General features: G+C 64.1%; 28 protein-coding genes and 1 pseudogene (1 of these 29 only partly in view). 15 read left to right on the top strand and 14 right to left on the bottom strand.

All coding sequences use genetic code 11. The features are described 5' to 3' along the window. Nucleotides 1-55 precede the first annotated feature (55 nt). The 3 genes from NTD80_RS23970 to NTD80_RS23960 all read right to left on the bottom strand — a co-directional run bounded on the left by NTD80_RS23970 (nt 56) and on the right by NTD80_RS23960 (nt 4,988). The gene (locus NTD80_RS23970; protein WP_262135251.1) at nt 56-1,900 is read right to left on the bottom strand and encodes an ABC transporter ATP-binding protein; all 1,845 of its coding nucleotides are present in this window, start codon (nt 1,898-1,900) and stop codon (nt 56-58) included. After that, nucleotides 1,893-3,659, bottom strand: coding sequence for an ABC transporter ATP-binding protein (locus NTD80_RS23965; RefSeq protein ID WP_262135250.1), 1,767 nt, complete (start codon nt 3,657-3,659; stop codon nt 1,893-1,895). The genes NTD80_RS23970 and NTD80_RS23965 overlap by 8 nt, the downstream gene beginning before the upstream one ends. A gap of 96 nt (nt 3,660-3,755) precedes the next feature. Beyond that, entirely contained in the window at nt 3,756-4,988 is a 1,233-nt protein-coding gene (locus tag NTD80_RS23960; RefSeq protein ID WP_262135249.1) for an acyl-CoA dehydrogenase family protein, read from the bottom strand. 293 nt (nt 4,989-5,281) lie between these two features. Here NTD80_RS23960 and NTD80_RS23955 point away from each other — a divergent pair, with 293 nt between their 5' ends. The 9 genes from NTD80_RS23955 to NTD80_RS23915 all read left to right on the top strand — a co-directional run bounded on the left by NTD80_RS23955 (nt 5,282) and on the right by NTD80_RS23915 (nt 16,790). After that, nucleotides 5,282-6,325 (top strand): ABC transporter substrate-binding protein, encoded by a 1,044-nt coding sequence (locus NTD80_RS23955; protein WP_262135248.1) that lies wholly within the window; start codon nt 5,282-5,284, stop codon nt 6,323-6,325. 16 nt (nt 6,326-6,341) lie between these two features. Beyond that, on the top strand, nt 6,342-7,073 hold the full coding sequence (locus NTD80_RS23950; protein WP_065901227.1) for a class II aldolase/adducin family protein: 732 nt from the start codon (nt 6,342-6,344) through the stop codon (nt 7,071-7,073). Between the two features lie 95 nt (nt 7,074-7,168). Continuing rightward, complete coding sequence (locus tag NTD80_RS23945; RefSeq protein ID WP_262135247.1) at nt 7,169-8,356, top strand: LLM class flavin-dependent oxidoreductase; 1,188 nt, start codon at nt 7,169-7,171, stop codon at nt 8,354-8,356. Nucleotides 8,357-8,359: 3 nt separating this feature from the next. Continuing rightward, a complete protein-coding gene (locus NTD80_RS23940; RefSeq protein WP_106804064.1) occupies nt 8,360-9,916 on the top strand; it encodes an ABC transporter substrate-binding protein in 1,557 nt (518 codons plus the stop codon). Continuing rightward, nucleotides 9,909-10,967, top strand: a complete 1,059-nt coding sequence (locus NTD80_RS23935; protein WP_262135245.1) for an ABC transporter permease — start codon at nt 9,909-9,911, stop codon at nt 10,965-10,967. Before NTD80_RS23940 ends, NTD80_RS23935 begins: the two co-directional genes overlap by 8 nt. After that, the gene (locus NTD80_RS23930; protein ID WP_065901234.1) at nt 10,964-11,773 is read left to right on the top strand and encodes an ABC transporter permease; all 810 of its coding nucleotides are present in this window, start codon (nt 10,964-10,966) and stop codon (nt 11,771-11,773) included. The genes NTD80_RS23935 and NTD80_RS23930 overlap by 4 nt, the downstream gene beginning before the upstream one ends. Beyond that, the gene (locus NTD80_RS23925; protein WP_262135243.1) at nt 11,770-13,548 is read left to right on the top strand and encodes a dipeptide ABC transporter ATP-binding protein; all 1,779 of its coding nucleotides are present in this window, start codon (nt 11,770-11,772) and stop codon (nt 13,546-13,548) included. Before NTD80_RS23930 ends, NTD80_RS23925 begins: the two co-directional genes overlap by 4 nt. A gap of 1,465 nt (nt 13,549-15,013) precedes the next feature. After that, on the top strand, nt 15,014-15,916 hold the full coding sequence (locus tag NTD80_RS23920) for a LysR family transcriptional regulator (protein ID WP_262135242.1): 903 nt from the start codon (nt 15,014-15,016) through the stop codon (nt 15,914-15,916). A 79-nt stretch (nt 15,917-15,995) separates the two neighbouring features. Continuing rightward, nucleotides 15,996-16,790 (top strand): alpha/beta fold hydrolase, encoded by a 795-nt coding sequence (locus NTD80_RS23915; protein WP_262135240.1) that lies wholly within the window; start codon nt 15,996-15,998, stop codon nt 16,788-16,790. Here NTD80_RS23915 and NTD80_RS31470 read toward each other — a convergent pair. From NTD80_RS31470 to NTD80_RS23905, 3 genes and pseudogenes are all read right to left on the bottom strand, one after another. Beyond that, nucleotides 16,780-17,547, bottom strand: a complete 768-nt coding sequence (locus NTD80_RS31470) for a methyl-accepting chemotaxis protein (protein WP_410017433.1) — start codon at nt 17,545-17,547, stop codon at nt 16,780-16,782. The two genes, NTD80_RS23915 and NTD80_RS31470, sit on opposite strands and share 11 nt — an antisense overlap. Nucleotides 17,548-17,634: 87 nt before the next feature. Continuing rightward, nucleotides 17,635-18,639 (bottom strand): annotated as a pseudogene (locus tag NTD80_RS31465) (cache domain-containing protein); the annotation flags it as partial. 231 nt (nt 18,640-18,870) lie between these two features. After that, the gene (locus NTD80_RS23905) at nt 18,871-22,872 is read right to left on the bottom strand and encodes a bifunctional nitrate reductase/sulfite reductase flavoprotein subunit alpha (protein WP_262135238.1); all 4,002 of its coding nucleotides are present in this window, start codon (nt 22,870-22,872) and stop codon (nt 18,871-18,873) included. A 573-nt stretch (nt 22,873-23,445) separates the two neighbouring features. On the opposite strand from NTD80_RS23905, the gene nirB reads away from it, so the two are divergent. Further along, complete coding sequence (gene nirB / locus NTD80_RS23900) at nt 23,446-25,989, top strand: nitrite reductase large subunit NirB (protein WP_262135237.1); 2,544 nt, start codon at nt 23,446-23,448, stop codon at nt 25,987-25,989. Further along, nucleotides 25,989-26,351: a nitrite reductase small subunit NirD gene (gene nirD / locus NTD80_RS23895; protein ID WP_065908050.1), complete on the top strand. Its 363-nt coding sequence runs from the start codon at nt 25,989-25,991 to the stop codon at nt 26,349-26,351. Before nirB ends, nirD begins: the two co-directional genes overlap by 1 nt. Before the next feature lie 374 nt (nt 26,352-26,725). On the opposite strand, the gene NTD80_RS23890 is transcribed toward nirD, so the two are convergent. Then, nucleotides 26,726-27,208: a MarR family winged helix-turn-helix transcriptional regulator gene (locus NTD80_RS23890; protein ID WP_262135236.1), complete on the bottom strand. Its 483-nt coding sequence runs from the start codon at nt 27,206-27,208 to the stop codon at nt 26,726-26,728. A 64-nt stretch (nt 27,209-27,272) separates the two neighbouring features. Between NTD80_RS23890 and NTD80_RS23885 the strand changes: the two genes are divergently transcribed. Further along, the gene (locus NTD80_RS23885; protein WP_262135235.1) at nt 27,273-28,763 is read left to right on the top strand and encodes an FAD-dependent oxidoreductase; all 1,491 of its coding nucleotides are present in this window, start codon (nt 27,273-27,275) and stop codon (nt 28,761-28,763) included. Between the two features lie 462 nt (nt 28,764-29,225). On the opposite strand, the gene NTD80_RS23880 is transcribed toward NTD80_RS23885, so the two are convergent. Both NTD80_RS23880 and NTD80_RS23875 read right to left on the bottom strand, forming a co-directional pair. Then, nucleotides 29,226-29,846, bottom strand: coding sequence for a LysE family translocator (locus tag NTD80_RS23880; protein ID WP_201144825.1), 621 nt, complete (start codon nt 29,844-29,846; stop codon nt 29,226-29,228). A gap of 444 nt (nt 29,847-30,290) precedes the next feature. Next, nucleotides 30,291-31,772 (bottom strand): methyl-accepting chemotaxis protein, encoded by a 1,482-nt coding sequence (locus NTD80_RS23875; protein WP_410017432.1) that lies wholly within the window; start codon nt 31,770-31,772, stop codon nt 30,291-30,293. 247 nt (nt 31,773-32,019) lie between these two features. Between NTD80_RS23875 and NTD80_RS23870 the strand changes: the two genes are divergently transcribed. After that, nucleotides 32,020-34,218 (top strand): OsmC domain/YcaO domain-containing protein, encoded by a 2,199-nt coding sequence (locus tag NTD80_RS23870; protein WP_106803682.1) that lies wholly within the window; start codon nt 32,020-32,022, stop codon nt 34,216-34,218. Between the two features lie 105 nt (nt 34,219-34,323). Here the strand turns inward: NTD80_RS23870 and NTD80_RS23865 are convergent, their stop codons facing one another. Both NTD80_RS23865 and NTD80_RS23860 read right to left on the bottom strand, forming a co-directional pair. Further along, a complete protein-coding gene (locus tag NTD80_RS23865; protein ID WP_262135233.1) occupies nt 34,324-35,490 on the bottom strand; it encodes a cystathionine gamma-synthase in 1,167 nt (388 codons plus the stop codon). Next, nucleotides 35,487-36,863 (bottom strand): cystathionine beta-synthase, encoded by a 1,377-nt coding sequence (locus NTD80_RS23860; protein WP_262135232.1) that lies wholly within the window; start codon nt 36,861-36,863, stop codon nt 35,487-35,489. Before NTD80_RS23860 ends, NTD80_RS23865 begins: the two co-directional genes overlap by 4 nt. Before the next feature lie 243 nt (nt 36,864-37,106). Here NTD80_RS23860 and atzF point away from each other — a divergent pair, with 243 nt between their 5' ends. After that, a complete protein-coding gene (atzF, locus tag NTD80_RS23855) occupies nt 37,107-38,903 on the top strand; it encodes an allophanate hydrolase (RefSeq protein WP_262135231.1) in 1,797 nt (598 codons plus the stop codon). 2 nt (nt 38,904-38,905) lie between these two features. After that, nucleotides 38,906-39,601 (top strand): GntR family transcriptional regulator, encoded by a 696-nt coding sequence (locus tag NTD80_RS23850; RefSeq protein WP_262135230.1) that lies wholly within the window; start codon nt 38,906-38,908, stop codon nt 39,599-39,601. A 365-nt stretch (nt 39,602-39,966) separates the two neighbouring features. Here the strand turns inward: NTD80_RS23850 and dapA are convergent, their stop codons facing one another. From dapA to NTD80_RS23835, 3 genes are all read right to left on the bottom strand, one after another. Continuing rightward, complete coding sequence (gene dapA / locus NTD80_RS23845; RefSeq protein ID WP_262135229.1) at nt 39,967-40,830, bottom strand: 4-hydroxy-tetrahydrodipicolinate synthase; 864 nt, start codon at nt 40,828-40,830, stop codon at nt 39,967-39,969. Nucleotides 40,831-41,138: 308 nt separating this feature from the next. Then, nucleotides 41,139-42,524 (bottom strand): hypothetical protein, encoded by a 1,386-nt coding sequence (locus tag NTD80_RS23840; protein ID WP_262135228.1) that lies wholly within the window; start codon nt 42,522-42,524, stop codon nt 41,139-41,141. 111 nt (nt 42,525-42,635) lie between these two features. Further along, a protein-coding gene (locus tag NTD80_RS23835; protein WP_065908073.1) for a VOC family protein crosses the window boundary here: on the bottom strand, nt 42,636-42,961 show its 3' portion. 154 nt of this gene lie beyond the right edge of the window; the window shows 326 of its 480 coding nt (coding positions 155-480); its start codon lies off the right edge, out of view — the gene reads right to left on this strand; its stop codon occupies nt 42,636-42,638.

Genomic DNA, 42,961 nt, shown 5'->3' with positions numbered 1-42,961 from the left:
CGTAAGGGCGGAACCCTAGCCAGCCATCCCCCCAATAACGGATATACCCCCACCCCTACAAAAGAACCACCTCAGGCTCCCCCGCCCGAGCACTCAGCAAATAACTCCGATACAACCCAGCATACGCCCCCTCCTGGGCAATAAGCCCCGCATGCGGCCCCAGCTCCACCACCTGCCCATGCCGGATCACCGCGATCCGGTCCGCATCGCGAATCGTCGCCAATCGATGCGCGATGATGATCGCCGTCCGCCCCTCGCACAGGCGCCGCAACGCCCGCTGAATCCGCCGCTCGGTATGAATATCCACCGCCGAAGTCGCCTCATCCAGCACCAGCACCGCCGGGTCTGCCAGGTACGCACGCACCAGGCACACCAACTGCCGCTGGCCATGACTGAGGTGCGCGCCGAGCGGACCGACTTCGGTGTGGTACTGGTGGGGCAGGCGCTCCAGCACTTCATCGGCACCGAGCTCGCGGGCGGCGGCGATCAGCGTGGCGTCGTCAGCCTGGGGCGCGGCCAGGCGCAGGTTGTCGAGGATGCTGCCGCTGAACAGCACGTTGTCCTGCAGCACCACGCCGACGTGACGGCGCAGGGTGTGTTGCGCCAGGTCGCGCACGTCGATGCCGTCGAGACGCACCGCGCCCGATTGCACGTCGTAGAAGCGCGTCAGCAACTGCACCAGGGTGCTTTTGCCGTGGCCGGACGGACCGACGATCGCCAACACTTCACCGGCCGGAATGTGCAGGTCCAGGCCATTGATCACGGGCGCCTGGCCGTAACTGAAACCGACCTGGTCGAAGTGCACTTCGCCGCGTGCCCGTTCCAGCGTGTGTGGCGTGGCACGGTCGATGATCTGCGGCGTGGTGTCGAGCAACAGGAAAATCCGCTGCGCCGATGCCGAGCCGGTGGCGTAGCGCTCAAACAGGTCGGACAGCTCCTGCAGCGGCCCGAGGAACAAAAACACGTAGAACAGGCTTTCGGCAACCTGGCCCACACTCACTTCGCCCGCCACCAGCCCGTAGGCGCCGACCAGCAGCAACAGCGCGATGCCTGCCGAGCTGAGCAACGCGGTAAACGGCGCAAACCACGACGAGCGCAGGCTGCCGCGAATCAGCGCCTGGTTGAAGTCATCCAGCAGCCCGCGATAGCGCCGCAGGTTGGGGGCTTCTTGCGCGCATTGCTGCAACAGGCGCGCGCCGCTGACGCTTTCCACCAGGTGCGCGGTGAAGCGGCTGCGGTTCTCCGCGACCTTGGCCCAGTTGCGCTGCGAGATGCGCTTGAAACTCCACGTGGCCAGCACCAGCAGCGGCACCGTCGCCACCAGGCTGAGGAAAAACCGGGGGTCGATACGCCACAGCATCACCGACGCCAGGCCGCAGCGCAGCAGGGCGCCAAGCAGTTCCGGCGGGCCCTGGATCACCAGCGGCTCCAGCGCGTCGACATCGCGGTCGACCCGCGAAATGATGCGCCCGGCGCGTGTCTGGTCGAAGTAACTCACGCTCAGGCCCTGCACGTGTGCGAACACCTGCACGCGCAACGCGTTCAGCACCCGGATCGCCGCGCCGCCGGCGACGAACTGCGAGACCCCGGCCAACAGGAAGCGCGCCAGCCAACTGGCTGCCAGGCCAAGGCCGAGCCACAGCACCAGGCGCTCATCCAGCAGCCAATGGTCAGCCTGCTGGATCAGCCCGCGGTCGAGCAGTTCGCGCACAAACCAGGGGCGCAGGAACACCGTGATCACCAGCACAATTTCAATGCCGATCACCGCGGCGATCTGGCGTCGGATTGGCCGCAGCAGTGGCAGCAGCCGCTTGAACATGCTGCGATCGAGGGCCTTCTTCGCGAGCATTTCTTCGATTTCGATATCGCTCAAGGCTTTGCCTGGCAGCGGGTTAGCCATGGTCGATCCCCAGCAGGTCGCGGTAGTGCGCGTTGGTTGATTGCAGGTCGGTGTGGCGGCCCATGGCAGTGACTCTGCCGTCGGCCAGCATCAACACGCGGTCGGCCAGCAAAATGGTCGAGAGCTTGCTGGAGATCACCAGCACCGTGGTGCCACGCAGTTGCCGCAGGTTCTGCAACACCTGGCGCTCGCTGATGGCGTCGAGCGCGCTGGTGGCGTCGTCCAGGCACAGAATGTCGGGGGTGCCCAACAGCGCGCGGGCCAGGCACAGGCGTTGGCGCTGGCCACCGGACAAGGTCACGCCCCGGTCGCCCAGGGGTGTATCCAGGCCTTGGGGCAGACGCTGCACGATGTCGTCGGCGGCGGCTCTGTGCAGCGCATCGCGCAGCTGGGCGTCGGTGGCGCTGGGCGCGGTCAGGCGCAGGTTGGCGGCGAGGGTGCCGGCGAACAGAAAACTTTCCTGCGGCACCACATGCACGCGCTGGCGCAGCGGGCCGAGTTGCAGCTCGCGAATGTCCTGCCAGCCGCTGGCGTCCGAGCCGAGCAATACGCGCCCGGCAGTCACGTCGCTCAGGCGCGGCAACAAGCTGGCGAGCAGGCTTTTGCCGGTACCGGTGGCGCCGACCAGTGCGACGATTTCACCCGGCTGGATGCTCAACGAACACGCCTGCAAAATGTCGCGACCGCCGCCCGGTGCCGTCACGCTGACGTGCTCCAACTTGAGCCCCAGCGGCGTGGCGGGCAGGGTGGCAGTACCGCTGCGGATAGCGGCGGGTGCGTCGAGCAATTGCCAGATGCGCTCGGCACTGGCGCGAGCATCGGCGAAAGTCTGCATCACCCGGCCGATCCCTTCGATGCGAAACACCAGGGTGGTGGCGATCAACAGTGAGGTCACCAGTTCGCCAATGCTCAGTTGCCCGGCGGCGACCAGGTGCGCGCCGTACACCAGGATCCACACATGCCCCAACGCAACCACGGCCTGGGGCAGTGGAATGCGCGAGCTGGAATACGCCAGCGCCTGGCGCGCGAGGCCGGCGAACACCGCCACCTGGTCGGCGAAGCCCTGGATACGTCGCTGCTCCAGCGCAAATGACTTGATCACGCGCACACCGCCAATGCCTTCGCTCAGGTCCTGGTTGACGCGGTCGTAGGCGCTGCCGACCGCCCGATCCAGGCCCACCAGGCGCTCGGTCTGGCGCACGAAAATCCACAGCCCGGTGACCGTCAGCAACAACGGCACCAGCCCCAGCAGCGGGTTGTACCAGCTGAGCAGGCCGACCGTGGCGAGTACCACCAGCGGCGTTTCCACCAGTTGGCGCCAGAAGGTGATCAGCGCGTCGCGGACCTTGTCGGCGTCGCGGGTCGTGCGCGTGATCATCTCGCCCATGCCGTGCTGCCAGTGGTAGCCCAGGTGCAGGCTTTGCACCTGGGCGAGGATGCGTTCGCGCAGGCGCGTCAGCAGTTCCTGGCTGATCACCAGCGAGAGCACGCTGGCGATGTACTGCAGCACGCCACGGCCGAGGGCCACGGCGAGCATCAGCCCCAGCCAGTACCAGCCGAGGCCGGCCTCCAGGCTGCCATCCGCGAGGCGCACCACCGCGCGGCCGGCACTGACATCATTGACGGCATGCCCGATCAGCCATTGCTGCCAGACCAGCCCCAGGTTGATCGCCACGTACAGCGCCGCGACCAGGCTGAATCGCCAGGGCATTTCCCGGTAGATCGCCAGGCTGCGTAAAAGAGGGTGTTGTTCAATCATGAAAAGCTCGTAGACATAAGCGGGGGAATGCCGAACCTTGCAGGAGCCCGGCTTGCCGGCGATGGCGCCCTTAAAGACGCCATCGCCGGCAGGGTTTTATTTACGGGTGGCGCCCTGGGTTTCCTTGGCATTCAGGATCGCGGTGTATTCGCCTGGGTCCACGTCGTTGAGGTAGTAGTTGCCCACGTGGTGCAGTCGCCAGCGGATCGGGTCGTGGGTGGTGTGCACGCGGGCGTTGCGCCAGAAGCGGTCCAGGTTCCATTTGCTCAGCGAGGCGCTGGCGCCCAGCAGCGAGAAGATATCGCTGGAGATCTTCAGTGAGGCGCTGTCGGAATGCGCGCGGGCGGTGGCGACCGACAGGATCAATTCGTCCTGCAGTTCCTTGTTGTCCGGGTCTTGCTCATGGGCATCGAACACGCGTGCGGCGTCGCGCAGCAGCGATTCGGCAGCCCGCAGCGCGACGGCGTATTCACCGATCTGCTTGATGATGTGCGGCTCTTCATTGGCGTGGTCGACGCCACTTTCCACCCACGGCCGCGCGTGGTGCTTGAGGTAGTCGACGGCGGCAGACAAGGCGCCGGCGGCGATGCCGGTGTCGATGGCCGCGTGGAGGATCTGCGGGAAGGTCAGCCCGGTGCGTTTCATCGGGCCTTTGCGGCGCGAGACGTAGTCTTCGTCCAGCAAGATATTGTCGAAATTCACCGTGCCGCTGACCGAGTTTTTCTGGCCAAAGGCGGCCCAGTCATCCACCAGCGTGAGGCCCGCTGCGTTGCGGTTGAGCAGGACACCGGCGCCGCCGTCGTCCGAGGCGGCGGTGAGCGAGATCCATTCGGCGAGGTACGAGCCGGTCGAGTAGAACTTGCTGCCATTGAGTACCAGGGCGCCGTCCTCACGGCGTTCGACGCGGGTCTTCAGGGCGAATTTGTTCTTGCCGCCGACCTCGGCCAGGGCGTTGCCGAAGCGTTTGCCAGCCAACACATCGCTGACCAGCCGATCCCGCACTGCATCCGGGTAGCCGTTGAAAATCCCGCGCAGCATCACGTTGTGGATCTGCAGCAGTTGGCCGACGCCGCCATCGGCCACCGAGATAATCCGCACGGTCTCGACGATGGTCTGCACGCAAGCCCCCAGCCCGCCAAAGGCCTTCGGCACGCCGATGGCGGTGATGCCGCTTTCGGATAACAGCTGTGCCTGGCGCCACGGCAGTTGGCCGTTCTGCTCGGGGTCGGCGGCGATGGCGGCGATCTCCACCGCGATGTCCTTGGCCGCGGCGATGGCCTCGGCTTCGCTGTGCAGTTGGCGTACAGGCGCCTGTTCAAACGTAGTCATGCATTCATCCTTCTGTTTGGGTTCGCTTCCCCAGGGGTTGCGGTGTTGGCAGGGGCTTGAGCAAGTTCCAAGCCAATGTGAAAACCCCCTCCATGTGGGGGCTGCGCGGGCGGGGCTGCTGCTGGGGCAGCAGTGCTCGCAGGCGACTGCTGGCGCAGCAGCAGTGCTGTTGGCAGGTCAGCAGTCGCGTGGCCGGGTTCGCCGCGACAGCCCTGTAAACCCTGGCCCGCGTCGATTGGCACGGCCTCTGCAATACCTCCTCCACTGACTTGCCCAATTCAATGGAGCTGCCCATGACCCTTTCCGCTGTCCTGCCCACGCCTGAGCTTGAGCAGATCTGGTTTACCCGCTGCCCGGTGCCGACCGCCTCCGGCATCGCCTACAAGCTGGGGTGGTTGACCGAAGAGTTCGCGCCGGATGGTTTGCCGGTGTCGACGTTGCAGGAGGCTCGCCAGCTGGGCCGTCACCATTACGATCACGACCTGCCTGGGCTGTTTCGCGAAGGCGGTAACGTGCCGGCCCTGGCGGCACGCGCTGCCGGCGCACCGAGCCGCCTGATCGGCCTGACCTGGATCGAGGAATGGCAGACCATCCTGGTTCGCCCGGACTCCGGCATCAGCCGCCCCGAGCATCTCAAAGGCAAGCGCCTGGCCCTGCCGGCCTGGGGCGACAGCCGCCCTGGCAGCATTGCACGCGCCATGAGCCTGCACGGCTACAAGGGCGCATTGAGCCTGGCCGGCCTCGGCTTTGACGATGTCGAACTGGTGGAGGTGGCCTTGCAGGACCAGGAGCAAGCGCCGGACCCGCAGCAAGGCCTGCAACGCCTGTGGTCGGGCCTGGATTACCTGGTGCGTGGCGAGGTGGATGCGGTGTACGTCAAGGGCGCCTCGGCGGCCGACGCCGCACGGCGCCTGGGGCTGGTGGTGGGGATCGACCTGGACCTGATCGCCGAGCCGCGCTATCGCATCAACAACGGCACGCCACGGCCAATCACCGTGCACCAGAGCCTGCTCGACAACCACTTTGACCTGGTGGTGCGCTTCCTGGCGCAGACCCTCAGTGCGGCGGATTGGGCGGCGAACAACCGCGCTGGCCTGAACGCGATTCTCGAAGAAGAAACCCGCGCCGGCAGTGCCGGTGTGGCCGAGGCTTATCGCGGTGATTTCCATACCACCCTGGCCCCGGATTTGTCGGCCCAGCGCCTGGATTTCCTCGGCGTACAAAAAGATTTCCTGTACCTGCACGGCTTCCTGGAGCGCGATTTCTCGATCGCCGACTGGGTCGATCCGCGCCCCCTGCAAGCTGCCCATGAACTGTTGGCCAAGCGCCGCGCCTGAACCTGGAGAATGCCCCATGACTGCCATTGCTCACGCTCAACCCCTCGATCAAGCACTGCAGGCCTTTGTCGACAAGGTGCTGCTGGAGGCCGAAGAGGCCTTCACCGTATTCCGTGAAACCAACACCATCACCGCCAACGGCACCGTCGGTTTCATCGAGCGCGTACCCGGCCAGGAGCTGCTGGTGTCGGTGAACTACGGCGGCCCGTGGAACTACCGCAAGCCGCTGCAAGCCACGGTTACCGACTTTGCCGGCAACGTGATTCTCGGCAAAGGCAAGGGTGGCCTGGGCCGCTACACCAAGCTGTTCCAGCAGCACCCGGACGTGACCACCGTGTCCCACGTGCATTCGCCGTACCTCGGCGCCTGGGCACAGACCCACCGCACCTTGCCATTCCACTACGTGCCGGTGCAGCGCTACCAGTTGGCGCGGGAGCTGCCGGTGTACATCGACCGTCGCCAGCAGGAAGTCGACTTCATCCTCGACAAGATCGCCGAAAACCCGTTCAACCTGGCCATCCTCGAGGCCAACGGCGGCTCCACCGTGTGGGGCAAGCAAGGACTGCGGGCTACCGCCGAATTCATCCTGTTGCTGGAGGAGGGCGCCCAGCTGCAATTGCTCGCTGACGCCCTGGGTGGATCGCGTCCCTACGGGCCGGGCGTGTTGACCCAGCAGTGGAAAATGAGCGGCCTGTTCGAACACGCCACCGCACTGGGCCTGGTCCCGGCCATCGACCGCAAAAACTGAACACACCCTCATCACGGTGATTGAAACCACCACGCCCCCTGCAGGCGCCGCAAGCCGGCGCCTGCAGGGGACGGTTCCATTCAAGGATGTCTGTCATGGCTGTAAAGATTCTCTGGTACCTCACCACGCCCGATGGGCCTTATCCGTGGGAGCCTGAAGGGCGCTGGAAAACCGACTTCCAACACCTCAAGCAATTGGCGGTCGCCAGTGATCGCCTCGGCTATTACGGCTCGCTGCTGGGCTCCAGCCCGAATGAAAGCCTGGCGGTGGCCGCGTCGTTGATCGACGCCACCCAGCGCCTGCGTTTCCTGGTGGCGCAACACCCGGGCGAGCTGTCGCCGGCGGTGTTGGCCAAATGGGCCTTGACCTTCGACCAGTTCTCTAATGGCCGCCTGCTGTTCAACGTGGTCAACGGCAATGACGCTGGCCTGGCCACGTTGGGCGTGCATTACGCGCATGACGAGCGTTACGCCTTCAGCCTTGAATACTGGCGTGCGTTCCAGGGCTTCTACGCCGGCGATACGCGTGGCTATGACGGTGAGTACGTCAAGCTCGCCCCGCGTTCGCCGGGCGCCGCCAGTCATCCACTGGGCGGTTGGCACCCGCCGTACCAGAAACCGGGTATCCCGTTGTGGGGCGCCGGCACGTCGGGGCCGGGGGTCGAGCATTCGGTGCAATTGCTCGATGTGTACCTGAGCTTCGCCAACACCCCGCCGAAACTCGGCGACAAGTTCCGCAAGGTCGCCGCCGAGGCTGCGAAGATCGGCCGCGAACTGACCTTTGGCACGCGCCTGCAAATCATCGTGCGTGAGACCGAGGAAGAAGCCTGGGCCCACGCGGAAAAAATGCTGCAGCGCACCTCGCTGCAGACCGCACGCAATGCGCTTGAGCGCCAGTTGCCGCCGGGGGTGAGCCTGGAGGATTTTCACAGCGACGACCCGCAAACCCAGCGCAATGTCGAGACGGTACGTGGCGGGCGCCTGCCCACTGCGCGTGAGCTGGAAATCTACCCCAACGTGTGGCTCGGCCCCAGCCTGTTCGGCTTCAACATCCTCGGCCCGGCTGCCGGCACGTATCTGGTGGGCAGTGCCGAGCAGGTCGCCGAGCGCATCCGCGAATACGAGGCGCAAGGCACCTCGGCATTCATCCTCTCGGGCTTCCCGTTGATCGACGAAGCCCATCGGGTCGCCGATTTGCTGTTCCCGTTGCTGGACCTGGACCACGGCTTTGAAGTGCCGCGCCTGGGCGTCACCCACAAGGCTGTACAGCGCGAAGAGGCTTGAGTGATGAGTGACGGATTTTCCCGCCGGGTGTTTCTCGGCAACAGCCTGGTGGTCGGCGGCGGCCTGTTGCTGGGGGGCTGTGACAGCGGTGCGGCGAGCCAGGGCGCGGCGGTCCTGACGGGTAAGCCGGTGAGTGGCGGGCGCCTGCGCATCGGCATTATCGACGGTGACCAGTCGGGCAACCTGGATGCGCATAAACCGGTGGGCGGCGGGATCATCCGTGGCTGGGCGCTGTACAGCAAGTTCTGGGAATGGAACACCGATGTCAGCACGCGCCTGGCCCTGGCCGAGTTCGCCGAGCCGAATGCCGACGCCAGCGCCTGGACCATCCGCATCAAGCCCGGCCTGGAGTTTCACCATGGCAAGACCATCGGTGCCGACGACATGCTGTTTTCGCTGTTGCGCCTGACCGACCCCAAACTGGCTTCACCGTTTGCCGGCTTGGTCGGGGCGATCGATCGCAACGCGCTGCGCAAGCTGGATGAGCGCACCATCGAAATTCGTTTCAAGCAGGGCCAGAGCTTCTTCCCTTTGGATGAAACCCTGATCAGCTTCGGCGGCATCGTGCCGACCGACTATGACCCGATCACCAACCCGGTGGGCGCCGGCCCTTACAAGCTCAAGCGCTTCGTGCCCGGCCAGCGCTCGCTGTACACGCGGTTCGAGAACTACTACAAACCCGGTCAGCCGTATGCCGACGAGCTGGAAATCATCGAGTTCAAGGACCAGGTCTCGCGCGTGGCCGCATTGCGCGCCGGGCAGATCGACGTGGCCAGCGGCGTGCAGGCCGAGCACAGCGCGTTGCTCAAGGCCGATTCGCGCCTGTCGCTGTGCGTCTCACCGACGACTTCATTCACCGGTTTCAACCTGAACCTGGCCAAGCCGCCGTTCGACGATGTGCGCGTGCGCCAGGCGTTTCGTCTGCTCGCCGACCGCCAGGAGTTGGTGGACCGTGGTCTCAATGGTTTCGGGCGGATCGCCAACGACCTGTATTCGCCCCATGACCCCACCTACAACCATGCAATTGCGCAGCGCCCGTATGACCTGGAGCAGGCACGCTCGCTGTTGCGCCAGGCCGGGCAGACTGACCTGCGCGTCGAGCTGACCACCACGCCAGGCCCTGGAGTGAATGCTGCGCTGGTGTTCGCCCAGCAAGCGAAAAAGGCCGGTGTGGAGGTGCGTGTCACCCAGGTTGACGGCGCGGTGTTCAATGGCCCGCAGCGCGAGCAATGGCAGGTATCGCCGGGCTCGACCCCGGCGCGCGGTTTTCTGGCCTCGGCCCTGCACAACGACGCGCCGCTGGCGATCTACAACCGCAGCAATTTCCATGACCCACAGTTCGACAGCTTGTACCGCCAGGCCCTGGCCCAGCCCGATCTGGCATTGCGTACCGGCCTGGTGCACGAAGCCCAGCAGATCCAGCACGAACGTGGCGGCCTGCTGATCTGGGGCTTCAGTGATGTGCTCGACGCGGCGTCCGTGAAGGTCGGCGGCCTGAACCCCGAGCAGACCACCTTCGCCTCCTGGCGTTTTGACGAGTTGTGGTTGAACCATGTCTGAGTCGCACTGCAAAACCCCGCGTACGCCGGCCTGGCTGTCGTGGTTCGTCGGGCGCCTGGGCTACGGTTTGCTGACCGCCTGGGTGATCAGCCTGGTGGTGTTTATCGCCACCCAGGCGCTGCCATCGGACCCGGCGCGGGTGATCCTCGGCCCGGATGCGCCGCTGGAAAGTATCCTCACCCTGCAGCACCAACTGGGCCTCGACCAGCCGATCCTGTGGCAATACCTGCGCTGGCTGGGCGCGGCCATGAGTGGTGATCTTGGCGTGTCGCTGGATTCCAACGCGCCGGTCAGCCACCTCCTGTGGGGCCGTTTCGGCTATACCCTGGCGCTGCTGGCCGGGGTGATCGCACTGGTGGTGCCGGCGGCGCTCGCGTTGGGCGTGGCGCTGGCGTTGCGCCGCGACAGCCGCCTGGATCGCTGGAGCCTGTCGTTGCTGATCTTTCTCAAGGCCACGCCGGGTTTCCTCTTGGCGATTGGCCTGGTGCTGCTGTTTTCCATGCCGCACATGGACTTTCTGCCGGCGGTGTCGATTCTCGACCCGGACCAGTCGCTGCTGCGCCAGCTCAAGTTCCTGATCCTGCCCGTCGTGGCCCTGAGCCTGACTGCGCTGCCTTATCTCACGCGCATGGTGCGTGCGGCGATGATCGAGGCGCTGGAGTCCGACTACGTGATCGCGGCGCGGCTGCGCGGCATTCCCTACCGGCGCATCGTGTGGTGCCACACGTTGCCCAACGCGCTGGTGCCGGCGATCCAAGGCGTGGCACTGACCTTGCGCACGCTGATCGGTGGCGCGGTGCTGGCCGAGGTGATCTTCAGTTATCCCGGCATCGGCACCGCACTCAACGCGGCCATCCAGATGCGCGACCTGCCGATGATCCAGGCGATTGTGCTGGTGATCACCCTGGCGGTGGTGCTGATCAACCTGCTGGCCGACCTGCTGACCGTATTGCTCACGCCCAAGCTGCGCACGGCGCGGCGCGTGAGGATGATCCAACGCAACCGCCGGGGCATCACCCCGTGGTGGCGCCGCTCCCGAGGTGAGGCATGAACGAGCCGCAAATTCGCAAAGGTGCACTGATCACCGCGCTGGTGATTGCGATTGCCGTGCTGGGCCCGTGGCTGGCGCCCCATGGCACCACCGACATGGTCGGCCCGGTGTACGGCGCGCCGATGGGCAGCGCATGGCTGGGCTATGACTTCCTTGGGCACGACGTGCTGTCGCGCCTGCTCAGCGGCGGTCTGTCGGTGCTGTGGATGTCGGTGGCGGCGGCGAGTATCGCGCTGGCGGTGGGCAGTACGCTGGGGTTGTTGGCCGGGCTCTCGCGGCGACGTTTGGACCAGCTGATCACGTGGTCGGCGGATGTATCCCTGGCGTTTCCCGACCTGATCCTGGTGCTGCTGATCGTGTCGATGCTGGGTCGCGCGCCGTGGCTGATTGTCTTGACCGTGTCCATCGCGTTCATTCCCGGCGTCATCCGCCTGGCGCGGGCCAGTGCGGTGGCGGTGGCGGGGCAGGAGTTTGTCGAGGCGGCGCAGATGATGGGGTATTCGCGGCGGCGCATTCTGTTCAAGGAGATCCTGCCGAACATCCTCACGCCGCTGCTGGTGCACTTCGGCAACATGTTGACCTGGGGGGTGGGCATGCTCTCGGGTTTGAGTTTTCTCGGCTATGGGGTCGCGCCGCCCACGGCGGACTGGGGCCTGATGATCAATGAAAACCAGGCAGGCCTGCTGGTACAGCCCTGGGCGGTGTTGGCCCCGGCGGTACTGATCGGGGTGTTTGCCTACGGTACCAATATCCTCGCCGAAGGCATCGGCCGGCGCAGCGCACGGATGGGAGAGAAACAGGCATGAACGCGATCACCGAAATCGACACGGCGGTGTTGCAAGTGCACGACCTGCGGGTGGAATTGTCGGCGCAGGTGGATGTGGTGTCGGGCATTTCATTCAGCCTGAACGCGGGCGAAATCCTCGGGCTGGTGGGGGAGTCGGGCTCGGGCAAGACCACCCTGGCCACCGCTTTGCTCGCCCACGCCCGACGCGGTGCGCGCATCGTCGCGGGCCAGGTGCAGGTCGACGGCCAGGCGTTATTGAGCCTGGAGGGCGAGGCCTTGCGCCGGGCGCGTGGCAGCCTGATCGGTTACGTCGCCCAGGACCCGGCCACGGCGCTGAACCCGGCCCTGCGCATTGGCAACCTGTTGCGCGAGACGTTGGCAGTGCATCCGCTGCAACTGGACCGCGCTGCCCAGCAGCAACGCATCAGCGAGACCCTGCGCGATGTCGGCCTGCCGGACGATCCCGAGTTTCTGCGACGCTTTCCTCATCAATTGTCCGGTGGCCAGCAGCAGCGCGTGATGCTGGCGCTGGCCTTTGTGCTGCGCCCGCGCCTGATCGTGCTGGATGAGCCGACCACCGCGCTGGATGTCAGCACCCAGGCGCATATCCTCGCGACCTTGCGCCGCTTGTGCAAAAGCCAAGGTGTGGCGGCGGTGTATGTGTCCCATGACTTGGCGGTGATCAAGGACCTGGTGGACCGGGTGATGGTGATGTACGCCGGGCGCATCGTCGAGACGGCCACGCGCGAGGTGCTGTTTCGCCTGCCATCGCACCCGTACACACGCGGCTTGCTGGCGGCGATCCCGGATGTGGCCGGTCGGCGTGAACTGCAAGCCATTGCCGGGCAGGCCCCGGCGCCGGGGCAACGGCCGCAGGGGTGCAGCTTCGGACCACGTTGTGACCGGTTTACTTCGGCCTGCGCGGTGGCCGAGCCGCCGCTCCAGGCGCTGCCAGCCGGACACGCGGTGGCGTGCCTGAATGCGCATGACCAGCCGTTGCAGGTGCGTGGGTTGACCCCGATTGCGGCGCTCACGACGCAGACGCAGGCGCCGTTGTTGTCGATCAGCGGCTTGAACGTCGCCTATGACCGACAGGTGTTGTTCGACATCACGTTGCAGGTGCAGCCGGGTGAATGCCTGGCGCTGGTGGGTGAGTCCGGTTCCGGCAAGACCAGCCTGGCGCGGGCCGTCGCCGGGCTTGGCGAGAATGCCGAAGGGCAGTTGAGCTACGCCGGCCGGCCTTTGCCGCTGCAGGCGCGCCAGCGTGACGCGGGCTTGCGCCACCAGATCCAATACATTTTCCAGAACCCGTACCGCGCGCTGAACCCACGGCAAACCGTGTACCAGACCTTGAGCGCGCCGCTGGAGCACTTCTTCGCGATCAAAGGCGCGGCGGCGCGCCAGCGGGTCGAGGCGGTGCTCCAGCGCGTGTCGCTGTCGGCGTCGGTGGCCGACCTGTACCCTCACAGCCTGTCGGGCGGCGAACGCCAGCGCGTGGCCATCGCCCGAGCCCTGTTGTGCGAACCACGGCTGCTGATCTGCGACGAAATCACCTCGGCGCTGGACGTGTCGGTGCAAGCCTCGATCCTCGACCTGCTGCGCCAGTTGCAGCGTGAAGGCTTGACGTTGCTGTTCGTGACCCACGACCTGGGCGTAGTCCGCGCAATCGCCGACCGGGTGCTGGTCTTGAAAGTCGGCAGAGTGGTGGAGCAGGGCGCAGTCGACAGCGTCCTGGACCAGCCGCAGGCGGCGTATACCCGCACGTTGCTGGAGCATTCGCCGACGTTGGGCTGAACCGACTTCAATCCATGCATGGGCGCTGGACCAGCGCTGAATCCCCCTCACACACATGCGCTCTCCTGTGGGAGCCGTCGAGCCCCAGCGAGGCCGCGAAAGCGGTCTGTCAGGCACAGAAAGGTTATCAGTGCCGCCGCTTTCGCAGCCTCGCTAAAGCTCGGCAGCTCCCACAGTTGGGCGGTGTCGTGGCTGAAATTTCAACCACATAGCGAATCCCGTATTGGCTAGAATCCCAGCCACACAGCGAACCCGATGCTTGCTCAAATCCCAGCAACACAGCACACCTCCCTGTGGGAGCCGTCGAGCCCCAGCGAGGCCGCGAAAGCGGTCTATCAGGCACAGAAAGGTTATCAGTACTGCCGCCTTCGCAGCCTCGCTAAAGCTCGGCAGCTCCCACAGTTGGGCGGTGTAGTGGCTGAAATTTCAACCAGATAGCGAATCCCGTAGTGGCTGGAATCCCAGCCACACAGCGAACCCGGTGCTTGCTCAAATCCCAGCCACACAGCTCACCTCCCTGTGGGGGCAAGGTGCTGCTCAAATCCCCCTCATATACTGCTGAATATAGCGAACCCCTGTGCTGGCTTGCTGCAGAAAATCCCACTCACACAGGCGCTCTCCTGTGGGAGCCGTCGAGCTTTAGCGAGGCCGCGAAAGCGGTATGTCAGTCACAGAAGGGTTATCAGTGCCGCCGCCTTCGCAGCCTCGCTAAAGCTCGGCAGCTCCCACAGTTGGGCGGTGTAGTGGCTGAAATTTCAACCACATAGCGAATCCCGTGGTGGCTGCAATCCCAGCCACACAGCGAACCCGGTGCTTGCTCAAATCCCAGCCAAACAGCGAACCCGGTGCTTGCTCAAATCCCAGCCACACAGCACACCTCCCTGTGGGGGCAAGGTGCTGCTCAAATCCCCTTCATATACTGCTGAATATAGCGAACCCCTGTGCTGGCTTGCTGCAGAAAATCCCACTCACACAGGCGCTCTCCCTGTGGGAGCCGTCGAGCTTTAGCGAGGCCGCGAAGGCGGTGGGTCAGGCAAAGAAAGAGTGTCAGTACTGCCGCCTTCGCAGCCTCGCTGAAGCTCGGCAGCTCCCACAGTTGGGCGGTGTCGTGGCTGAAATTTCAACCACATAGCGAATCCCGTATTGGCTAGAATCCCAGCCACACAGCGAACCCGATGCTTGCTCAAATCCCAGCAACACAGCACACCTCCCTGTGGGAGCCGTCGAGCCCCAGCGAGGCCGCGAAAGCGGTCTGTCAGGCACAGAAAGGTTATCAGTGCCGCCGCCTTCGCAGCCTCGCTAAAGCTCGGCAGCTCCCACAGTTGGGCGGTGGGGTGGCTGTAATCCGGGCCCCATAACAGCGCCCGAGGAAACCGGTGATCAAAACACCCATGCCGGTCGACATCAATGATAGGTATATTGGCGATCAACGCATCATTACATACGCACAGCCTATGGACCGCCCATGATCAACTTCCGCCTGATTCGCCACCTCTGGCTGTTCCTCGCCGTTGCCGAAGAGCAGAACTTCGGCCGCGCCGCCAAGCGTCTCGGGATGTCGCAGCCGCCGTTGAGCGAGCAGATCCAGGTGCTGGAGCAGGCGCTCAAGGTCACCTTGTTCGAGCGTTCGCGGCGTGGGGCGAAGTTGACGCCGGTGGGCGCGGCGATCCTGCCGGCGGTGCGCAAGTTTGCCGAGCAGCTGGAGCGCCTGGAGCTGGCGGTGGAAGAGGCGGTAGCGGGGCAGTCCGGCATGCTGACCATCGGCGCGATTTCCACGGCGATGTTCGATGTGTTGCCCGGCTTGATCGACCAACTCAAGCAACGCTACCCGCACCTCACCGTGTCGGTGCGCGAGATCGACAGCGTGGAGGCGGTGCCGGCCTTGGAAGCGGGTGATATCGACCTGGCCTTCGCGCGGCTGGACGGAGACCTCGGCCCGGCGATCCAGTCGCTGCCGCTGCGCGAGGATCGCCTGATGGTGGCCTTGCCCAGCAATCACCCCTTGGCGTCGCGCACGCGCATCAGCCTGTCGAGCCTGGCCAGCGAGCCGCTGGTGATGTTTTCGCGCAAGGTCAGCCCGGTGTACTTCGATAACCTCATCGCCACCTGCCGTGCCAGTGGTTTCTCGCCACGGGTCCTGCACGAAGTGCGTTCGGTGGCCTCGCAAATCGCCTTTGTCAGCTGCGGCCAGGGCATTGCGCTGGTGCCGGCATCGCTGAAAAAACTGGCGCCGGACAACGTGGTTTTGCGCGCCCTGACGCAGAAACTCAACGTGGTGACCACCGCAGTCGCCTGGAACACCGAACGGCCGAACCCGCTGGTGAGCGAGCTGATCGAGCACTTCCAGACCCATACGATTGGCGTATGAATGCGTTCCGTTATCCGTCATTTACAGCAGGCAGGAAACCGCTGAAATTGCCGGGCTGTCTGTTCCAGGAAGCCCCATCATGTCGTTCACTCACACCTACTTGCCGCTGACGGTAGACGGCGTATCGCTGGACATCGCCGCGATCCATCGCGCTGGCGACCGCGCGCCCATCGTATTCCTGCACGGGTTTGGCTCGACCAAGGAAGACTACGCCGATATCGACCTGCACCCGGCGTTCGACGGGCACCCGTTCATTGCCTACGACGCCCCCGGCTGCGGTGAAAGCCAGTGCGCCGACCTGACGAAGATCAGCATCCCGTTCCTGCTCGACACCGCGTTGCAGGTGCTGGCGCATTTCCAGATCGAGCGCTTTCATTTGGTCGGCCACTCCATGGGCGGCCTGACGGCGCTGATGCTGGCGCACCGTTTTCCCGGGCGTGTGCTGAGCTTCACCGACATAGAGGGCAACATCGCCCCGGAAGACTGCTTTCTCAGCCGCCAGATCGTCGACTACCCGGCGGACGATCCCGAGGCGTTTTTCCGCGCCTTCATCGAGCGCACCCGCCAGGCCCCGGCGTATGCCAGCGCGCTGTACTCGGCCAGCCTGCGACACAAGGTGCGGGCCGGCGCGGTGCGCGGGATTTTCCAGTCGATGGTGGAACTGTCGGATAACGCCGGGCTGATGGACAAGTTCCTCGGCCTGCCGTGCCCGCGTCTGTTCATGTACGGCGAGCAGAACGCCGGGCTGTCCTACCTCGCGCATATCCAGGCACACGGCGTGCGCCTGGCGCCGATTGCCGAGTGCGGGCACTTCCCGATGTATTCCAACCCGCGTGCCATGTGGCAACAGATCTCGGCGTTCATCAGGACTTGAAGCGGCCCACCAGCCCATTCAGCTCATCCGACAGATTCGACAGCCGTCCCGAGTCGTCCTGCGCCGAGTTGGCCAGGCTTTCCACCAGCCGCGCCTCGTCGTAGATCTGCTGGATATGCCGGTTGATCTCTTCGGCGACGCTGTGTTGTTCCTCGGCGGCGGCCGAGATCTGCAGGTTCTGGTCACGGATCTCGTTGACCGACAGTTGGATGCCTTCAAAACTGTCGCGCGCGCTTTCGATGGACGACACACTCGCGCGTGACAGGTCCAGGCAACTGCCCATCTTTTGCGTGACTTCCTGGGTCTTGTTTTCCAGGGTGCCGAGCAGTTGCTCGATCTCGCCGGTGGAGTCGGAGGTGCGCTTGGCCAACGCGCGCACCTCGTCGGCGACCACGGCAAAACCACGGCCCTGATCACCGGCGCGGGCGGCCTCGATGGCGGCATTCAGCGCCAGCAGGTTGGTCTGTTCGGCAATCGCGCGAATGGTGCCGAGGATTTGATTGATGCTGCGGCTGCCGGCTTCGAGCTCGACCATCGCCCGCGACGATTCGGTCAGGCGGCGGCCCAGGCGGTTGACGTTGTCGGTGGTGACTTCGATCTGCTGCTTGCCCTCGGCGACACGGCGGTGGCCGTTCTCGGCAGACTCCGCCGCGCCGCTGCAGGAGCGCGCGACTTCGTTGGCGGTGGCGACCATTTCATTGAACGCGGTGGAGACCAGTTCCACCGCTTCGCGCTGGCGTCCGGCGGCCTCGTTCATGTTGTGCGCGACTTCGCTGTTGACCTTCGAGGCATTCTGCAAGTTGGCCGACGCCGCGCCGATGTGCTGGATCAGTTGGCGAATGGCGGCGAGAAACTTGTTGAACCAGCCGGCCAGTTCGGCGGTTTCATCCTTGCCCTGCACCTGCAGTTCATGACGCAGGTCGCCTTCGCCCTGGGCGATCGACTGCAGGCCGGTGCTGACCTGGCCGATGGGCTTGACGATGACCTTGGAGAACGCCGCGGCGATCAGCCCGAAGATCAACACCAGCACGCCGACGATGACGGCGGTGAGGTAGGTCATGCGCGTGGCTTCGGCCATGACTTCGCGGTGTTCGATCAGGCCGATGTAGCGCCAGCCCAGGCCCGGGGACGTCCAGACGTTAGCCATATAGCGCACGCCGTCGATCTCGACCTCGGTGGAACCCTGGGGCGTCGCGGCCAGTTGCGCATAAGCGGCGCCGAGGTCCTTGAGTGGCTTGAAGCTGTGGGCGGCGTCGCGCGGGTCGACCAGCACCACGCCGTCTTCGATCAGCATCACATAGCCGCTTTCGCCAAGCTTGATGCTCTTGACCAGCTCGGTGAGGTTCTTCAGCGACACGCTGACCACGAACACGCCCTTGGCCTTGCCGCTGTTATCCAGCAAGGCGCGCGCGGTGCCGACCAGGGCCACGTCGTCCTTGTCGTAATAGTACGCGGGGGTGCGCACGGTCTTGCCGGGGCTGGCCATCGCCGCCTTGTACCAGGGGCGTGTGCGCGGATCGTACTTGGCCAGCTGCGGGTCATCCGGCCATTTCACGTAGGTGCCGTCTTCCAGGCCGATGGACAGGATGGCCGCCGCCGGGTGCGTGGCACCGAAGCGCGCGAAGCGCTCGATCATCGCTTGGGCCTCAGCCGGCATAGGCTGGCTGGCGGCATCGGCGGGTTGATAGTTCTTAAGGGTGTTCACGGAAGTGTATACAGGATCCGTGGCCATTTGGTCGACGTTTTGGAGCGTGCCATCAAAGAACTGCCGGATGTTGCCATCGATCTGGCGGATTTCCCGCGTGCTGCCGTCGATGAACTGATCGACGGCCTGGGTCCGCGTGTTCATCACCGAAATCACGGCGACCAGGCTTACCGGGATAAATGCGACCGAGACAAATGCGAGTACAAGCTTATTTTTTATTTTCATCGAGACGACCATCAGCGTGGAGGGCGGCCAAATCGACGCCGTCCAGCCTAGAGTGGCGGCGATTTGCTATGCCTGCTTTTTCGGCCCGGGTCGGATAAATCTTTAGGGTTTTTTGTACACAATACAAAGTGCTTATTGTTCTGTATCCAATCAGTACACATCACGCAGATAACGCTTCTGCTCGCTCAATGCGCGCCAGTACTCCGCCGCGCTCTCCGCGCCAAGCCCGCCGTGGGTTTGCGCGATCTGACGGAGTGCCTGGTCGACATCCTTGGCCATATGGCTGGCGTCACCGCAGACATACAGCTGCGCGCCTTCCTGCAACCAGCGCCACAGCTCCGCACCGTGTTCGCGCAGGCGGTCCTGCACGTAGACCTTCTGCGCCTGGTCGCGGGAAAACGCCAGGCTCAGGTGGGTCAGCAGGCCATCGTGCTGCAGGCCTTGCAGTTCCTCCTGGTAGTAAAAATCGCTGGCCGCATGTTGTTCACCGAAGAACAGCCAGTTGCGGCCCTGATGCCCCTGTGCCCGGCGTTCCTGCAAAAACGCGCGGAACGGCGCCACGCCGGTGCCGGGGCCGATCATGATCATCGGCACATCACCGTCGGTGGGTGTCCGAAAGTGCCGCGACGGCTGCACGAACACCGGCACCTCGGCGTCGCCGGCGCGGTCGGCGAGGAAGGTCGACGACACGCCTTTGCGCCGGCCATAACGCACCGCGGCCACCGTCAGATGGACTTCGCGCGGATAAGCCTTGGCGCTGGAGGCGATTGAATACAGGCGCGGTTGCAGGCGCTTGAGAGTGCCGAGCAGCTCCTGCGCCGTGCATTCAATGGGATATTGGTGCAGCACGTCCGCCAGCTGTCGGCCCCACAGCCAGTCCTTCAGCTCGGCTTTACGCTCGGGCTCGAGCAACTGCTTGAGGTCCGGATTGGCGCTGCGCTCGGCGATGAACGCGAGCGTGTCGCTGCTGGGACGGGCAATTTCGAAGTGCTGGGTCAGCGCCTGTTGCAGGGCCACTTCGCCGAAGGTGTCGACATTCACGCAGGTGCTGGCGCGCAGGCGAGTCAGGTCGAGCAGTTCGCTGACCAGTTCCGGACAGTTGCGCGGCATCACCCCTAACGCATCACCAGCTTCATAGCTCAGCCCGGAGTCGGCCAGGTCGAGGGCGAACTGGCGGGTTTCCTTGTGCGCGCTGTGCGGGTTCAAGTGCCGGTTGAGCAGCAGGCGTGACCCGAACAGCTTGGTCTTGCCGGCGGGTGTGGTGGGCGCTGCAGGTTTTGCCGGGTTGAGGGTTTGTTGCAATTGCGCCAGCCAGGCATCGGCACGGCTTTCGAATTCGGTGTCACAGTCGACGCGTTCCAGCAGGCGGGTGGCGCCCAATTCATGCAGGCGCTGGTCGAGCTGTTTGCCGTGCTTGCAGAACTGGTCGTAATTGGGATCGCCGAGCGCCAGCACCGCATAGCGCAGGGATTCAAGGCGGGTGTCGGCGCTGCTGAGGCTGTGCCAGAAACTTTCGCCGTTGTCCGGTGGGTCGCCGTCGCCGAAGGTGCTGGTGATGAGGGCCAGGGTGTGGGTACTGGCGAGTTTGCTGGCGGGGAAGTCAGCCATGGCGCTGAGCACCACCTCTATGCCGGCGTCGCGCAAGCGTTGGGCAAAGCGCTCGGCCAGGGTTTCGGCGTTGCCGGTTTGCGAGGCCCACAGCAGGGTGACGGCCGGGCCGGGCAGGGCGCTGGCTTCGCCCGCTTGCGCACGACTGAACAGCCCACCCAGCAGGCCGTCGAGCCACAACCGAGTGTCTTTGGCCAAGGGGGCCTGCGCCGGCATCACCGGTACGCCGGTTTCGTGGCCGGAGCTGGCGCGCAGGCCACTGAGAAAGCCCGCAAGGTAGGTGCGTTCACTGTCACTGAGTGCCGGCGCCGGCACGTTGCGCAGGCCCGCGAGATCGGCGAAGGCGTCGAGGCGCGACATGGTGAGGTCCTCTGCTGAAGGGGGGATAACGCGGGTTACGGGTTTGGGCGCGTCGAGGAACTGATGGTCGATCAACTCGATCCGCGTCAGGGCTACGGCGCAGAACTTGAATTCCGGCTGCAGCGAAATCGGGTCGACGGCGTCGTTGGTCACTGCATTGATCGCCAGGTGTTCGCCAAACACATCGTTCCAGTGAAACGGCGCGAAACAGTTGCCCGCCCGCACGCGGTCGGTGACCACCGCAGGGAGCACGGCATGCCCGCGTGATGAGCGAATCTCGACCCGGTCCTGGTCCTTGATGCCCAGTTGCGCGGCGTCTTCTGGGTGCAGTTCCACGAACGGGCCGGGGTTGAGTTTGTTCAGCGTGGCGACCTTGCCGGTCTTGGTCAGGGTGTGCCATTGGTGCTGCAGGCGGCCGGTGTTGAGCACGAAGGGAAACGCCGCATCGGGCATCTCCGCCGGCGGCATGTGCGGACGGGCGAAGAATTGGCCCTTGCCGGTTTCGGTGGCGAACTTGAGTGTGTCGCCATGCCGGTAGCGGATCGGGTTGCGGTCGGCGCCATCGGCGGATGTACAGGGCCATTGCAAGGGAGTTTCGCGCAGGCGTGCATGGCTGGCGCCGCGCATGTCATAGCCGGTCTTGGGGTTCCAGGCGCGCTTGATTTCGTCGAATACGTCGGCGGCGCAGGTGTAGGTGAAGGCCTCGGCAAAGCCCATCGCGCAGGCGACCCGGGCGATGATCTGCCAGTCGGGCAAGGCCTCGCCGGGGGCGTCGACGGCTTTCTGCATCAGGGTCAGGTTGCGCTCGGAGTTGATCATCACGCCTTCGGCTTCGGCCCAGAGTGCGCCGGGCAACAGGATGTCGGCGTAGCGATTGGTCTCGGTGTCGAGGAAGGCGTCCTGGGTGATCACCAGTTCGGCGGCCTGCAAGCCTTCAATCACCTTGCGTCGATTCGGCGCGCTGGCCACCGGGTTGGTGCAGATGATCCAGCAGGCCTTGATCTGCCCGGCGGCCATCTGCTCGAACATCGCCACGGTGCCGCCGCCGACCTGGCGCGGCAGGCTGCCTGCGGGCAGTTGCCAGAGGTCTTCGATAAAGGCGCGGTCGGCCTCGACCAGCACCGAGCGCTGCCCCGGCAGGCCTGGGCCCATGTAGCCCATTTCGCGCCCGCCCATGGCGTTGGGCTGGCCGGTGAGGGAAAACGGCCCGCTGCCGGGGCGGCAGATCGCGCCGGTGGCCAGGTGCAGGTTGCATAGCGCGTTGGTGTTCCAGGTGCCGTGGGTGCTCTGGTTGAGGCCCATGGTCCAGCAGCTCATCCATTCGCCGGCCTGGCCGATCCAGGCGGCGGCCTGGCGGATGTCGGCTTCAGCCAGGCCGGTCAGCTGCGCAACCCGCGCCGGCGGGTAGTCCTCGAGGAAACCGGGCATGGCGTCCCAGCCTTCGGTGAAGGCCGCGATAAAGGCCGGGTCCGTGTGGCCGTTTTTCACCAGCAGGTGCAACAGGCCGTTGAGCAGGGCGAGGTCGGTGCCGGGGGCGATCTGCAGGAACAGGTTGGCCTTGTCCGCCGTGGCACTGCGTCGGGGGTCGACCACGATGAGTTTCGCCCCGGCCTTGACCCGGTCCATCATGCGCAGGAACAGGATCGGGTGACAGTCGGCCATATTCGCGCCGATCACGAAGAACAGGTCGGCGCGGTCGAAATCTGCATAGGATCCCGGAGGCCCATCGGCGCCCAGGGACAGCTTGTAGCCACTGCCGGCGCTGGCCATGCACAGGCGCGAGTTGGATTCGATGTGCTGGGTGCGCACAAACCCCTTGGCGAGTTTGTTGACCAGGTATTGGGCTTCCAGGGACATTTGCCCGGACACGTAGAAGGCCAACGCGTCGGGCCCGTGGGTGTCGAGGATGTGGCGCAAACGGCTGGCGGTGTCGCTGATGGCCGTGTCGATGCCGATGCGCACCGGGTCGTGATCGCGCGCCTGACGCACGTAGGCGTTTTCCATGCGGCCGGACTCGGCGATGGCTTGCCCGCAGGTGGTGCCCTTGGTGCACAGGCGGCCGAAGTTGGTGGGGTGGGCCTTGTCGCCGATCACCTTGACCACCTTGTTGTGCTCGACCTGCATGACGATGCCGCAGCCCACACCACAATAAGGGCACACGCTGCGCACGCTTTGAATTGCCATCCGTACCCCTCGATTGCTTTGTGCCCGGCATAAAAAAAGCGCCCTGCAACCCTCCGTTGGAAACGGGGATTGCACGGCGCCTTTGTCGTGAATGGGCAGTCAGCGTTGACTGCTGTATGTGGGGTTCCTAGCAAGTCACGCGCCAGGTTTGAGCGCAGGCGGGCCCACGTGTGGTGGCGAGGGCGCTGGCTCCCGTCGGGCTGCGCAGCGGCGCCAAGATCCTCGGTGCGCTACGCGCGCCAACGGGAGCCAGCTCCCTTGCCACACAAGCGCTCCAGTGCGCAGTTATGAAGCAGGGCGCACCAGTTGGAGGCGACTTTCGGCGTGTTGGAGCGGCAGAGGAGGCGCCGGGTGTGGCTGTTACGGGCACCTGGGCGGGTTGGCACGCCGCCTGCAAGTTCATCCTCAACCCATCTCGGTCAACGACGATCGACACCAGGGGCAATCGCGGCAGAGCCGGCGCAGTCGCCGATCCGATCCCGCAGAAGAACAGGCAAAGACGCCTGGAACCGCAAGGTTTCAGGCGTTTTTTTTTGCTTTTAAAACCGTGATGAACGTTGCCGGGTGCTTGGAATGAATAAACAGATGAAAACCCTGATCGTCGTCGGCAATGGCATGGTCGGCCACCACTGTGTGGAGCAACTGATCGAGCGCGGCGCGCTGGCGCATTATCGGTTGCACGTGTTCAGCGAAGAGCCGATGCGTGCCTATGACCGCGTACACCTTTCCGAATACTTCACCGGCCGCGATGCCGAGTCGTTGGCGCTGTCCGAGGCGTCGCTGTACCAGACGCCGGGCGTTACCCTGCACCTGGGCGTGCCGGTGCTGGAAATCGACCGCGCCCGTTGCGAGGTCATCACTGCCAATGGCTGCGTGGCGTACGACAAGTTGGTGCTCGCTACCGGTTCCTACCCGTTTGTGCCGCCGGTTGAAGGCGCCGAAGGCGATTCGCGGCTGGTCTATCGTACCCTTGAAGACCTCGACGCCATTCGCGCGGCGGCAGCCAATGCCCGGCGCGGCGTGGTGGTCGGCGGCGGCCTGTTGGGCCTTGAAGCCGCCAACGCCTTGAAGAGCCTGGGCCTGGAAGCCCATGTGGTGGAGTTCGCGCCGCGCCTGATGCCGGTGCAGCTGGATGATTTTGGCGGCCTGGCGCTCAAGGCCCAGATCGAGCGCCTCGGCGTCGGTGTGCATTTATCGCGCGCCACTCAATCGATCAGTGCGGGCGAGCAGTACCGCTACCGCATGAACTTCGCCGGTGAGACGTATCTGGAGACCGACCTGATCGTGTTCTCCGCCGGTATCCGTGCCCAGGACGCCCTGGCCCGCCAGGCCGGGCTGGAGATCGGCCCGCGCGGCGGGGTGGTGATCAACGATGAATGCCTGAGCTGCGACCCGAACATCTATGCGATTGGCGAGTGCGCGTCCTGGAACGGCAGCCTGTTCGGCCTGGTCGCGCCGGGCTATCAAATGGCCCGCGGCGTGGCCGCATTGTTGAGCGGGGAGGCCGCCGAGCCTTTCGTGGGCGCCGATATGTCGACCAAGCTCAAATTGCTTGGCGTCGACGTCGGCTCCATCGGCGATGCGCATGCCCACACGCCCGGCGCGCGCAGCTACCAGTTTATCGACGAGGCGAGCGCCAGCTACCGTCGCCTGGTGGTGGATGCGAGCGGCAAGCACGTGATCGGCGCGGTGCTGGTCGGTGACAACAGCTACTACGACACCTTGCTGCAATATCTGCAGAACCGCATCGCGTTGCCGGCGGAACCGGCGAGCCTGATCCTGCCGTCGTCCAGCGGCGCACCGACACTCGGCCCTGGCGCGTTGCCGGAATCGGCCACGGTGTGTTCGTGCCACAACGTCACTAAAGGCGCGATCTGCTCGGCCATCGACGGCGGCTGCAGCGACCTCGGCGTGCTCAAGTCCCAGACCAAGGCGTGTACCGGTTGTGGCGGCTGTGCCGGGTTGCTCAAGCAGGTGTTCGAGCATGAGCTGATCGCGCGTGGCGTCAGTGTCGATAAAAGCCTGTGCGAACACTTTGCCCACACCCGGCAGGCGCTGTATGCGCTGGTGCGGGTGGAGGGGCTGAGCACCTTCGAGGAGCTGCTGGCCAAGCATGGGCGTGGCCACACCGGTTGCGATGTGTGCAAGCCGGCGGTGGGTTCGATCCTCGCCTCCTGCTGGAACCAGCCGATCATGGACCCGTCCCTGGTGCCGCTGCAGGACACCAACGACACGTTCATGGCCAACATGCAGAAGAACGGCACCTACTCGGTGGTCCCGCGTATTCCGGGCGGTGAGATCACCGCCGACAAGCTGATCGTGATCGGCGAGGTCGCGAAGAAATACGACCTCTACACCAAGATCACCGGCGGCCAGCGCATCGACCTGTTCGGCGCGCAACTGCATGAGCTGCCGGACATCTGGGCCGAGCTGATCGCCGCCGGCTTCGAAACCGGGCATGCGTATGGCAAGTCCACGCGTACGGTGAAATCCTGCGTGGGCAGCACCTGGTGCCGCTACGGCGTGCAGGACAGCGTGAAAATGGCGCTGCTGATCGAAGATCGCTACAAGGGCCTGCGCTCGCCGCACAAGCTCAAATTCGCGGTGTCGGGCTGCACCCGCGAGTGCGCCGAAGCGCAGAGCAAGGACGTCGGCGTGATCGCCACCGAGAAGGGCTGGAACCTGTATATCGCCGGCAACGGGGGCATGCGCCCACGCCATGCGGAACTGTTCGCCACCGACCTCGATGACGCCACGCTGATCCAATACATCGACCGCTTCCTGATGTTCTACATTCGCACCGCCGACAAGCTGCAACGCACCTCGGTGTGGCGCGAAAGCCTGGAGGGCGGGCTGGAGTTCCTCAAGGACGTGATCGTGCACGACAGCCTGGGCCTCGGCGCGGAACTTGAAGCGCAGATGCAACGGGTGGTCGACCGCTACGAATGCGAGTGGGCCAACGCCCTCAAGGACCCGGAGAAACTCAAGCGCTTCCGCACGTTCGTCAACGACAAGCGCGCCGACCCGGACATTCACTTTGTGCAGGAACGCGGCCAGCGCCGGCCGATCATGGCCGCCGAACTCAACCTGATTGCCGTCACCGAGGAGATTGCCTGATGAGCCAGCCCAACAGCCAGCGACACCTGGCCAGCTGGAAACGCGTGTGTACCGAACAAGACCTGGTGAGCAATTCCGGCGTGGTGGTATGGGTCGACGGCGTGCAGGTGGCGCTGTTCTACCTGCCGCAGGCGCCGGACCAGACGCTGTACGCCATCGACAACCATGACCCGCAGTCCGGCGCGAACGTCATCGGCCGTGGCCTGGTCGGCAGCATCAAGGGCCAGCTGGTGGTGGCTGCGCCGATCTACAAGCAGCATTATCGGCTGCAGGACGGCCAATGCCTTGAGGCGCCGGACCAGCGATTGCGGGTATGGCCGGTGCGGTTGAACGGCGGGGTGGTGGAGTTGGGGGTGGATTGATAGGGCGCGGGGCGGTTGTGCCTATGTGCTGGCGGGGTTGTTGTGGTGGGTGGGCTTCCTGTTGTGAGCGGGCCTGTTGTGGCTGGCGGGCTTTTTGTGGTGAGCGGGCTTGTCGAATCGTCGCACCGCCCGCGTTGGGGCGCGCAGCGGCCCCTCTCAAGATCACTGCGCTGTTTCAAGTAAACCGAGGGGTTAGGTTTTGGGACTGCTGCGCAGCCCAACGCGGGGCAAGCCCGCTCACCACAGGAAGCCTCACTCACCACGACAAGCCCGCTCACCACAGGAAGCCCCGCTCACCACAACAATCCCACTAGCCAAAGGAAGTCCATTGCTACAACAACCCAGCCTGGCTCACCAGAGCGCAGTGCATGGCTTCATTTCATCCCCTTCGTCGCCCGCACTGAATCGTCCTTGATGTCCTCGGCAAACTTGCGCATCAGCCGCACGAGGTTGTCGAAATCACCCTCGTCCCAGGTCGAGAAGATCGACTGGCCGATCCTCTCCCGCGCCTCATCGACACGGTCCGTCATGGCCTTGCCCTTATCGGTAATCACCGACTCACGCACGCGGCGGTCCGCTGCACTTTCCTGGCGCAGGATCAGGCCGAGGCTTTCCAGTTTCGCCACCTGCCGGCTTACGGTGGTGTAGTCGCGGCCAACACGATCGGCCAGTTCGACCACGCCAATCGGGCCCAGCCGCTCCACCAGCACCAGCAGCGGAAACAGCGCGCGATCCAGGGAAATCCCGGCTTCGCGCACCATCGCTTCGTCGCGTTGCGGGCGATTCATCACGCCGACGATTTCCACCAGCGATCCATGCAGGTCGCGCAGTTGGGCGGATATATGTGCGCTTTGCACATTTTTAATTGATACTGTGTTTCTCCCTCTTAATATGTGCGTATTGCACATATAGGTGGCCCGTATGAACGAGCGATGCGCTGTCGATGTACTGATTTGCGGTGCCGGTGCTGCCGGCTTGACCCTCGCGATCGACTTGGCCAGACGGGGCATCACCTTCCGTCTGATCGAGAAGAGCCCACAGCCGTTCCATGGCTCGCGCGGCAAGGGCATCCAGCCAAGGTCACAGGAAGTCTTCGAAGACCTGGGGATTCTCGACCGCCTGGTGGCAATGGGGGGAGTCTATCCGACTGAACGGCGCTACCGCGACGATGGCAGCTTCAGTGACGGCAATTCTATCGCGCAGCATCCTGCGACACCGGCCGAGCCCTATCAACAGCCGCTGATGGTGCCGCAATTTCTAACTGAGCAAGTGCTGCGCGAACGTCTGTTGGAGCTGGGGCATTGGCCTGAATTCGGCTGTGAACTGCTGGACTTTGTCCAAGACGACGACGGCGTCACGGCGCAGGTGATGGGGCCGACGGGCGCCGACACCGTTCGCTTGCGCTGGCTGGTGGGCGCCGATGGCGGTCGCAGCTTTGTGCGGCATGCACTGCAGATTGGCTTTCCAGGCAAGACGCTGGGCGTACGCGCGCTGGTGGCGGACGTGGTGCTCACCGGGCTGTCGCGTGACCATTGGCACCGTTTTGGCGAGGGCGATGTGCAGCGACAAGTCGCGATATGCCCGTTGGCCGGCACCGATCTGTTCCAGATCCAGGGTCCGATTCCTCTGGAGGTCGATGTCGACATGAGTGCAGAAGGCCTGACGGCGCTCATCGCCCAGCGCACCGGGCGTGAGGATATTGAGGTGCATTGCGTGTCCTGGGCATCGGCCTACAGCATGAATGCGCGCCTGGCCGACCACTACCGCGTCGGCCGTGTGTTGCTGGTGGGCGATGCCGCCCATATCCATCCACCTACCGGCGGCCAGGGCCTCAATACCAGCGTGCAGGACGCCTACAACCTCGGCTGGAAACTCGCCGCGGTGGCTCACGGCGCGTCCGATGATCTGCTCGACAGCTACGAGGCAGAACGCCGTCCCGTCGCCGCGTCCGTACTCGGCCTGGCCACCCAACTGCTGGGCGCGATGGCCAATGGCGACTTGCGCCGGGGCAGGGAAGTGCACCAGCTGGATATCGGCTACCCGCAGTCCTCGCTGGCCCTGGCGCAGCCGACGCGTACCTCCAGCCCGCGCGCCGGCGACCGGGCACCGGATGCACCGATTCGGGGGGCGGCAGGCCAATCGTTGCGACTGTTCAATCTCTTCCAGGGCACGCATTGGACATTGCTCGGGTACGGAGTAAAACGCGGCTCGGTAGCCGCGCGGCCGGGGCTGCATATTCATCGGTTCGGCCTGCAAGGCGACATGATCGACGCGCAGGGGCACTTTCAGCGCGCTTATGAACTGGCGCTCGGTGACTGTGTGCTGGTGCGCCCTGACGGGTATATCGCCGCGATTGTTTCATCCGCGCAGGTTGACGTTCTTGAGGGTTACCTTCAGCGGGTCTTGCTCTAGACAGCGCCACCGCCATCGCAGCCTCGCTGGCGCTACAGAAATTGTCGTGGGCATTAAACGAGTCCGAGCAAACGCCCCGATCCCCTCCTGTGGGAGCCGTCGAGCCCCAGCGAGGCCGCGAAGGCGGTGGCATTGCCAATGAATTTCGCGCCTGACACACCGCTTTCGCGGCCTCGCCGGGGCTCGACGGCTCCCACAGGGGATCGGCGGTGTTAGCCTCGATACCGGCCTGTCGCAAGCAGCCTTGAGTCGCACCCCATAATCCGCCGCCCCAAAGATCAAATGTGGGAGCCGTCGAGCCCCAGCGAGGCCGCGAAGGCGGCGGCATTGCCGATGTATTTCGCGCCTGACCCACCGCTTTCGCGGCCTCGCCGGGGCTCGACGGCTCCCACAAGGGGGGCTTTGTCTCACCCGGAGAATTCAGTCTTGTTGGCGTTGCGCATGGTTCGGATAGCGAATGGCTCAGCGCCTGCTGAACGCCAGCCGCGCGGCAAACAACACGAAGATCACGCCGGTGGTGCGGTCCATCCACTGGATGACTTGCTCGCGGCGCAGAAAGCCGGACAGTTGCTGCGTGGCGCCGATCAGCACCAGCGACCACAGCAGCCCGAGCACCACGTGGATGCTCACCAGGCCGAATGTCCAGGCGATCAGCGAATGCCCTTGCGGAATGAATTGCGGCAGGAAGGACACGTAGAAAATTCCCACCTTGGGGTTCAGCACATTCCCCAGCATGCCCTTGATAAACCAGTTGCCGCCGGGTTTGGCTTCGGGCGAAGCCGGTGCCAGTGAGCGACGGGGACGCAGCAGCATGTTCAAGCCCAGCCAGGCCAGGTAGGCCGCGCCACAGTACTTGAGCAGGTTGAATGCCACCTCGGACACCGCAATCAACGCGCCCAGGCCGAAGGCCACCGCCGCGCCCCACAGCAGGCAACCGGCGTTGATTCCCAGGGTGGCCTGCAGCGCCTGGCGTTTGCCTTCTACCGTGGCGGTCCGCAGCACCAGTGCGGTGTCGAGCCCGGGCGTGAGCGTCAGCAGGGTGGCGGCGAAGGTAAAGGCGATGAGGTTATCGGCAATGGACATGGCGAGAGGCTTCATGAGGGCGCGTGGGGGGACGTTACCTCAAGCAGGTCCGGGTCGCAAAGGCGTGGGTAGCTTATGGGGGATAGAGTTGCTGGGGGGGCGAATCGTCGCACTGCTCGAGTTGGGCTGGGCAGGGGGCCCAATCGAGCGAAGTGTGCGGTGTCAGGATCTAGGGTATTGGGGCTGCTGCGCAGCCCAACGCGGGACAAGCCCGCTCGCCACAGGGGGCGCCTTTGCCACATGAAGGTCCTTTTGCCATAGGAAGGTCCTTTGCCACTGGGGGCCATTTTGCCAAAGGAAGGTCCTTTTACCCCAGAGGGCCCCTTTGCCATAAGAAGAACCTTTGCCACAGAGGCCCCTTTGCCATAGGAGGGTCCTTTGCCCAAGGCTTCCTATGCCACAGGAATGTCCTATGCCACAGGAAGCCCGCGGCCCCCATCGCACTCAGCGGTTGAAGCGTTCAACCAAGGCGTATTGGGTGGACGCGGTATGGGTCAGTTCCTTGCTCAGGTCCGTGGATTGATGGGCTTGGATCGAGGTCTGGTCGGCCAGTTCGGCGATGGTGGTGATGTTGCGGCTGATCTCCTCGGCGACCGCGCTTTGTTCCTCGGTCGCGGCGGCGATCTGGGTGGTCATGTCGGTGATATGCGACACCGCTTCGCTGATGCCCACCAGTGCCTGGTCCGCTTCCAGCACCCAGGCCACGCCTTCCTCGGCCTGGCGCTGGCCGTGTTGCATGCTTTGCACGGCATTGTTGGAAGATGCCTGCAACTGAGTGATCAGCGCGTGGATCTGGGTGGTTGATTGCGTGGTGCGCTGGGCCAACTGGCGTACTTCGTCGGCCACCACCGCGAAGCCACGGCCCATGTCGCCGGCGCGCGCGGCCTCGATCGCGGCGTTGAGCGCGAGCAGGTTGGTTTGGTCGGCGATGCCCTTGATCACATCCACCACGCTGCCGATTTCGTCACTGTCCTTGGCCAACTGCGCCACGGTGACGCCCGTCTCGCCGACCACGGCAGACAGGCGCTCGATGGCTTCGCGGGTATCGCGCGCCACTTCGCGGCCACGCCCGGTCAGCACGTTGGCTTGCTGGGTGGCATCGGCGGTGCGTTGCACGTGGCTGGCGACTTCCTGGGTGGTCGCGGCCATCTGGTTGACGGCGGCCGAGACCTGCTCGGTTTCGACGCGTTGACGGTCCAGGCCGTTGGCGCTGGCCGTGGCCAATTGATCGGATTGGCCGGCGAGGGCGCTGAGCTGTTCGGCGCTGTCCTGCAGGCGGGTCAGGCACGTCTTCAGGCGTGCAGTCTGGCTGAGAAACGCGGTTTCCAAACGGGCTTGAGGCCCGCGTGCGTCACTGTACATCTGCGCGATCAAGGCATCCGAGGTCGACGGCTCGACGCCCGCCAGCAGGCGCAAAGTGCTGCCCTGGCGAACGCGCGAGCACAGCACACCCACCGGCACTGCGACCGCCACGGCCACCGCGATAGCCAGCGGTGCACTGAGGAACAACCCGGCAACGCTGCCGGCAACGGCGGTCGCCACATAGGGTACGCAGCTCAAGGCCGCTGGCAGCCACGCATCCTGGCGCGGCACGCCTGGCTTGCCTTGGCTGATGCGCCGGTACAGCGCCTCGGCGCGACGGATTTCATCGGCGCTGGGTTTAACCCGCACCGACTCGAAACCCACCACATTGGCGCCTTCGAAGATGGGGGTGACATAGGCGTTGACCCAATAATGGTCGCCATTTTTCGCACGGTTCTTGACGATGCCCATCCAGGGCAGGCCTTGCTTGAGCGCGTTCCACATGTGCGCGAACACGGCGGGGGGGACATCGGGGTGACGCACGATGTTTTGCGGCGCGCCGATCAGGTCGGCGCGGTTGAATCCGCTGATGGCGACAAAGGCATCGTTGCAGTAAGTGATCACACCCCGGACATCGGTGGCGGAGATGAGTTTTTGCGAAGACGCGAGTGAAATCTCGCGCTGTGTAACAGGCTGGTTGTTGCGCATTCCGACTACTCCCTGGTTGCACTCAGTCCATCGGCGCCAACTGCCAAAAGGTTAATGCACATTCGACAATTCGCCAGCCACTGGTCAAAAGCCTGAAACTTCCCGGTGAAACACTTCATAATGGCGGCCATTTTTATATAGCCCGTTATTCTGGTGTGCCCGCATGGAAATCAAGGTCAACTTTCTCGACAATCTCCGACTTGAAGCCAAGTTCGATGATTTCACGGTCATTGCCGACCAGCCTATTCGCTACAAGGGCGATGGCTCGGCGCCGGGGCCTTTCGATTACTTCCTGGCGTCATCGGCATTGTGCGCGGCGTACTTCGTGAAGTTGTATTGCCAGACGCGCAATATCCCCACCGACAATATTCGCCTGTCGCAGAACAACATCGTCGACCCGGAAAACCGCTATAACCAGATCTTCAAGATCCAGGTTGAATTACCCGCCGATATTTCCGACAAAGATCGCCAGGGCATCCTGCGTTCCATCGACCGTTGCACCGTGAAGAAAGTCGTGCAGGCCGGTCCCGAGTTTGTGATCGAGGAAGTCGACAACCTCGACGCCGACGCCCAGGCGTTGTTGATGCCTGGCGTGGGCACCGAAGCCGGCACCTATATCGCCGGCAAGGACCTGCCGCTGGAGCAGACCATCGCCAACATGTCGGCGATCCTCGCCGGCCTGGGGATGAAGATCGAGATCGCGTCGTGGCGCAATATCGTGCCCAATGTTTGGTCGCTGCACATCCGCGACGCGCATTCGCCGATGTGCTTCACCAATGGCAAGGGCGCGACCAAAGAGGGCGCACTGGCCTCGGCGCTGGGCGAATTCATCGAGCGGCTCAACTGCAACTTCTTCTACAACGACCAGTTCTGGGGTGAAGAGCTGGCCAACGCGCCATTCGTGCATTACCCGGACGAACGCTGGTTCCAGCCGGGTCGCAAGGATGAGCTGCCGAGCGAAATCCTCGATGCCTACTGCCTGAAGATCTACAACCGCGACGGCGAGTTGCGCGGCTCGCACCTGTACGACACCAACTCCGGCAATGAAGCACGTGGCATCGTTTCGCTGCCCTTCGTGCGTCAGTCGGACGGCGAAGTGGTGTACTTCCCCTCCAACCTGATCGAAAACCTCTACCTCAGCAACGGCATGAGCGCCGGCAACACCCTGGCCGAAGCCCAGGTGCAGTGCCTGTCGGAGATCTTCGAGCGCGCGGTGAAACGCGAAATCATCGAAGGCGAATTCGCCCTGCCGGATGTGCCGGCCGAGGTGCTGGCCAAATACCCGAGCATCCTCGCCGGTATCCAGGGCCTGGAAGCCCAGGGCTTCCCCGTACTGGTCAAGGACGCGTCCCTGGGCGGTGAATTCCCGGTGATGTGCGTGACCCTGATGAACCCGCGCACCGGCGGCGTATTCGCCTCGTTCGGCGCACACCCGAGTCTGGAAGTCGCGCTGGAGCGCAGCCTCACCGAGCTGCTCCAGGGCCGCAGTTTCGAAGGCTTGAACGATCTGCCCCAGCCGACTTTCGAAGGCCACGCAGTGACCGAGCCGAACAACTTCGTCGAGCACTTCATCGACTCCAGCGGCGTGGTCTCGTGGCGCTTCTTCAGTGCCCAGTCGGACTACGAATTCGTCGAGTGGGACTTCTCCGGCCAGGGGGAAAACTCCAACGCCGAAGAAGCCGCGACGCTGTTCGGCATTCTGGAGGGTATGGGCAAAGAGTCCTACATGGCGGTGTACGAACACCTCGGCGCCACGGCCTGCCGCATCCTGGTGCCTGACTACTCGGAAATCTACCCGGTGGATGACCTGATCTGGGACAACACCAACAAGGCGCTGTTTTTCCGCGCCGATATCCTCAACCTGCACAGCCTCGACGACGAGGCGCTGCAGGCACTGGCCGAGCGCCTGGTGGAAAGCGAGCTGGACGACTACACCGACATCACCACCTTGATCGGCATCGAGTTCGACGACAACACCGCGTGGGGCCAACTGACCATCCTGGAGCTGAAGCTGCTGATCTACCTCGCCCTCAAGCAATACGAAGAGGCCAAGGAGTGCGTGGAGATGTTCCTGCAGTACAACGACAACACCGTCGAACGCGGGTTGTTCTACCAGGCGGTGAACGCGGTGCTGGAGATGGAACTGGACGAAGACCTGGAGCTGGCAGACTACGAAGCCAACTTCCGCCGCATGTTTGGCAATGAGCGGATGGACGCGGTGATCGGCTCGGTCGAGGGCAGCGTGCGCTTCTACGGGCTGACGCCCACCAGCATGAAGCTGGAAGGGCTGGATCGGCATCTGCGCCTGATCGACAGCTACAAGAAACTGCACAGCGCACGGGCCAATGTAACGTCAAGCTGATGGACTTATGTGGGAGCTTGGCCGGCGGTTGCATCACCGCGAAGCACCTGGTGCACCGCGGTGTCTGCATCGCCGGCCAAGCTCCCGAAAGGCCCGTTTCCTCGGTTAGATCTGCGCCAACGCCTGGGCCAGGTCGGCGCGCAAGTCCTCCACATCCTCGACCCCCACCGACAACCGTACCAACCCATCGCCGATCCCCAACTGCGCGCGCGTGGCGGCGGGGATGCTGGCGTGGGTCATGATCGCCGGGTGCTCGATCAGGCTCTCCACGCCGCCGAGGCTTTCGGCCAGGGCGAAGATCTTGACGTTCTCCAGGAAGCGCGTAGCGCCCGCCAGGTCGCTGTTGAGGTCCACCGAGATCATCCCGCCAAACCCCCGCATCTGTTTGCGCGCCAGTTCATGCTGGGGGTGGGACGTGAGCCCCGGATAGTACACCCGCGCCACTTGTGGTTGCTGTTCCAGCCAGGTGGCGAGGTCGAGGGCGTTGCTGCAATGGCGTTCCATGCGCAGCGCCAGGGTCTTCACGCCGCGCAGGGTCAGGAAGGCGTCGAAGGGGCCGGCGATGGCGCCGACCGAGTTCTGCAGGAAGCCCAGGCGTTCGGCGAGCGCGGGGTTGTCACCGACGATGGCGATGCCGCCGATCACGTCGGAGTGGCCATTGAGGTACTTGGTGGTGGAGTGCACCACCACATCAAAGCCCAGCTCCAGCGGGCGCTGGATCCAAGGGCTGGCGAAGGTGTTGTCGGCCACGCAGATGATGTCGCGGTCGCGGCAGATACGCGCGATGGCGCTGAGGTCGGTGAGGCTCAGCAGCGGGTTGCTCGGGGTTTCGACCCAGACCATGCGCGTGTCGTCCTGCAACGAGGCTTCGAAAGCCGACAGGTCACTCAGGCCGACAAAGCTGAAGCGGTGCCCGGCGCTGCGTTGGCGCACTTTGTCGAATAAACGGAAGGTACCGCCGTACAAGTCATTGCCGGAGACGATATGAGCGCCGGCGTCGAGCAGTTCCAGCACGGTGGAAATCGCCGCCAGCCCGGATGCAAAGGCAAACGCCTGGCTGCCGCCTTCAAGGTCGGCGACGCAGCGCTCCAGGGCAAAGCGCGTGGGGTTGTGGGAGCGGCCATAGTCGAAGCCCTTGTGTACGCCGGGGCTGTCTTGGAGGTAGGTGGAGTTGGCGTAGATCGGCGGCATCAGCGCGCCCGTGGTCGGGTCGGGTGATTGCCCGGCGTGGATCACGCGGGTGGCAAATGCACTTTTATCGGGCTGACTCATACAAGGGATCTCCGCAGGTGGTTAAGCAGGTCGACGCGCGTGATCAGGCCGTGGAAGCCCGAGGCGTCGGCGATTATGGCGACCAGGCCGCGATCCAGTTCCGCCTGCAGTTCGGCGAGGCTGGCGCTGGGGGCCAGGGTCTGCAGGTGATCGGTCATGGCGCTGGCGACGGTCATGGAAAAATCCGCCGCGTCGTGGTGCAGGCCGAGCAGGATGTCGGACTCGTCGATGACGCCGACCAGGGTCTGGCCGTCGACCAGCACCGGCAGTTGCGAGACATCCGCCAGGCGCATGCGCTGGAAGGCGGTGAGCAGGGTGTCGTCGGGGCTCACGCTGATCACGCGGCCATCTTCGAAGCGCCGCGCGATCAGGTCGCGCAGGTCGCCGTAGTGTTTGTATTGCAACAAGCCCGCGTCGTTCATCCACTGGTCGTTGTAGACCTTCGACAGGTAGCGCGTGCCGGTGTCGCACACAAAGGTCACCACGCGCTTGGGTTCGGTCTGTTCGCGGCAATAGCGCAGGGCGGCGGCGAGCAGGGTGCCGGTGGAGGAACCGCCGAGAATACCCTCGGCCTTGAGCAGTTGGCGCGCGTGGTCGAAGCTTTCTTCATCGCTGATGGAGTAGGCGTGGCGCACGCTGGAGAGGTCGGCAATCGAGGGGATGAAGTCTTCGCCGATGCCTTCCACGGCCCAGGAACCGGGAGTTTCCAGCTGGCCGCTGCGGCTGTATTCGGCCATCACCGAGCCCACCGGGTCTGCCAGGACCATTTCCAGTTCCGGTTGGACGCGCTTGAAGAAGCGGGTCAGGCCGGTGAGGGTGCCGGCCGAGCCGACGCCCACCACGATTGCGTCGACGTCATGCTGGGTCTGCGCCCAGATTTCCGGCGCGGTGCTGGTTTCGTGGGCCAGGGGGTTGGCCGGGTTGTTGAACTGGTCGGCAAAGAATGAACCGGGAATATCCTTGGCCAGGCGCGCGGCCACGTCCTGGTAGTACTCGGGGTGGCCCTTGCCCACGTCGGAGCGGGTGATATGCACTTCGGCGCCCATGGCCTTGAGGTGCAGCACCTTTTCCGTGGACATCTTGTCGGGCACCACCAGCACCACCCGATAGCCCTTCGCCCGGCCGACCAGCGCCAGGCCCAGGCCGGTGTTGCCGGCGGTGGCCTCGATAATGGTGCCGCCCTCGCGCAGGCGGCCGTCGCGTTCGGCGGCGTCGATCATGGCCAGGCCGATGCGGTCCTTGATGGAGCCGCCGGGGTTCTGTGATTCAAGTTTGAGAAAGAGTGTGCAGGGGCCGGTATCGAAACGGCTGACGCGAACCAGCGGCGTATTGCCGATCAGCTCGAGGACGGCGGGGCGGGAAAGCGTGGGCATGTCTTCACCTGATTGCGAATGGGATGGACAGCAAAATGCACGGCATGGCTTCGAACATAGGCCGGTATCGGGCGGGTCGCAACCGCGCGGTCCGCTGAATGTCTTTTTTTGGCGCATGGGCGATGGGTGGGTGCGCTATCAGCGGGCAGGGTTTGAGTGGATGCCCGCGCATTCATTGGGTTTCGAGGTTGGCCTGGGGTTTGCTTCCACTTAACCAAACTTGGATACAAGATGGAGTTTCCCATGCACAACGCGTTTGGCTGGACCCTCGGCGAGTGGCTTGACGGCTACCGTAGCGGCAGCATCACCCCGGATATTCTGCTGACCCTCGCCGCTGAGTACCCCGGCGATGACAACGCCTGGATCGCCCGTGCGACCCCGGCGCAGCTGACCGAACAACTGGCGCAGTTGAGCGCGCGCCTGGCGGCGGTGGACGGTGATATCACCCAGCTGGCGCTGTATGGCGTGCCGTTCGCGATCAAGGACAATATCGATGCGGCCGGCTGGGAGACCACGGCGGCCTGTCCCGAATTTGCCTACACGGCGGCGCAGGATGCATCTGTAGTCCAACGGTTGCGCGAAGCCGGCGCGATCCTGATGGGCAAGACCAACCTCGATCAGTTCGCCACCGGCCTGGTGGGCACACGCTCGCCCTACGGCGCGGTGGGCAACAGCTTTGACGCGGATTACGTCAGCGGAGGCTCCAGCTCTGGCTCGGCGTCGGTGGTGGCGCGTGGGCTGGTGGCGTTTTCCCTGGGCACCGACACCGCAGGCTCCGGACGCGTGCCGGCGGGGTTCAACAATATCGTCGGGTTGAAGCCGACCAAGGGCCGTCTTTCCAATACCGGGCTGGTCCCGGCGTGCCGCACCGTGGATTGCATCTCGGTGTTTGCGTTGACCGTCGAATGCGCCGAAAGCGTGGTGCGCGTTGCTGAGGGCTACGATGCCAGCGACGCCTATTCGCGTGTGAACCCGCATACCGCACCGGTCGCGGTGGGGGCGGCGATCAAGCTGGCGATCCCGGCGAGCCTGGAGTTTTTTGGCGATACCCTCAACCAGGCGGTGTTTGAGCACGCGGTGCAAGGCTTCAAGGCCCTGGGCGCGGTGATCACCCCGGTGGACTTCAGCGCGTTCAAGGCCCTCGCGGACCAGTTGTATTTCGGCCCGTGGGTCGCCGAGCGTACCGTTGCCCTGGAACGCATGCTTGAGCAGCAACCGGAGGCGATCAACCCGGTGGTGCGCGGCATTGTCGAGAGTGGTCGCCAGTACAGCGCGTGCGACGCCTACAAGGCTGAGTACTTGCGGGCCGAGCTGAGCCGGCGCATCAACGACACGCTGGCGGGTTTCGACGCGTTGCTGGTGCCCACGTCGCCAACCCTTCGCACCCAGGCGGAAATGGTCCAGGAGCCGGTGCGCTACAACTCGCAGTTCGGCTATTACACCAACTTCACTAACCTCGCCGACCTGTCGGCCCTGGCGCTCCCGGCGGGCCTGCGCAGCGATGGGTTGCCCAGCGGCATCACCTTGCTGGCACCGGCCTGGCACGACACGGCCTTGGCCCACCTGGGCAAACGCTGGCAGGCCAGCCTGGACCTGCCCTTGGGCGCCACCGAACGATATTTGCCCGCGCCGGCCATCGCGCTGCAGGCGCCTGGCAGCGTGCGGGTGGCGGTAGTGGGCGCGCACCTGACCGGCATGCCGCTGAACGTGCAGTTGACCTCGCGTAACGCGGTGTTGGTGGAGCAAACCCTGACGGCCGACAACTATCGGCTCTATGCCCTGCCGGGCACCGTGCCGCCCAAGCCTGGGCTGGCCAGGGCAGACAGCGGGCGTGCGATTGTTGTCGAGCTGTGGGATATGCCGATTGCGCGCTTCGGTGAATTCGTCGCCGAGATCCCGGCGCCCTTGGGGATCGGCAATCTGCTGCTGGCGGATGGGCGCAGCGTCAAAGGTTTTATCTGCGAGCCCTGGGCCCTGGCCGACGCTCTCGACATCACCGAGTTTGGCGGCTGGCGCGCCTTTATTGCGAGCCGGGGGTAGGCATGCAACTGGCGACGACGACAACCGCCAAGGCACGGCCGGAGAGCCTGGCTGAACAGGTCTATGCGCAGCTCAAGGCGGATATTTTCGAGTTCCGCCTGCTGCCGGGCGATCGCTTCAGCGAAGGTGACGTGGCCATGCGCATGCGGGCCAGCCGTACCCCGGTGCGCCAGGCGCTTTATCGCCTGGAGAAGGAAGGGTACGTGCAGGTGTATTTTCGCAGCGGCTGGCAGGTCAAGCCGTTCGACTTCGCGTATTTCGAAGAGCTGTATGACGTGCGCATTGTGCTGGAACTGGAAGCGGTCAGCCGCTTGTGCGCGATGGACGAACCGAGCCCTGTATTGCAGGCCTTGCAAGCGACCTGGCAGGTGGAAGCGGCGGAGCGGTTGCAGGACACCCAGTCCGTCTCGGCGCTGGATGAGCGTTTTCATTGTGACCTGGTGCACGCCACGGGCAACGGTGAAATGGCGCGTATGCATTACGCCATCACGGAAAAAATCCGCATCATCCGCCGGCTCGACTTTACCCAGGCGTCACGCATTGCGGCGACGTACGAGGAGCACGGGCAAATCCTCGCGGCCATCCTGCAACGCCAGACCGATCAGGCGCAGCACCTGCTCAAGCGCCATATTGAACTGAGTAAACAGGCCGTGCGCGAGATCACGCTGCACAGGTTGCATATGGCGAGGCAGGGTTGAGGTTCTGAATCAGGCTGAGCTGTTGTGGCAAATGGGCGGATTGTGGCAAGTGAGTTTTTGTGGCAGGCAGGCTTTGTTGTGGCAAGTGAGTTTTTTGTGGCAAGCAGGCTTTATTGTGGTGAGCGCGCTTGTTGTGGCGAGCGGGCTTGCCCCGCGTTGGGCTGTGAAGCAGCCCCAGTCCGCCAGATGCGGTGTGTCAGGCAATTCTCGGTGGATGGTTTTGGGGCTGCTGCGCAGCCCAACGCGGGGCAAGCCCGCTCACCACAAAAAAGCCTGCTCACCACCAAAAGGCAGGTTCACCACAAAAAAAAGCCCACTCACCAGAAAATGCGGGCCCTGGCACCAAGAGGCCTGTTTATCAGCGCTTATGCGCGAACCCCTGGAAGCTCGCGCAACCGTGTCACCACCGCCTCGCTGGCCCGTTGCATCGGCGCGCGCAGCTCGTCGGAGATCAAACCTTCAAGGGCCAGCGCTGCCTTCACCGGTGCCGGGTTGGGCTCCATGAACATCGTGTTGATCAACGGCACCAATCCCAAAAACGTTGCCCGGGCCTCGGCCAGTTGGTTATCACGTACCTGCTGCCACAGCGCCACAAACTCTGCGGTACGCACATGCGCCGATGCCGCAATCGCACCGCTGGCACCCAGGCACAGCGCATTGAAGATCTGGATATCCTCGCCGCACAACACATCCACCGCACCACTGGCCAGCAGCGCCAGGGTGGTCTCCAGGTTGCCGCCGCAATCCTTGATCGCCACGATGCGTTCGTGCGCGACGATGTTGAGCAAGGTCGCCTGCTCGAAGGTCACGCCGGTGCGGTAGGGAATGTCGTAGAGAATGATCGGCGCGCTGGACGCGTCGGCGACCGTGCGAAAGAACGCTTCAAGCCCGGCCTGGGACGGACGGATGTAGCTCGGCGCAGGCACCAGCAGGCCAGCCACCGGGCGCTTGAGAACCTCGCCCTGGAACTGCAGCAGTTCACCCTGGTTATTGCCCGCCAGGCCCATTACCACGCGGTGCGCCGGCACCCATTGCAACACCGCATCGAGCACGGCCAATTGTTCCGCACGGCTCAGCGACGCCGCTTCGCCGGTGGTGGTACACACCATGATCCCGGCTATGTGCTGTTCCAGCAGGTGGCTGACCAGCCGGTGCAGGCCGATGAAATCGATGGTGCCGTCATGGAACGGCGTGACTACGGGAACCCAGATACCTTGGAACGAGGACATGCATTTTCTCCTGATGATTGACCGCTTGAGTCACCGTCAGAAGGGCATGGGGAATTGTGCAAAGGGGGAGGGAGTCCGTCGCGCTCAATGTCCTGTCAGCTCATCTGACGGGACAGCGCGCCCCGGTCACATGAGCGACTGTTTCTTCGATTTGAGGGCGTGCGCAACGCAACCTTGCGCTTTGGCAATCAAGCCAACGGCGGAAAGGTTAACGGAGGACATTGCGGACATTGACTGACACACCCTGAATAAGGCCTCCATCTTCATGGAATATTACAGGGTGTGTCAACGATGTTTATTCGGCGCTGTTATTCGAATCGATCGATGCGCGAATCGGAGTAGAAAAACTCATTCTTGTCCGTGCTGGACTCGTGGAAATACGCATAGTCGGTCAGGTAGAACAGGTGGTTGACGCGGTTGTACTTGTCGTCGTCGGTACGGCACGACAAGGCCTTCGCGCTGCCGAGCAGCTTGGGATTGAGTTCACTCGCTGGCAATTCGCGCTCGACCACGCAGCGCGTGACCTGTTGCTTGTTGTAGCTGCCGAGCAAGCTGTTGAGGGTCGAGCGATTGATCTGGTAGACCACCGTGTCGCCGACCGGCAGTTCCTTCCAGTTACCGGTGAGGCTCAGCTGGGTCAGCGTCGAGCTTTCGGCCATGCTCGAGAAGGTCGACTTGGACACCAGTTCGATCAGGTTGCGCCAGCTCACCGACTGCGATTCGTAGCCGTCGCCACGCAGGGCGATCGCCTGCTGGCCGCTCGCCGCGTCCTGGCTGATGAACTGCTCGCTGGTCGAATTGCTGGTCTTGCCTTTCATGGTCGAGGTGCCGGTGACGTGCACGTACTTCAGGGTGCGCGCCGGCTTGTCCTGCTTGAACGGCGCCAGCGCGGCGAGGACTTGTGGCTGCACCGAGGTCAAGGCGATGTTGGCCGGCGCTTTCAGACGCGGCTTGAACACCGGCAGTGCGGCGATTTTCTCTGGGGTGGCGCAGACATGCTTGAACAGCAACTCGTAGTCGTCGTTGCTGCCGGCCATCGCGCGCGGCGTCGGGAAGCTGTCGACGCGGCCGTCGCTGACGCGATTGCGCGCGTCCAGGTCATACCCGGCCAGTTCCTTGTAGGTGCTGTTTGCGCAGGACACCGCAAAGTGCTCGCGTTTTTGCGCGTATGGCGCGTCGTAGGGCAGGTCGTTGAGTACCGTGGGGTTATCGAACGCCGCCCAGAAGCGGGTTTCACCCTGCACGGTCTTGATGCTGGCGGCGTCGATCAGCACCCAGTTATCGCGATCGTCGCTCTTGACCAGGCGCCAGTCAGGCTTGGGCGTCTCGGCACAGGCACGCACGAAGGTCGGGTTGGCGGCCAACTTTGCATACAGGTCGGCGGACAGCTCGCGCGCTTTGCTGTAGCGCCCGGCTTTCAGCGGATAGACACGCTGCGAGCCGTCGATGTACAGCAGGTACAGTTGTGGCGACGAGCACGCGGCCTCGAACTGCATGGTGGGGCGCATGCCGGTTTTGTATTCCGGCATCAGCAATTCGAAACTCAGCAGGTCGCCTTCGCGCACGATGCTGTTCTCGACCAGCGGCTGGCCCAAGGTAACGGCGAACATTTGGTCGACTCTGTTGGCCTGGGTGGCGCAACCGGACAAGGTGGCGATGCCACCGGCAAGCAATAGGGAAGTTAAAACGCGCACAAGAGCCTCATTGAGTCCATTCGGGGATGTAAGGGTGACGGCAGGGGAGCGTCAATCTTTAAGGTTATCGCATCGGGGCCTCAGGGACCTAACCCCAAGGCCCGCCGTGGCTTAGCCCTTGATGGCGGCTTCAATGGCGGCAATGTCGATTTTGGTCATGGTCATCATCGCGTCGAAGGCACGCTTGGCGATCTTCTGGTCCGGATTGGAGACGGCGGCGGTCAATACCCTCGGCGAGATCTGCCACGACAGCCCCCATTTGTCCTTGCACCAACCACAGACGCTGGCCTGGCCGCCGTTGTCGATGATCGCATTCCAGTACCGGTCGGTTTCCGCCTGATCATCGGTGGCCACCTGAAAGGAAAACGCCTCGGAGTGCGTGAAGATCGGGCCGCCATTCAGGCCGATGCACGGGATGCCCATCACCGTGAATTCCA

Source organism: Pseudomonas sp. 13B_2.1_Bac1, from assembly GCF_025466155.1.
In the GTDB taxonomy this organism is placed as follows: domain Bacteria; phylum Pseudomonadota; class Gammaproteobacteria; order Pseudomonadales; family Pseudomonadaceae; genus Aquipseudomonas; species Aquipseudomonas aylmerensis.
This window is presented reverse-complemented; position numbering and strand designations above follow the sequence as displayed.

What these genes read in the sequence shown, in the direction of transcription:
- atzF (WP_262135231.1), top strand. Translation starts at nt 37,107, where the DNA reads ATGCACAACGCGTTTGGCTGGACCCTCGGCGAGTGGCTTGACGGCTAC.
- NTD80_RS23885 (WP_262135235.1), top strand. Translation starts at nt 27,273, where the DNA reads ATGAACGAGCGATGCGCTGTCGATGTACTGATTTGCGGTGCCGGTGCT.
- NTD80_RS23850 (WP_262135230.1), top strand. Translation starts at nt 38,906, where the DNA reads ATGCAACTGGCGACGACGACAACCGCCAAGGCACGGCCGGAGAGCCTG.
- NTD80_RS23865 (WP_262135233.1), bottom strand. Translation starts at nt 35,490, where the DNA reads ATGAGTCAGCCCGATAAAAGTGCATTTGCCACCCGCGTGATCCACGCC.
- NTD80_RS23970 (WP_262135251.1), bottom strand. Translation starts at nt 1,900, where the DNA reads ATGGCTAACCCGCTGCCAGGCAAAGCCTTGAGCGATATCGAAATCGAA.
- NTD80_RS23930 (WP_065901234.1), top strand. Translation starts at nt 10,964, where the DNA reads ATGAACGAGCCGCAAATTCGCAAAGGTGCACTGATCACCGCGCTGGTG.
- dapA (WP_262135229.1), bottom strand. Translation starts at nt 40,830, where the DNA reads ATGTCCTCGTTCCAAGGTATCTGGGTTCCCGTAGTCACGCCGTTCCAT.
- NTD80_RS23915 (WP_262135240.1), top strand. Translation starts at nt 15,996, where the DNA reads ATGTCGTTCACTCACACCTACTTGCCGCTGACGGTAGACGGCGTATCG.
- NTD80_RS23935 (WP_262135245.1), top strand. Translation starts at nt 9,909, where the DNA reads ATGTCTGAGTCGCACTGCAAAACCCCGCGTACGCCGGCCTGGCTGTCG.
- NTD80_RS23945 (WP_262135247.1), top strand. Translation starts at nt 7,169, where the DNA reads ATGGCTGTAAAGATTCTCTGGTACCTCACCACGCCCGATGGGCCTTAT.
- nirD (WP_065908050.1), top strand. Translation starts at nt 25,989, where the DNA reads ATGAGCCAGCCCAACAGCCAGCGACACCTGGCCAGCTGGAAACGCGTG.
- NTD80_RS23905 (WP_262135238.1), bottom strand. Translation starts at nt 22,872, where the DNA reads ATGGCAATTCAAAGCGTGCGCAGCGTGTGCCCTTATTGTGGTGTGGGC.
- NTD80_RS23870 (WP_106803682.1), top strand. Translation starts at nt 32,020, where the DNA reads ATGGAAATCAAGGTCAACTTTCTCGACAATCTCCGACTTGAAGCCAAG.
- NTD80_RS23940 (WP_106804064.1), top strand. Translation starts at nt 8,360, where the DNA reads ATGAGTGACGGATTTTCCCGCCGGGTGTTTCTCGGCAACAGCCTGGTG.
- NTD80_RS23950 (WP_065901227.1), top strand. Translation starts at nt 6,342, where the DNA reads ATGACTGCCATTGCTCACGCTCAACCCCTCGATCAAGCACTGCAGGCC.
- NTD80_RS31470 (WP_410017433.1), bottom strand. Translation starts at nt 17,547, where the DNA reads ATGAACGAGGCCGCCGGACGCCAGCGCGAAGCGGTGGAACTGGTCTCC.
- NTD80_RS23965 (WP_262135250.1), bottom strand. Translation starts at nt 3,659, where the DNA reads ATGATTGAACAACACCCTCTTTTACGCAGCCTGGCGATCTACCGGGAA.
- NTD80_RS23955 (WP_262135248.1), top strand. Translation starts at nt 5,282, where the DNA reads ATGACCCTTTCCGCTGTCCTGCCCACGCCTGAGCTTGAGCAGATCTGG.
- NTD80_RS23860 (WP_262135232.1), bottom strand. Translation starts at nt 36,863, where the DNA reads ATGCCCACGCTTTCCCGCCCCGCCGTCCTCGAGCTGATCGGCAATACG.
- NTD80_RS23925 (WP_262135243.1), top strand. Translation starts at nt 11,770, where the DNA reads ATGAACGCGATCACCGAAATCGACACGGCGGTGTTGCAAGTGCACGAC.
- NTD80_RS23960 (WP_262135249.1), bottom strand. Translation starts at nt 4,988, where the DNA reads ATGACTACGTTTGAACAGGCGCCTGTACGCCAACTGCACAGCGAAGCC.
- nirB (WP_262135237.1), top strand. Translation starts at nt 23,446, where the DNA reads ATGAATAAACAGATGAAAACCCTGATCGTCGTCGGCAATGGCATGGTC.
- NTD80_RS23920 (WP_262135242.1), top strand. Translation starts at nt 15,014, where the DNA reads ATGATCAACTTCCGCCTGATTCGCCACCTCTGGCTGTTCCTCGCCGTT.
- NTD80_RS23880 (WP_201144825.1), bottom strand. Translation starts at nt 29,846, where the DNA reads ATGTCCATTGCCGATAACCTCATCGCCTTTACCTTCGCCGCCACCCTG.